The organism is Acinetobacter sp. SK-43, assembly GCF_015351505.1.
Taxonomy (GTDB): domain Bacteria; phylum Pseudomonadota; class Gammaproteobacteria; order Pseudomonadales; family Moraxellaceae; genus Acinetobacter; species Acinetobacter junii.
This window is the reverse complement of the sequence record NZ_JADKPY010000081.1, coordinates 1-48,603: the sequence shown is the minus strand read 5'-3', so window position 1 is coordinate 48,603 and position 48,603 is coordinate 1. Positions and strand designations below refer to the sequence as shown.

The 48,603-nt window shown below is 38.5% G+C and carries 59 protein-coding genes, 1 tRNA gene and 1 pseudogene; 24 read left to right on the top strand and 37 right to left on the bottom strand.

Annotated features, from left to right (window positions below; translation table 11 throughout):
* The 7 genes and pseudogenes from IRT38_RS16025 to rplM form a co-directional block, all read right to left on the bottom strand.
* Positions 1 to 369: pseudogene (locus tag IRT38_RS16025) on the bottom strand (hypothetical protein); the annotation flags it as partial.
* 150 nt (positions 370 to 519) lie between these two features.
* Positions 520 to 879, bottom strand: a complete 360-nt coding sequence (locus IRT38_RS16020; protein ID WP_004802620.1) for a hypothetical protein — start codon at positions 877 to 879, stop codon at positions 520 to 522.
* 384 nt (positions 880 to 1,263) lie between these two features.
* Positions 1,264 to 1,926, bottom strand: a complete 663-nt coding sequence (locus IRT38_RS16015) for a hypothetical protein (RefSeq protein ID WP_039047063.1) — start codon at positions 1,924 to 1,926, stop codon at positions 1,264 to 1,266.
* Positions 1,927 to 1,944: 18 nt separating this feature from the next.
* Positions 1,945 to 2,370: a ClpXP protease specificity-enhancing factor gene (locus tag IRT38_RS16010; protein ID WP_194598238.1), complete on the bottom strand. Its 426-nt coding sequence runs from the start codon at positions 2,368 to 2,370 to the stop codon at positions 1,945 to 1,947.
* Between the two features lie 14 nt (positions 2,371 to 2,384).
* Positions 2,385 to 3,041 (bottom strand): glutathione S-transferase N-terminal domain-containing protein, encoded by a 657-nt coding sequence (locus tag IRT38_RS16005; protein ID WP_194598237.1) that lies wholly within the window; start codon positions 3,039 to 3,041, stop codon positions 2,385 to 2,387.
* A gap of 132 nt (positions 3,042 to 3,173) precedes the next feature.
* The gene (rpsI, locus tag IRT38_RS16000) at positions 3,174 to 3,560 is read right to left on the bottom strand and encodes a 30S ribosomal protein S9 (RefSeq protein WP_004909015.1); all 387 of its coding nucleotides are present in this window, start codon (positions 3,558 to 3,560) and stop codon (positions 3,174 to 3,176) included.
* 12 nt (positions 3,561 to 3,572) lie between these two features.
* Positions 3,573 to 4,001 carry a 50S ribosomal protein L13 gene (gene rplM, locus IRT38_RS15995; RefSeq protein WP_004909012.1) on the bottom strand — a complete coding sequence of 143 codons (429 nt, stop codon included), beginning with the start codon at positions 3,999 to 4,001 and terminating at the stop codon, positions 3,573 to 3,575.
* Positions 4,002 to 4,262: 261 nt separating this feature from the next.
* On the opposite strand from rplM, the gene IRT38_RS15990 reads away from it, so the two are divergent.
* The 17 genes from IRT38_RS15990 to IRT38_RS15910 all read left to right on the top strand — a co-directional run bounded on the left by IRT38_RS15990 (position 4,263) and on the right by IRT38_RS15910 (position 20,108).
* A complete protein-coding gene (locus tag IRT38_RS15990) occupies positions 4,263 to 4,931 on the top strand; it encodes a hypothetical protein (RefSeq protein WP_194598236.1) in 669 nt (222 codons plus the stop codon).
* Positions 4,932 to 5,049: 118 nt separating this feature from the next.
* Positions 5,050 to 6,018 carry a 4-hydroxythreonine-4-phosphate dehydrogenase PdxA gene (pdxA, locus tag IRT38_RS15985; protein ID WP_194598235.1) on the top strand — a complete coding sequence of 323 codons (969 nt, stop codon included), beginning with the start codon at positions 5,050 to 5,052 and terminating at the stop codon, positions 6,016 to 6,018.
* Positions 6,019 to 6,050: 32 nt separating this feature from the next.
* A complete protein-coding gene (gene rsmA, locus IRT38_RS15980) occupies positions 6,051 to 6,863 on the top strand; it encodes a 16S rRNA (adenine(1518)-N(6)/adenine(1519)-N(6))-dimethyltransferase RsmA (protein ID WP_004950303.1) in 813 nt (270 codons plus the stop codon).
* A complete protein-coding gene (locus tag IRT38_RS15975; protein ID WP_004909002.1) occupies positions 6,863 to 7,702 on the top strand; it encodes a symmetrical bis(5'-nucleosyl)-tetraphosphatase in 840 nt (279 codons plus the stop codon). The genes rsmA and IRT38_RS15975 overlap by 1 nt, the downstream gene beginning before the upstream one ends.
* A 124-nt stretch (positions 7,703 to 7,826) precedes the next feature.
* Positions 7,827 to 9,143 carry a glycosyltransferase family 4 protein gene (locus IRT38_RS15970; RefSeq protein ID WP_194598234.1) on the top strand — a complete coding sequence of 439 codons (1,317 nt, stop codon included), beginning with the start codon at positions 7,827 to 7,829 and terminating at the stop codon, positions 9,141 to 9,143.
* 27 nt (positions 9,144 to 9,170) lie between these two features.
* The gene (locus IRT38_RS15965; RefSeq protein ID WP_194598233.1) at positions 9,171 to 9,722 is read left to right on the top strand and encodes a phosphatase PAP2 family protein; all 552 of its coding nucleotides are present in this window, start codon (positions 9,171 to 9,173) and stop codon (positions 9,720 to 9,722) included.
* 82 nt (positions 9,723 to 9,804) lie between these two features.
* Positions 9,805 to 10,005, top strand: a complete 201-nt coding sequence (iscX, locus tag IRT38_RS15960; protein WP_004652532.1) for a Fe-S cluster assembly protein IscX — start codon at positions 9,805 to 9,807, stop codon at positions 10,003 to 10,005.
* Positions 10,006 to 10,112: 107 nt separating this feature from the next.
* Positions 10,113 to 10,544: a nucleoside-diphosphate kinase gene (gene ndk / locus IRT38_RS15955; RefSeq protein WP_194598232.1), complete on the top strand. Its 432-nt coding sequence runs from the start codon at positions 10,113 to 10,115 to the stop codon at positions 10,542 to 10,544.
* Between the two features lie 121 nt (positions 10,545 to 10,665).
* Positions 10,666 to 11,901: a 23S rRNA (adenine(2503)-C(2))-methyltransferase RlmN gene (rlmN, locus tag IRT38_RS15950; protein WP_042891255.1), complete on the top strand. Its 1,236-nt coding sequence runs from the start codon at positions 10,666 to 10,668 to the stop codon at positions 11,899 to 11,901.
* A 16-nt stretch (positions 11,902 to 11,917) separates the two neighbouring features.
* The gene (gene pilW / locus IRT38_RS15945) at positions 11,918 to 12,718 is read left to right on the top strand and encodes a type IV pilus biogenesis/stability protein PilW (protein ID WP_004908991.1); all 801 of its coding nucleotides are present in this window, start codon (positions 11,918 to 11,920) and stop codon (positions 12,716 to 12,718) included.
* Positions 12,709 to 13,500: a helix-turn-helix domain-containing protein gene (locus IRT38_RS15940; protein WP_004950312.1), complete on the top strand. Its 792-nt coding sequence runs from the start codon at positions 12,709 to 12,711 to the stop codon at positions 13,498 to 13,500. The genes pilW and IRT38_RS15940 overlap by 10 nt, the downstream gene beginning before the upstream one ends.
* A 24-nt stretch (positions 13,501 to 13,524) precedes the next feature.
* Positions 13,525 to 14,640, top strand: a complete 1,116-nt coding sequence (ispG, locus tag IRT38_RS15935; protein WP_194598231.1) for a flavodoxin-dependent (E)-4-hydroxy-3-methylbut-2-enyl-diphosphate synthase — start codon at positions 13,525 to 13,527, stop codon at positions 14,638 to 14,640.
* Entirely contained in the window at positions 14,637 to 15,929 is a 1,293-nt protein-coding gene (gene hisS, locus IRT38_RS15930) for a histidine--tRNA ligase (protein WP_194598230.1), read from the top strand. Before ispG ends, hisS begins: the two co-directional genes overlap by 4 nt.
* 31 nt (positions 15,930 to 15,960) lie before the next feature.
* Positions 15,961 to 16,659, top strand: coding sequence for a YfgM family protein (locus IRT38_RS15925; protein ID WP_004950316.1), 699 nt, complete (start codon positions 15,961 to 15,963; stop codon positions 16,657 to 16,659).
* A complete protein-coding gene (gene bamB, locus IRT38_RS15920; protein ID WP_099949197.1) occupies positions 16,659 to 17,801 on the top strand; it encodes an outer membrane protein assembly factor BamB in 1,143 nt (380 codons plus the stop codon). Before IRT38_RS15925 ends, bamB begins: the two co-directional genes overlap by 1 nt.
* A gap of 176 nt (positions 17,802 to 17,977) precedes the next feature.
* Positions 17,978 to 19,387 carry a ribosome biogenesis GTPase Der gene (der, locus tag IRT38_RS15915; RefSeq protein ID WP_004908978.1) on the top strand — a complete coding sequence of 470 codons (1,410 nt, stop codon included), beginning with the start codon at positions 17,978 to 17,980 and terminating at the stop codon, positions 19,385 to 19,387.
* A 64-nt stretch (positions 19,388 to 19,451) separates the two neighbouring features.
* Positions 19,452 to 20,108: a 4'-phosphopantetheinyl transferase family protein gene (locus tag IRT38_RS15910; RefSeq protein ID WP_194598229.1), complete on the top strand. Its 657-nt coding sequence runs from the start codon at positions 19,452 to 19,454 to the stop codon at positions 20,106 to 20,108.
* A gap of 77 nt (positions 20,109 to 20,185) precedes the next feature.
* Here IRT38_RS15910 and secF read toward each other — a convergent pair whose 3' ends face one another.
* The 7 genes from secF to queA all read right to left on the bottom strand — a co-directional run bounded on the left by secF (position 20,186) and on the right by queA (position 27,578).
* A complete protein-coding gene (secF, locus tag IRT38_RS15905; protein ID WP_194598228.1) occupies positions 20,186 to 21,154 on the bottom strand; it encodes a protein translocase subunit SecF in 969 nt (322 codons plus the stop codon).
* 10 nt (positions 21,155 to 21,164) lie between these two features.
* Positions 21,165 to 23,066 (bottom strand): protein translocase subunit SecD, encoded by a 1,902-nt coding sequence (gene secD / locus IRT38_RS15900; RefSeq protein ID WP_194598227.1) that lies wholly within the window; start codon positions 23,064 to 23,066, stop codon positions 21,165 to 21,167.
* 51 nt (positions 23,067 to 23,117) lie between these two features.
* Positions 23,118 to 23,447, bottom strand: coding sequence for a preprotein translocase subunit YajC (gene yajC, locus IRT38_RS15895; protein ID WP_004908970.1), 330 nt, complete (start codon positions 23,445 to 23,447; stop codon positions 23,118 to 23,120).
* 111 nt (positions 23,448 to 23,558) lie between these two features.
* Positions 23,559 to 24,689, bottom strand: coding sequence for a tRNA guanosine(34) transglycosylase Tgt (gene tgt, locus IRT38_RS15890; RefSeq protein ID WP_004908968.1), 1,131 nt, complete (start codon positions 24,687 to 24,689; stop codon positions 23,559 to 23,561).
* Positions 24,690 to 24,851: 162 nt separating this feature from the next.
* Positions 24,852 to 25,421: a LemA family protein gene (locus IRT38_RS15885; RefSeq protein ID WP_112987465.1), complete on the bottom strand. Its 570-nt coding sequence runs from the start codon at positions 25,419 to 25,421 to the stop codon at positions 24,852 to 24,854.
* Between the two features lie 77 nt (positions 25,422 to 25,498).
* Entirely contained in the window at positions 25,499 to 26,527 is a 1,029-nt protein-coding gene (locus IRT38_RS15880; protein WP_112987466.1) for a hypothetical protein, read from the bottom strand.
* A 13-nt stretch (positions 26,528 to 26,540) separates the two neighbouring features.
* A complete protein-coding gene (queA, locus tag IRT38_RS15875) occupies positions 26,541 to 27,578 on the bottom strand; it encodes a tRNA preQ1(34) S-adenosylmethionine ribosyltransferase-isomerase QueA (RefSeq protein WP_125298596.1) in 1,038 nt (345 codons plus the stop codon).
* Between the two features lie 180 nt (positions 27,579 to 27,758).
* Here queA and IRT38_RS15870 point away from each other — a divergent pair.
* Positions 27,759 to 27,845: transfer RNA gene (locus IRT38_RS15870), tRNA-Leu, on the top strand.
* Positions 27,846 to 28,025: 180 nt separating this feature from the next.
* Positions 28,026 to 29,093: a tyrosine-type recombinase/integrase gene (locus IRT38_RS15865; protein WP_194598226.1), complete on the top strand. Its 1,068-nt coding sequence runs from the start codon at positions 28,026 to 28,028 to the stop codon at positions 29,091 to 29,093.
* A gap of 27 nt (positions 29,094 to 29,120) precedes the next feature.
* On the opposite strand, the gene IRT38_RS15860 is transcribed toward IRT38_RS15865, so the two are convergent.
* The 6 genes from IRT38_RS15860 to IRT38_RS15835 form a co-directional block, all read right to left on the bottom strand.
* Complete coding sequence (locus tag IRT38_RS15860) at positions 29,121 to 29,417, bottom strand: hypothetical protein (protein ID WP_151839291.1); 297 nt, start codon at positions 29,415 to 29,417, stop codon at positions 29,121 to 29,123.
* Positions 29,418 to 29,424: 7 nt separating this feature from the next.
* Positions 29,425 to 29,778: a single-stranded DNA-binding protein gene (locus tag IRT38_RS15855; RefSeq protein ID WP_194598225.1), complete on the bottom strand. Its 354-nt coding sequence runs from the start codon at positions 29,776 to 29,778 to the stop codon at positions 29,425 to 29,427.
* A complete protein-coding gene (locus IRT38_RS17655; protein WP_194598240.1) occupies positions 29,766 to 30,224 on the bottom strand; it encodes a hypothetical protein in 459 nt (152 codons plus the stop codon). The genes IRT38_RS15855 and IRT38_RS17655 overlap by 13 nt, the downstream gene beginning before the upstream one ends.
* 384 nt (positions 30,225 to 30,608) lie before the next feature.
* Entirely contained in the window at positions 30,609 to 30,923 is a 315-nt protein-coding gene (locus IRT38_RS15845) for a hypothetical protein (RefSeq protein WP_227592179.1), read from the bottom strand.
* Positions 30,920 to 33,658, bottom strand: coding sequence for a toprim domain-containing protein (locus IRT38_RS15840; protein ID WP_194598224.1), 2,739 nt, complete (start codon positions 33,656 to 33,658; stop codon positions 30,920 to 30,922). Before IRT38_RS15840 ends, IRT38_RS15845 begins: the two co-directional genes overlap by 4 nt.
* Positions 33,659 to 33,762: 104 nt before the next feature.
* Positions 33,763 to 33,942, bottom strand: coding sequence for a hypothetical protein (locus tag IRT38_RS15835; protein ID WP_151839287.1), 180 nt, complete (start codon positions 33,940 to 33,942; stop codon positions 33,763 to 33,765).
* 92 nt (positions 33,943 to 34,034) lie between these two features.
* Between IRT38_RS15835 and IRT38_RS15830 the strand changes: the two genes are divergently transcribed.
* Complete coding sequence (locus IRT38_RS15830) at positions 34,035 to 34,382, top strand: helix-turn-helix domain-containing protein (RefSeq protein WP_194598223.1); 348 nt, start codon at positions 34,035 to 34,037, stop codon at positions 34,380 to 34,382.
* Positions 34,383 to 34,408: 26 nt separating this feature from the next.
* Here IRT38_RS15830 and IRT38_RS15825 read toward each other — a convergent pair whose 3' ends face one another.
* The 4 genes from IRT38_RS15825 to IRT38_RS15810 all read right to left on the bottom strand — a co-directional run bounded on the left by IRT38_RS15825 (position 34,409) and on the right by IRT38_RS15810 (position 37,057).
* Entirely contained in the window at positions 34,409 to 35,140 is a 732-nt protein-coding gene (locus IRT38_RS15825; protein WP_151839285.1) for a DUF4760 domain-containing protein, read from the bottom strand.
* A gap of 564 nt (positions 35,141 to 35,704) precedes the next feature.
* Positions 35,705 to 35,920: a hypothetical protein gene (locus IRT38_RS15820; RefSeq protein WP_194598222.1), complete on the bottom strand. Its 216-nt coding sequence runs from the start codon at positions 35,918 to 35,920 to the stop codon at positions 35,705 to 35,707.
* 118 nt (positions 35,921 to 36,038) lie between these two features.
* Entirely contained in the window at positions 36,039 to 36,860 is an 822-nt protein-coding gene (locus IRT38_RS15815) for a Rha family transcriptional regulator (protein ID WP_194598221.1), read from the bottom strand.
* A 2-nt stretch (positions 36,861 to 36,862) separates the two neighbouring features.
* A complete protein-coding gene (locus IRT38_RS15810) occupies positions 36,863 to 37,057 on the bottom strand; it encodes a hypothetical protein (RefSeq protein WP_194598220.1) in 195 nt (64 codons plus the stop codon).
* 312 nt (positions 37,058 to 37,369) lie between these two features.
* On the opposite strand from IRT38_RS15810, the gene IRT38_RS15805 reads away from it, so the two are divergent.
* On the top strand, positions 37,370 to 37,732 hold the full coding sequence (locus tag IRT38_RS15805) for a hypothetical protein (protein ID WP_194598219.1): 363 nt from the start codon (positions 37,370 to 37,372) through the stop codon (positions 37,730 to 37,732).
* A gap of 4 nt (positions 37,733 to 37,736) precedes the next feature.
* On the opposite strand, the gene IRT38_RS15800 is transcribed toward IRT38_RS15805, so the two are convergent.
* Positions 37,737 to 38,111 carry a ProQ/FINO family protein gene (locus tag IRT38_RS15800; protein WP_194598218.1) on the bottom strand — a complete coding sequence of 125 codons (375 nt, stop codon included), beginning with the start codon at positions 38,109 to 38,111 and terminating at the stop codon, positions 37,737 to 37,739.
* Positions 38,112 to 38,238: 127 nt separating this feature from the next.
* On the opposite strand from IRT38_RS15800, the gene IRT38_RS15795 reads away from it, so the two are divergent.
* Genes IRT38_RS15795 through IRT38_RS15785 form a run of 3 tightly spaced genes read left to right on the top strand, consistent with a single transcriptional unit; the run spans position 38,239 to position 39,856 of the window.
* Positions 38,239 to 38,538, top strand: coding sequence for a hypothetical protein (locus IRT38_RS15795; protein ID WP_194598217.1), 300 nt, complete (start codon positions 38,239 to 38,241; stop codon positions 38,536 to 38,538).
* 2 nt (positions 38,539 to 38,540) lie between these two features.
* Positions 38,541 to 39,272 (top strand): hypothetical protein, encoded by a 732-nt coding sequence (locus IRT38_RS15790; RefSeq protein ID WP_194598216.1) that lies wholly within the window; start codon positions 38,541 to 38,543, stop codon positions 39,270 to 39,272.
* The gene (locus IRT38_RS15785) at positions 39,272 to 39,856 is read left to right on the top strand and encodes a hypothetical protein (protein WP_194598215.1); all 585 of its coding nucleotides are present in this window, start codon (positions 39,272 to 39,274) and stop codon (positions 39,854 to 39,856) included. Before IRT38_RS15790 ends, IRT38_RS15785 begins: the two co-directional genes overlap by 1 nt.
* An 88-nt stretch (positions 39,857 to 39,944) precedes the next feature.
* On the opposite strand, the gene IRT38_RS15780 is transcribed toward IRT38_RS15785, so the two are convergent.
* The 12 genes from IRT38_RS15780 to IRT38_RS15725 all read right to left on the bottom strand — a co-directional run.
* On the bottom strand, positions 39,945 to 40,181 hold the full coding sequence (locus IRT38_RS15780; RefSeq protein WP_194598214.1) for a hypothetical protein: 237 nt from the start codon (positions 40,179 to 40,181) through the stop codon (positions 39,945 to 39,947).
* Complete coding sequence (locus IRT38_RS15775) at positions 40,182 to 40,382, bottom strand: TraR/DksA C4-type zinc finger protein (protein ID WP_194598213.1); 201 nt, start codon at positions 40,380 to 40,382, stop codon at positions 40,182 to 40,184. It lies immediately after the preceding gene.
* Entirely contained in the window at positions 40,375 to 40,620 is a 246-nt protein-coding gene (locus tag IRT38_RS15770; RefSeq protein WP_194598212.1) for an ogr/Delta-like zinc finger family protein, read from the bottom strand. The genes IRT38_RS15775 and IRT38_RS15770 overlap by 8 nt, the downstream gene beginning before the upstream one ends.
* A gap of 142 nt (positions 40,621 to 40,762) precedes the next feature.
* Complete coding sequence (locus IRT38_RS15765) at positions 40,763 to 42,073, bottom strand: contractile injection system protein, VgrG/Pvc8 family (RefSeq protein ID WP_194598211.1); 1,311 nt, start codon at positions 42,071 to 42,073, stop codon at positions 40,763 to 40,765.
* Positions 42,073 to 42,513, bottom strand: a complete 441-nt coding sequence (locus tag IRT38_RS15760) for a phage tail protein (protein WP_194598210.1) — start codon at positions 42,511 to 42,513, stop codon at positions 42,073 to 42,075. Before IRT38_RS15760 ends, IRT38_RS15765 begins: the two co-directional genes overlap by 1 nt.
* 6 nt (positions 42,514 to 42,519) lie before the next feature.
* On the bottom strand, positions 42,520 to 44,976 hold the full coding sequence (locus IRT38_RS15755; protein ID WP_194598209.1) for a phage tail tape measure protein: 2,457 nt from the start codon (positions 44,974 to 44,976) through the stop codon (positions 42,520 to 42,522).
* 12 nt (positions 44,977 to 44,988) lie between these two features.
* Positions 44,989 to 45,096 (bottom strand): GpE family phage tail protein, encoded by a 108-nt coding sequence (locus tag IRT38_RS15750; RefSeq protein WP_228129391.1) that lies wholly within the window; start codon positions 45,094 to 45,096, stop codon positions 44,989 to 44,991.
* Positions 45,097 to 45,131: 35 nt separating this feature from the next.
* Positions 45,132 to 45,503 (bottom strand): phage tail assembly protein, encoded by a 372-nt coding sequence (locus IRT38_RS15745; protein ID WP_194598208.1) that lies wholly within the window; start codon positions 45,501 to 45,503, stop codon positions 45,132 to 45,134.
* Between the two features lie 70 nt (positions 45,504 to 45,573).
* Complete coding sequence (locus IRT38_RS15740; RefSeq protein WP_194598207.1) at positions 45,574 to 46,089, bottom strand: phage major tail tube protein; 516 nt, start codon at positions 46,087 to 46,089, stop codon at positions 45,574 to 45,576.
* 11 nt (positions 46,090 to 46,100) lie between these two features.
* Entirely contained in the window at positions 46,101 to 47,270 is a 1,170-nt protein-coding gene (locus IRT38_RS15735) for a phage tail sheath protein (protein ID WP_194598206.1), read from the bottom strand.
* Positions 47,271 to 47,376: 106 nt separating this feature from the next.
* Positions 47,377 to 47,661 (bottom strand): phage tail protein, encoded by a 285-nt coding sequence (locus IRT38_RS15730; protein WP_194598205.1) that lies wholly within the window; start codon positions 47,659 to 47,661, stop codon positions 47,377 to 47,379.
* A 10-nt stretch (positions 47,662 to 47,671) separates the two neighbouring features.
* Positions 47,672 to 48,603: tail fiber protein (locus IRT38_RS15725; RefSeq protein ID WP_194598204.1), on the bottom strand; the 932-nt coding region annotated here is incomplete at its 5' end.

The following is a 48,603-nucleotide window of genomic DNA, read 5'->3' as shown; positions in this document are numbered from 1 at the left end:
TTCATTTGTGGTTTGTTGCGGTTGGTGACTAGCCAAATAACTTAATAATCGATGTTGAATCCAGTTCTTTAGTGCATCCCCTTGCTGAAATGGCAGATAAAGTGTGTTGTTTTCTTCTATCGTTGATGAATCGTGATGTCCTTTAGATACTTTTAAGCAGGGTAATTGTTTTTCTTTAATAATTCGTTGGATACCTTCAGTATCAAAAAAATTTTCATTTATTAGTAGCAAGTCTATATTTGGATCGGCGATGTTTATCCAATTAATGCCAAATTCATTCGGTATTGTTTTTCTAAGTTCTATTTTTAATTCGTCTGAAACTTTTAAACTTATACCTGAAATTGCGATATTAATGCAATGTCCATTCATAGTATCACTTTAATGTTTTATAAAAAATTGGACTGCACAAAATTAGTCATAATTAATGACTAATAATAGACCTCTCATATATTTTTATATATTAATGAAATATAAAAATATACAAGAAGTCTAGTATATAATGTAACTAGATAATACTAATTAAGCAAAATCTAATTCTTTTTCAAACGTTTTAAGTTCGTGACGAGCCATAGCAAGGTTTGACTTGCTGCGGTCTAAAACAAGATAAAGGAACAAATTGCCATTGCTTTCTAGAGGACGAATAAGGTGATAAGCCTTACCTAAAGTAATCAAAATATCTTCGATATCATCGTTAAGTTTCAATGAGTTAGCTACACGACGCTTTGCGCGGATTACTTCTGTATTACCAGCTGCTGCTAGTTCTAAATCAATTGATCCCCCACCTTGAGTTGCTAGTGCTAAACCGCTTTCTGTATCTACTAACGCTGCTGCAACGAACCCATCAATATTTGTTAAGCTTTCTAGTGAAATTTTAGCCATGATATTATCTCTACTAATACATCTTGTTTATGAGTTTATATTCCCTACTTTTGTTTTAGATTATTCTTCAAAAGCAGTTAATATCATTATAGGAATCTATATAACTAAATCAATTGGGCTTTAAAATAATTTAATTCACAAGATGGCTGTAAATTGACAATTTTTGTCAAGCTATCAAAATAAAATAATAATTGAGGATTATATTTTAATTTTATTGTGAGTTGTTTCACATAAATAAATGTATTTAAGTAAGTTTTTTGATTGTAAATAAATGTAAATAGAATATTAGTTAGACAAGCTTAAAGATTTTTTAAGAAAAATAAGTATGCTTATAAAGTATTGATTCGGCAGGTAATAAATACCTGCTGAATCTTTCTGACGTGTTTAGTTGATCATTAATTGGCTGTATGAACAATACATAAATAGCAAAATGACCAATGCAACAAATGGTGAAACAATGTACGCCCATTTTGGCGAGTCAATCATGTTTGTTTCATTTTCTTCAGTAATGTCATTATGATGCGGTTGTGCTTGATTTACCATTTGATTGAACTCCTGCATGGTTGCTTCTAATGAAATATCTGTTTGCTCAACTGGTTTTGAGCCAATTAACTCATTTAATTGAGCACTTGACCAAACCCAATCATCTGCCTGGCCAGAAAGATGTTCGATTTGTCCTAATAACAATTCTGACATCCCAATTTGACCAAAATGACCTGTTTGATCGAGTTGATTTAATTCATTGAGTTGAAGAACAAGAATCTCTGAAATACTTGTTTCTAAGTCATTGGGAGCTAGTGCTGACTGATTATGTTGTGAGGTCGTAAGGTGCCTAGCAATTTCTTGTATATACAAAGGATCCGCAGTTTGGATTTCTTGATATAGTTTCTTAGCGTTTTGCTTCCAGAGACTGATTAGGCGAGCAAGTGCAAGAGCATTGATCTCCTGAATGAAGACAGCCTTTTCTTTTACCGAATACTGATTTAAGAGTTGAGGTTTTTGAATTTTTATTTGTTCAGCAAAATATTGGACTAGGTCAAACGCCATATTCGATTTCCTTTTATTTTAATCTAAAATTCTAAGGGACGGTTTTTTCTTACTTGGTTCAGCAACTTCTATTGATGGAGCTGTTTCAGCAATATTGTTTGTTTCTACAGCATCATATTCGCTTGGGTCAAAGAATAACCCCTGACCATTTTCTCTCGCATAGATGCCCAAGACAGCTTGAATGGGAACGTAAATGTCTTTTGCTACACCACCAAAACGCGCTGAGAAAGTAATTGCCTCATTACTCATATGTAATTGATGAATAGCATGTGGCGCCAAATTCAAAACAATTTGGCCATCTTTCACAAATTGTAAGGGTACTTCGGTATGTGGTTGGGTTGCGTCTACGAGTAGATATGGTGTGAGTTGGTTATCACAGATCCATTCATAAATTGCGCGTGCAAGATAGGGGCGTGTAGGGCTGAAATTCAATTGCTCTGACATAACTTATAAGCTTATTAAATCGTTGAAATTAACTCATTGTAGCTGTTTTTTTCTTGTGCTGTCATTGATTTGATAAATGCTGGTCTGTTGAAAACGCGGTGACAGTAAAGAAAAATAGGGCGGCAGTGCTGTTGGGGTAACTCAACCCCCATGTTTTTAAGTCGTAAAAAAATAGGGGCTAAGATACAGTCCAAAATCGAAAATGTTTCGGACATAAAAAAAGGGAAATGTTGAAATAAAGGAGTTAGCGAAATAAGCGTATCTCTTAGCTCTTTTTGTGCTTTTTGCTTAACTTCTAAATTTAATGTGTCTGCGTGCTTTAGCATGTGATCAGCAAGTTTGAACCAGTCTTGTTCGAAACGCCATATATATTGACGTTGTTCGGCTCTTGACATCGGTGCGTCAGCATACAGCTTATTTTGACGATATCGATCATCTAGATATTCTGAAATTACGGTAGCTGAAAATAGTTTTAGATTTTGTTCAATCAGCATGGGTAATTGATTGTAGGGATTAAGATCAGCGAGATCTTCATCTTCATGATCTGTGATAATTAGATGATATTTGATTTGCTTTTCAGCTAATAAGAAACGAATCCAATGTGAGCGGAAATCATCTGCATGACTATACAACGTAATGCCTTGAACAGGCGTATTTTCAACCGATGACATATCACAAAACTAATTATATAAACGTTTTAGCATACTAAAAAAATCATACAAAAGCATCTTTGAATTCTTTTGTTTAATCTAAAATAAAAAACCTCGGAAAAATCCGAGGTTTTTGTCCAATTCGTAAAACGATTAACGTTTAGAGAATTGAGGACGTTTACGAGCTTTACGTAAACCAAGTTTCTTACGTTCAACTTCACGAGCATCACGAGTAACGAAGCCAGCTTGACGAAGAGCAGGTTTTAAAGTTTCGTCAGCAGCGATCAATGCACGAGTAATACCGTGACGGATAGCGCCAGCTTGACCACCAATACCACCACCTTTAACAGTGATGTAAAGGTCATATTTTTCAGTTACTTCTAAAAGCTCTAAAGGCTGACGCACAACCATACGAGCAGTTTCACGACCGAAATATTGCTCTAAAGTACGATTGTTGATTACGAGTTTACCTGTACCAGCTGATAAGAAAACACGTGCAGTTGCGGTCTTACGGCGACCTGTACCATAGTTTGTAGCCATGTGCTGTATCCCTTAGATGTCCAAAACTTGTGGCTGTTGAGCTGTGTGAGGATGCTCAGCACCAGCATACACTTTCATTTTCTTGATCATAGCATAACCAAGAGGACCTTTTGGCAACATACCTTTTACAGCGCGTTGGAAAATTTCTTCTGGTTTGTGAGCAACTAACTTTTCGAAGTTAGTTTCACGGATACCACCAGGGAAACCAGTGTGGCGATAATATTTTTTATCTAGAGACTTGTTACCAGTTACTTGAACTTGTTCAGCATTGATAACAACGATGTAATCACCAGTGTCAACGTGAGGAGTATAAGAAGTTTTGTGCTTACCGCGTAAACGACGAGCGATTTCAGTCGCAAGGCGACCTAAAGTTTTGCCAGAAGCATCAACAACGTACCAGTCGTGTTGAACTTCAGCTGGCTTAGCGCTGAGAGTTTTCATTAACCACTACCTATTATAGTTGGTTTGAGCAAGGAATCGCCCAAACAAAAGGAGACCGAATTCTACATGAATTAATTGATCATCACAACAATAATCCTTTGGAAATGTCATATTTTGTGAATATTCGACCAGTTTTGTAATGTTCTTAAAATTAAGTGTCAGAAACGAATTTTAGCTTGTTAGGGACTCAAAACTACCCTATTATTTTTATACCAAATATTTAAAAAATAGAAGTACTTATATGTTTTTTGGGGGAATTTGATGGACTCGTCGTTTTTTTTAAAAATTGCCATAGCTGTCTTGCTTTTACAGTTAAGCATAACCCAAACACATGCTCGGAAGCTCTATAAATGGGTGGATAAAAATAGTATTACAAATTATTCAGAATTTCAGCCGAAGGAAGGATCGACACGCAAACTTGAGGTTTTGGAAAGCCGTGGTAACGAACATGTTGATCCGATGATGGCTGTCACAGCTGAAATGAAACCTATCGAAATTCCAGTTGATCCGATGAATCTTCAAGGAACATCGAGTTCAGCTGCTGCAACTCAAACAGTGAAACCTTCGACTCAAACTGTTGTGAAACAAGGAGTGCTTGCTGCTCAGCCTTATACAACTCCAATGAGCAGCACAGTTGTATCAAATGTAATTCAGAAGAAAGAATCACAGACTGAGCTTGTTCAACAAACTAGCGATAAAAAAGAAACTCCGATTAATCCTGTGGCTGATAAAGCTGCAAGTACTGTAGTTGTGACTGAGAAAACTGCGAATACAACGATCACTATTGAGAAAAAGGAAAAGCCACAAGCAATCGTGGTTACTCAACCTGAGAAAAAAGATAAGCCTAAAATTAATCCATGGACGAGAACACCAACTTTCTCACCTTCTAACTTAGTGCCATCTAATTTGCCAAAAGTAAAAGTGCCTTAAATTTTGCTCAAATTATTTTTGATATTTCACTGAGTACCAAAAATAAAGCAAATGCACTCAATCAAAATTTAATAGCGGTATATAATAGTTAGAATTGAAATCAAGTTAGGTCTGTAAGATGCTGCCGTTATATGTCACGTCAGGTGAGCCAGCTGGCATCGGTCCTGATATTTGTCTTAATTTGGCAAATAGAGAAGATCTGCGTCCCGTTGTCGTTTTAGCTGATATAGATATGTTGAAACAGCGGATAGAACAACTCGGGCTTGAGGTTGAATTAGTTCTATACTCAGGCCAGACTGAACCGAGTTTGAATGGTCAATTATACGTCGAGCATATTGCTCTTGCTAAACCTGTCATTTTAGGCTGTTTAGATGCCGAGAATGCATCTTATGTATTAGAACAACTGCATCGTTCAGCTGATTATGCCTTGTCTGGAAAAAGCGTAGGTGTTGCGACAGCTCCTGTGCAAAAGTCGATTATCAATAATGCAGGAATTGTCTTTAGTGGACATACTGAATATTACCAAGAGTTTGCTCACGTTGATCGTGTTGTGATGATGTTAGCAACTAAAACTTTACGTGTAGCATTGGCGACAACGCATTTACCATTACGTGATGTTCCAGACGCCATTACTCAAGAGCGATTGCATCAAGTCATTGATATTTTGATTCATGATTTAAAAACAAAATTTAAAATTAACCAACCACGTATTTTGGTATGTGGGTTGAATCCTCATGCAGGTGAAGATGGTTATTTAGGACGTGAAGAGATTGATGTGATCAATCCTGTTTTGGAAGAGTATCGTGCTCGAGGTGTCAAAATGAGTCTGAGCTTACCAGCAGATACTTTATTTACCTCTGAAAATTTAAAAGATGCGGATGCAGTTTTAGCCATGTATCACGATCAAGGTTTACCTGTGCTAAAATCACAGGGCTTTGGTGAAGCAGTCAATATTACTTTAGGCTTGCCATTTATTCGAACTTCGGTTGATCATGGTACAGCACTTTCTCTTGCTGGTACTGGGCAAGCAAAAGCGTCTAGCTTGCATGTCGCAGTTGATTTAGCACTTGATCTCGCTCGTGATTGATTAACGAGCCAATTATTCGCATTGGAATTATTATGTATCAAATTAATGCCCTAAACCCTAAAGATGAAGGGCATCAGGCTCGAAAACGTTTTGGTCAAAACTTTTTACATGATCAACGTGTGATTGCCAAAATTGTACGCTCAGTGAATCCTCGTGCGGGCGATAATATAGTTGAAATTGGTCCAGGTTTAGCTGCTTTAACTTCTCCATTGATCGGTGAGTGCGATGCTTTAACCGTAGTCGAACTTGACCGAGATTTGGCAGCAGGTTTACCTGGTCGAGTACCACATCCTGAGCGACTCACTATTGTTGAAGCAGATGCTTTGAAATATGACTTTACCCAATTATTCCAAGAAGGGCGTCCGCTCCGCGTAGTAGGAAACTTGCCGTACAATATTTCAACGCCATTGCTTTTTCATCTCTTAGAGTTTGGCGATAAAGTCAAAGACATGCATTTTATGCTGCAGAAAGAAGTAGTGGATCGTATTACTGCCGAACCAAACACCAAAGAATATGGACGTTTATCTGTAATGATTCAGTATTACTGTAAACCAACGTTCTTATTTGAAGTGCCACCAGGTTCCTTTAACCCACCACCTAAAGTGACTTCAGCCGTGTTTCGTTTGGAGCCTTATGAGACGAAGCCAATTATTGCAAAAAATGAAAAAGCTTTGGCTCGCTTAGTTGGGCACGTCTTTACACAACGTCGTAAAACATTGCGTAATAGTTTGAAAGGTATGTTGGCTGAAGACGGCTTTGAAAAAGCTGGTGTAGATCCGATGGCTCGTCCTGAAACATTAAGTTTGGCTGACTTTGTGGCTTTATCTGACCAAATGGTGTCTTGATGTCTAAACGCTATAACTATGTGATTGGTGATGTGCAGGGTTGTTTTGAAGCATTAAAAGCACTTTTAAAAGAGATCCGTTTCGATCCTGATCAGGATTTTCTTTGGTTCGCTGGTGATTTGGTCGCGCGTGGTGAAAACTCGGTCGGTGTATTACGTTTCGTCAAAAAACTTGCTGATCGTGGTGCTGCTGCTACTGTATTAGGCAATCATGATCTGACCTTGATTGCCTGTGCACGTGGGTTTAAGAAAATCAAAGACAAAGATCGTACTCAAGATGTAATTGATGCAATTGATGGTGATGAACTCATCGATTGGTTGCGTAAACAGCCATTAAGTTTGTCGCCAAATGACACTACGCTTATTACCCATGCTGGGATTCCCCATATTTGGTCAGCTGAAAAAACTGTGGAGCTTGCTCAAGAGGTGCAACACGCTGTCGGACATGAAGATCTGTGCGTTTTGGATGCTTTTCTGCGGGAAATGTATGGAGAGCAACCTGATTTGTGGACTGATGAATTATCGGGTGCTGAGCGTTTACGATGTATTACCAATTATCTGACTCGTATGCGTTTAACGGATATTGATGGACGTTTAGAGTTTAAATTTAAAGATGCTTTAGATGCTCCAATGCCTGAAGGGTTTAAGCCTTGGTTTGAATATGAAAGTTTGGCTGCGAAAACACACCATATCATTTTTGGGCATTGGGCAGCTTTACAGGGAAAAACAATTAATGCCAACATTCAGAATGTAGATGGTGGTTGTGTGTGGGGGCAGCAGTTGCTTGCATATCGTTTAGAAGATCAGAAGATCTTTGCGATAGATAATCCAATACAATAGTTTTTCTATGTTTTATAAAATGCCCAGTATTTCTCCGATATTGGGCATTTGTTGTTATGGCTTGTCAAAAAACTGTCACATCCTGATCATTAAAGTGTCAAAAAATATTTATAAGCTTTAAAGCATGAAAATAATGACACAAATGGATGGCGATATGCAAAGTACATACGCGACATCTCTTTTAGAGCAAGAACAGTTTCCTGAAAGTTTTAAGTTTTACTTTAAAAGGAAGCAACTTAAAAACAAACAAGATGAATTGTCTGAACTTCGAGATTTAGTTCGCCCACGTTTAAGAATCGCAATCGTTACTGAAACTTGGCCACCAGAAATTAATGGTGTCGCGATCTCGATGATGCAATTGTGTCAAGGATTACAAAGATTAGGGCATAAAATTTTATTGGTACGCCCGATCCAAAAAGAAGTATGTACAGAATTTCACCCTGATCAAGAGTGCTTAGTGCTGTCACAACCTGTACCTAAATACCCAAGTGTTCAGTTCGGTTGGCCACAATATCTTAAAGTTTCCAAAGCTTTTGAAAATTTCGCGCCAGATGTTGTGCATATCGTGACAGAGGGGCCATTAGGTTTAACAGCCTTACAAGCTGCGAAAAGTAAAAAAATTGCAGTCTCAAGTGGATTTCATTCAGCTTTCCATGATTTTAGTCGTTTTTTTGATTTGGCTTTTTTAGTCAAACCCATCCAGCGATATCTAACATGGTTTCATAACAGTACTGACGTAACCTGTGTCCCTAGCCAATTTACTGAACAAGCATTACGTGGTTTTGGTGTGACATGTCCGTTGGTCGTGGTTGGTCGTGGAGTGGATGTAGAAAAATTTTCGCCCAAGCATCGCTCTCAAAAACTACGTCAAAGTTGGGGGGCTGATACAGATACTCGCGTGATGCTATATGTGGGTCGTTTATCTCCAGAAAAAGAAGTAGATGTTCTCATTAATAGCTTTCATGCATTACAAGCTCATCAAGGTCACAATATTAAGTTTGTGATCGTTGGAGATGGTCCTGATCGTGTCCGTCTAACAAAATTAGCAAACTCAAAAGATATTATTTTTACTGGCAATTTGAGTGGACATGATCTTGCTGCAGCTTACGCAAGTGCGGACGTTTTTACCTTTGCAAGTCAGGCGGATACCTTTGGTAATGTAGTTTTAGAAGCGATAGCAAGTGGTCTAGCCGTTGTTGCTTATGATTATGTTTGTGCTCATCAGCACGTCAAACATGGTCAGACTGGGTGGCTAACACCTTTGGGTAACACAACTGAATTTGTTGAATTAATCTGTAATTTACCTGCGATAACGCAATTGAGAGCAATGGGGCAACTGGCGAGTGAAAGCGTTCAGTCGAATAGCTGGCAGTATCCCGTACAACAATTAGAACAAGCACTGTATCAGGTCGCAAAGGAGTCTCCCATGACCGTGACCTAAGCAATTCTCATTAAGAGGAGAAAAAATATGAAATTTGAAAATGCAAAAATAAAAATGCTCGATCTCGATTTAAAAGGCTGTGTTTACCTTAACCATCTATCACAGTCACAACGTATTGCACTATTTTTTAAAACGATTAGTCGTTTGGGAGATGGACCATTTTGGTATGTCATGTTGTTGTCTGTTTGGACAATACAGGGTTTGGCATACGGTCTGAATATACTCTATCTCGTTGTGATGGGCTCTATAGGGACACTCATTTATAAATTCTTGAAAAATAAAACGACCCGTCCTCGACCTTATCAAGTGCATCAGGTGATTGTACTAGGTGAGCGACCTTTAGATCATTTTAGCTTTCCTTCGGGGCACACTTTGCACGCAGTGATGGTGACAATCACATTAGGTTATATACAACCACTTTTACTCATTCTGATGTTGCCGTTTACCATACTGGTCGCTTTATCTCGTATGGTGCTTGGTCTGCATTATCCGAGTGATGTGATTGTTGGTGCGATCATTGGTGCATCGGTAGCTAGCACCATTATCTTACTCGCGCCAAGTTTTAACGTGATTTTGTGATGTTTTTGATGGTCATCACTATCTCTTAAAACACATCATTTGTTAAAGTACGTTCAATAATCACATTCTATTAGGTTAACTCATGGGTTTACGTTGGACAGATACGATTGATATTGCGATTGAACTTACTGAAGCACATCCAGATGTGGATCCACAATGGATTCGTTTTACTGATTTACATGCATGGGTTTGCGCATTACCAGACTTTAGTGATGATCCAAATAAGTCGACAGAAGGTTTGCTTGAAGCCATTCAAATGGCTTGGTTAGACGAAGTTCGTTAAAAATTTATCAGAAATCTCAGAACTTTTAGATATTCAAGCTGATTATTAACGATTACATCGGTATAATGCGGCAAATTTTTTTAGTTTACACATAATAGGAGTCAATCATGGCGATTGAACGTACTTTATCTATCGTAAAACCAGATGCAGTTTCTAAAAACCACATCGGTGACATTTTTGCTCGTTTCGAAAAAGCGGGTTTGAAAATCGTTGCGACTAAAATGAAAAACCTTTCTCAAGCTGATGCTGAAGGCTTTTATGCAGAGCACAAAGAACGTGGTTTCTTTGGTGATTTAGTTGCTTTCATGACTTCTGGTCCAGTTGTTGTATCAGTTCTTGAAGGTGAAAATGCAGTTCTTGCTCACCGCGAAATCTTAGGTGCTACAAACCCTAAAGAAGCTGCTCCAGGTACGATTCGTGCTGACTTCGCTGTAAGCATTGATGAAAATGCTGCTCACGGTTCTGACTCAGTAGCTTCTGCTGAGCGTGAAATCGCTTACTTCTTTGCTGATAACGAGATTTGCCCACGCACTCGTTAATCCAAAGTATTCAAGCCAGATAAGTGGTATACTACTTATCTGGTTTTTTGTTTTTTATAGATTGAATTGTGTGGATAATGCACAATATTTTCTAGTGCTGATATCGTTTAGGTAAATATACATGAGTTCTGCAGTGGTCGTTTCATCAGAAAATTTGGATGAAAAACAACAGTCTGTTTCTACATCTGTCGTCCAAGCTGCCGATAAAAAAGTAAATTTACTTGGCATGTCACGTACAGAATTAGAGACCTTTTTTGAAGAATTAGGTGAAAAGAAGTTTCGCGCTGGTCAAGTGATGAAATGGATTCATCAATATTTTGTTACTGATTTTGCTGAGATGACCAATATCTCCGGCAAACTTCGCGAAAAATTAGAAAAAATTTGTGAAATCAAAGCTCCTGAAGTTGTACACCGTAATTATTCTAAAGATGGCACTCGTAAATGGGTTTTCCGTGTAGGAGATGGTGAGGGGTCTTTAGTTGAGACTGTACTTATTCCAGCAGAAGACAAAACGGGTGCGCGTAAAACACTTTGTATTTCATCTCAAGTTGGATGTGCGCTTGATTGTTCATTCTGTTCAACGGGTAAACAAGGTTTCCAACGTGACTTAACACCTGCTGAAATTATTGGTCAGCTTTGGATGGCAAATTATTCTTATATGGAAGATGTGCCTGTTGCTGAGCGCGAAAGAACTGTAACTAATGTCGTAATGATGGGTATGGGTGAACCATTACTCAATTATGATGCGGTGTTGAGTTCTATGCAGTTAATGCTAGATGATTTCGCTTATGGTATGTCTAAACGCCGTGTAACTTTATCGACCTCTGGGGTTGTACCGAAGATTGACCAACTCGCACAAGATATTGATGTTGCTTTGGCAATTTCTTTACATGCGCCAAATGATGAGTTGCGTAATGAGTTAGTACCAATTAATAAAAAATACCCATTGGCACAGTTAATTGCTGCTTGTCAGCGCTATTTAGCCAAAGATGGTAATGAAAGCGCACGTCGTCATGTCACGATTGAATATGTCATGCTTGAAGGTGTCAATGATCAGCCTGAGCATGCTCAACAATTATTAAAATTATTAAAAAATCTACCAAGTAAAATCAACCTGATTCCATTTAATCCATTTCCGCATGCACCATATGGTCGTTCAAGCAGAAATCGTATTATTGCATTCCAAAAAACTTTGTCTGATGCAGGATTTGTGTGTACGATTCGTCAGACACGTGGTGATGATATTGATGCAGCATGTGGTCAATTAGTTGGGCAAGTTGCAGACCGAACTCGCCGTGCAGAACAATGGAAAAAGAAAGTGGCGCAAAGACAAGAAATATTGCGCACACAAGGATAATCTTAGGGGAAAAGCGTTGAATACAACTCGACTAAAAACGATTTTAGCTACTACTGTTGTGTTTACTGTATTAGGTTTGACTGCCTGCCAATCAACAACGTTAAGAAAAGATCCAGAAAAGGCAGTACAAGTCCGAACTCAACTCGCTGCTGAATATATTCGAACACGTGATTTGGATTCAGCGAAGCGTTCCCTTGATCAAGCTTTAAAAATTGATCCACGTGATGCTACTGCCAATATGATGATGGGTGTTTTGTTGCAACAAGAAGGCAGCAAACCAAACATGGAGAAAGCAGAAGCATATTTTAAGCGAGCAATCTCTTCAGAACCCGATAATGCCCAAGCTCGTAATAATTACGGTACATATTTGTATCAAATGCAACGTTATAATGAGGCGATTGAGCAATTTACCGTTGCAGGTGCGACGTTAGGTTACGAACAGCGTTACCAATCGTTGGAAAACTTGGGTCGAATCTATTTAAAACTGGGTGATGTTGCGAATGCTGAAAAATCATTCAAGCAAGCCTTACAAGCAAATCGAAATTCGACAATTTCAATGTTAGAGTTGTCCGAAATTTTCTATTTGCAACAAAATAATAGAGATGCATCGCAACTTTATGAACAATACGTTCGTAATGTCGGGCAGAAAAATCAAGGTGCTCGTGCACTTTGGATCGGTATACGCATTGCTCGAGCGAATGCGGATCAATTAGGAATGCAAGTATTAGTGAATCAAATGCGTGCTTTATTTCCTGATAGTCCAGAATATCAACGTTATTTGCAATTACAGTACAGTACTGAGGCCGTATGGAAATAAATCCAAATTCACATCAGCCAACTGGCTCAACCTCACCTTCGTCTACGTTAGGAAATATTCAACGACCAGGTGAGTATTTGCGTCAAATTCGTATTGCACAAAAGAAAGAACTTGAAGAGATTGCAAACGTTTTGAATATGCCTGTTAAAACGTTAACGGCATTAGAGCAAGATGATTATAAATCATTGCCAGAAGCAACTTTCATCAAAGGTTACTATCGTGCGTATGCCAAATGCTTAAATGCAGATGCCAGTGTGATCATTCAACGCTTTGATGAAATCTACGCAAACGATACAGGCTTAAAAGCAAATCATGCTTTGAATAACTCTCCAATTAAAATTATGGGGAAACTTTCAGGCTCTAAAAGTGTACGTAATCGTAAATGGCTAAAACGTTTATCGATTTTAGTTGCTGTACTTGTTTTGGGGTGGTTGGCTGTAATGGCTGTACAGAACTGGACCTCAAGTCAAAAAGATGAAGTTGATGTACCAAAAGTGACGAATTCAGATGTCGAAATTCTTCCAATGGGCAATACCGTAACTACATCAGGTGATCAGTTAGTGCTTGGTTTTAGCCGTCCAACATCAGTTCATATTGTTGATGCGACTGGTAAAGTATTGGCAACAGGTCGTCAATCATCTACATTGACACTCAGTGGTGAGTCACCATTCCAAATACGTTTGGATGATGCGACTGCTGTGTCATTGAGTTTAAACCAAGAGCAAATCTCCTTATCTCCATACACCGTTAATGGAAAAGCAGAATTCCGTTTGTCTCGTTAATGCCAATTAGAGTAGAGCTATACGATGATCGTGAAACCAATTAAGCGCCGCCCGACACGAAAAATTCGTGTTGGTTCGGTGTATGTCGGTGGTGATGCGCCGATCAGTGTTCAAAGTATGACAAATACAGAAACTTGTGATGTCGATGCCACAGTTGCGCAAATTCAGCGTTGTGTAGATGCTGGTGCCGATATCATGCGTGTTTCAGTGCCATCTATGGAGGCTGCTGAAGCTTTCGGTGCGATTAGAAAACGCGTTTCGGTTCCTTTGGTTGCTGATATTCATTTTGACCATCGTATTGCTTTGGCTGTCGCGGATTACGGGGCAGATTGTCTTCGTATCAACCCAGGTAATATTGGCTCAGATCAAAAAGTGCGTGAAGTCGTTGCTGCTGCAAAACATCATGGCATTTCAATTCGTATCGGGGTGAATGCAGGTTCTTTAGAGAAAGATCTGCAAGTCAAATATGGCGAACCAACGGGTCAGGCATTGCTTGAGTCAGCGATGCGTCATATTGATATCTTAGATCGTTTAGACTTTCATGAATTTAAGGTTAGTGTAAAAGCATCGAATGTATTTTTAACTATGGATGCTTACCGTTTATTATCACAACAGATTGATAATCCTTTGCATCTTGGTGTGACTGAGGCAGGCATCTATCGTACTGGAACGGTGAAATCAGCAATTGCACTTGGTGGGTTACTGATGGAAGGCATCGGCGATACCATGCGTATCTCGCTAGCTGCAGAACCAGAAGATGAAATTAAAATTGGTTTTGATATTTTAAAATCATTAGGTTTACGTTCGAATGGCATTAATTTCATCGCGTGTCCAAGTTGTTCACGTCAAGAGTTTAATGTTATTCAAGTGATGCAAGCATTGGAAGAACGTTTGGAAGATATCCGCACACCAATGGATGTATCTGTGATTGGCTGTAAAGTCAACGGACCAGGGGAAGCTAAAGAAGCTGATATTGGTGTCGTTGGTGCGTCGCCGCGTTCACTAGTTTATCGCAATGGTGAAAAAAGCCATTTGATTGATACAAATCAGTTGGTTGATGAAATCGAGTCAATGGTTCGTCAACGTGTTCAAGAGCTTGAAGAAGCAAAATCTAAAGAAATTATTCGTAGTTCATCATGAGTTCAATTGTCGCTATTAAAGGTTTTAATGACACCCTTCCATCGCAAACTGCGGCATGGAGAAGTCTGGAACAACAACTTGCATCTTTGATGGATGCTTACGGTTATCAGCAAATTCGTTTACCTATTGTCGAGCAAACTGGTTTATTTAAGCGCGCGATTGGCGATGCAACGGATATCGTTGAAAAAGAAATGTATACCTTTTTTGATAAAGGTAATCCACCTGAATCATTAACCTTACGTCCTGAAGGTACTGCAGGTTGTGTGCGTGCAATGTTGGAACATAACTTACTTCGTGGGGCAACTCCACGTGTATGGTATGTCGGTCCAATGTTCCGCTATGAAAAACCACAAAAAGGTCGCTATCGTCAGTTCCACCAATTTGGTGTCGAAACTTTTGGTGTGGCGACACCAGATATTGATGCTGAAATCATCCTTATGACGGCGCGTTTGTGGAAGCGTATGGGTGTCGCGGATAAAGTTCAACTTGAGTTAAACACTTTAGGCGAAACTGATGAGCGTACAGAATATCGTAATGCATTGGTTGCCTTTCTCAATGAGCATAAAGATGCATTAGATGAGGATTCACAGCGTCGTTTGACTACGAATCCGCTTCGTATCTTAGATTCAAAAATTGAATCGACACAAAAAATTCTAGAAAATGCACCGAAGCTACATGATTTCTTGAAAGAAGACTCATTAAACCATTTCAACCAATTACAGCAATATTTAACAGATGCTGGCATTCAGTTTGTTATTAATCAAAAGTTAGTACGTGGTTTAGACTACTACAACAAAACTGTATTTGAATGGACAACAACCATGTTGGGTTCACAAGGTACAGTATGTGCTGGTGGTCGTTATGATGGTCTAGTTGGGCAGCTCAAAGGTAAAGCAGATCAATCGGTTCCTGCAGTCGGCTTTGCGATGGGAATGGAGCGTTTGCTGCTTTTGCTTGAGCAAGTTGAGAAAGCTAAACCAGTTCGTGATTGCGAAGTGTTCTTATTGGCTGAGCCTGCTTACCAAGCGAAAGCATTGGTATTGGCTGAACAAGTCCGTGACCAGTTAGAAGCAGTCAACAGTTCGATTCGTTTTAAAACGGGTTCTCAGGGCAGCATGAAAAGCCAAATGAAAAAAGCGGATCAATCTGGCGCGATATATGCGGTGATTTTAGGTGAGCGTGAGTGGGAATCAAAACAGCTTCTGGTTAAAGAGCTTGCGACAGGGGAACAATCTCAAGTTGCGGTCACTGAATTGACAGCATTTTTGCTCGAAAAATTTAAACAATAAATTGCACAATATTTAGGAAAAGGACAATCACATGAGCTTAAGTGATGAAGAACAACTCGACAGTTTAAAGTCGTTTGCCAAAAAATATGGTTCTGCCATGATTAGCGGAATTCTCATTGCCTTGATTGCCTTTTTTGGTTGGGAATATTGGCAAAAAAAGAATTTGGCTGAATCACAGAATCAAACAGCTAAAGTCCAAAAGCTCATGGACGAAGCTAAAGCGGTTGCGGGTCAACCCAATGCTTTTGCGACGGTATCAGAAGCTGCTGATAAGATTGTGAAAGATGATGCTGATTCAGTGCAAGCAATTCAGACGCAATTCATTTTGGCTAAGCTGGCATATGAAAAACAAGATTATGCCGCAGCTGAAAAAGCATTAAAGAAAGTCGAAAACTCAAAAGTTAAAGATGCAGGTTTAATGCAAATTGTGAAAATACGTTTAGCTGATTCGCAATTGGCACAGAAAAAATATGATGAGGCTCTAAAAACCTTATCTAATGTTTCTGAACCTGCTTTTAAAGCAACAGTAGATGAGTTGCGTGGCGATATTTATGTTGCTAAAAAAGATGTTGAATCTGCACGTAAGGCGTATCAAAGTGCATGGAATAATGTACTTGAACGTAAGCAAGAACGTCAGCTTTTACAAATTAAACTCGAAAGTGTTGGCGTTTTAGTAGATGATCCTGATTTTGAACGCCCAATCTTAGATACTAAAGTGGATGAGTCTTAATGCAGAATATACTAAAACTCCCTTTGGCAATTGCAGTTGCTTCAGCCTTATTGGTTGGATGTTCGAGCAACAAAGTTAAAGAAGCAAAACCGAATCCTTTGCCAAAAATACAGCAACAACAAAGTCTAAACCTTGTATTTTCGCAAAGTGTTTCTTCAACGAATGCTGCTGAAGCATTACGTTTGCAATTGGACACAGATAACGGTGTGATTTTTGCGATTGATCCAGACGGTCAGGTTTCTGCTTACAAAGGTAAAGATCGACTTTGGAAAAGTAAAATTACCAAACAAGAGCTAACTGCTGGCGTGGAAGCTGCTGAAGGCATCGTGATTATCGGCAACCGAAAAGGTCAATTATTTGCTATTGATCAAATGACTGGCGAACAAAAATGGACAGCGCAATTGTCTGGTGCCATTTTATCTCCATCATTAATCCAATCAGGGCGTGTGATTACGATTGCAAATGATGGTACTGTTTTTGCTCATGATGCAGTTACAGGGCAGCAAGTTTGGGCCTATAAATTACCAAATGTTCAATTCAGTTTACGTGGTCAACCAGCACCAGTGGCATTAGATGAGCGAACAGTTTTAGTCGCTTCTGCAAATGCTTATGTTTATGGCTTGGATGTAATTAGTGGAGTTCCACGTTTCCAACGCCGTGTTGCAATCAGTGAAGGGCGTTCAGACATCCAGCGTTTGATCGACATTGTTGGTGATCCTGTTGTTGCTGGTCAATATTTGGTTACAACAAGCTTCCAAGGTCAAGTCACTGTCACTGACTTAGCGACACAACGTGTGGTGTGGAGCGAGGATGCAAGTAGTACTAATCGTCCTGAAGTCGCAGAAGATAAAGTTTTCATCTCAACTGTTGATGGCAAATTAAATGCTTACAATTTAGCGACAGGTGAGTTGGTTTGGCAAAATGAAGAATTACTGAATCGCCAACTGAGTAATCCAGTTGTACTTGGTCAAAACCTTGTGGTTGGTGATCTAGATGGTGTTTTGCATTTGATTGATCCAGCGTCGGGTAAACTAGTTGGGCGTGCAAAAACCAGCGGTGAAGTCCAGTCCTTACGTGTCATCAATGACCAACTTTATGTGGCAACACGAAAAGGTGCATTAAGCATTTGGCAGAATCGTTAATTTTTCCTGCGCTTGTGTTAAAATGCTTAATTAGCAGTTGCTAATAAAAGAATGATCGGGGTATTTGTGTATACAAAACCCCGAATTTTTATTGTGATTTTTTAATCGCCAAAATCTTCCATACTGTTTCTAGAATGCTGTCATCAACGATGGCTCGTCTGAATTAAGGTTAATTTATGAAACCCGTTATTGCGCTCATTGGTCGTCCAAACGTCGGAAAATCAACGCTATTTAACCAAATCACAAAAAGCCGTGATGCTTTGGTTGCTGACTTCGCTGGTTTAACTCGTGACCGCAAATATGGTGACGCGGTTTATCAAAACAAATCCTTTATTGTGGTTGATACAGGTGGTATCGGTGAAAATGAGGGTGGTATTGACTCTTACATGGCGGAGCAGTCAAAAACTGCAATCCATGAAGCTGATATTATTATCTTTGTAGTTGATGCACGTGCTGGACTTTTAGCATCAGATGAGCAAATTGCTCGTGAACTACGTACATTGGGTAAAAAAGTTTACTTAGTTGCTAACAAAGTTGATGGTGTGCATGCTGAAGCAGCCCTTGTTGAGTTTTATAAGCTCGGTATGGGTGAGCCGATGCAAGTTGCTGCGAGTCATGGTCGTGGTGTTCAGCAAATGCTTGAAGAGGTATTAGCTGAAGTACCTGAAGATGAGAATCCAGAAGAGCATAATAAAAATACAGGTTTACGTTTAGCCATTATTGGTCGTCCTAACGTTGGTAAATCAACATTGGTCAACCGCTTACTTGGTGAAGAACGTGTAGTTGCATTTGACCAACCAGGTACAACACGTGACTCGATTTATATCCCATTTGAACGAGATGGTCGTCAATATACGTTGATTGATACTGCAGGAGTGCGTCGTAAAGGTAAGGTTGATGAAATGATTGAGAAATTCTCAATCGTAAAAACTTTGCAAGCAATGAAAGATGCACATGTAGTTGTCGTTGTAGTTGATGCTCGTGAAGGGATTGTTGAACAAGATTTACATTTGATCGGTTATGCGCTTGAAGCGGGTCGTGCGATGGTGATTGCCATCAATAAATGGGACAACATGACCGAGTACGATCGTAAGCAATGTAAACTCGATGTTGAACGTCGTTTCGATTTCATTCCTTGGGCAAAGATTCATTTGATCTCAGCTTTACACGGTACAGGTGTAGGCGAATTATACCCATCTATTCATCGTGCCTATGAATCTTCAAATCTGAAAGTATCACCAGCGAAATTAACGCAAATTCTAAATGATGCGACTGAAGCACATCAGCCGCCTTCAATTGGTGGTCGTCGTATCAAAATGCGTTATGCGCATATGGGGGGACAAAATCCACCAACGATTGTGATTCACGGTAATAAAGTGGATAAGACACCTGCAGATTACCGTCGTTATTTAGAAAACGTGTTTCGTAAGGTTTATAAACTGGAAGGTACCCCTGTAAAAATCGATTTTAAAACTTCTGAAAATCCATTCGAAGGGCGTAAGTCTCAAGTGGATGAGCGCGTTGCAGCACGTAAGCGTCGTTATATTCAGAAATTCAAAAAGGCTGAAAAGAAATTTAAGCGATAATTTTTTGAGTGTCATCAAAACCCAAATTTTAATTTGGGTTTTTTTATCAATAAGGACATGATCAATGACTCAGCGTAAGATTGAATTACATGTTCAAACGCTAGATAACATTTTAGATTTACAGCAAAGCGATTTTTCTGATTTTCGCTCATTTAATGACTATAAAAAACAACAGATCAAGCAGTTTCGTAATCAATTACTATCACAACATCTCGGATGTGATGTTGTTGATTTAGATTTTGCCAAACATGAGCATGGTAAACCTTATTTAACTTCTCATATGCTCAACTTTAACCATTCACATAGCAAAAAAAGCTATGTGTTAGGACTAAGTGATCGAATTCGGGATATTGGTGTTGATCTCGAGGAATTGGAACGCAAAGTGCGTTTTGATGCTTTTGCTAAACATGCTTTTCATCCCAAAGAATATGAAATTTGGCAACAGTTGGATGAAGATAGGGAGTACTGGTTTAAAGTTTGGACGACCAAAGAAGCTGTTTTAAAAGCTTCAGGTCTGGGTATCCGTTTGGATCTGAATACTCTGAATACAAATGTACATCCAGAACAGCAGGGAGGGGTGTGTTCACATCCTTTAATTGGAACATTTGGTTATCAGAACTTTTCGTTGAATCAAAAAATTATATTGACTATAGCTTGGCGAGCCGAACTGTCTTGTAGAGGTTTCCAGTTTCCTGATATTCAGGTAATTCAACATGACTAAATACTAATTTAAAATGATCACCCACAAAAAATGCCAGTGATAACACTGGCATTTTTAATCTGTATTTGTGGAAAACCTTAAGGAATATGATCTTCTTCAAATTCAGGTTTAACTTGAACAATAAAATCTTGACGGTTAAGACCACGCCATAATGCAAATGCTGTTCCGATATAAATCGATGAATAGGTACCAACGAATACACCGACAAACATTGCAACAGAGAATAAATGCAGACCATCACCACCAACAAACATCATTGCTAGAACTACAAGTAACAATGTCATTGAGGTGTGAATGGTACGACGTAAAGTTTCTGTTAATGCAATATCAACAATTTCACGTGGTGTCGCACCGCGAATCTTACGGAAATTTTCACGAATACGGTCTGAGACAACGATGTTATCGTTAAGTGAGAAACCCATTACCGCAAGAATTGCTGCAAGTACACTTAGATCAAATTGCCATTGGAATAATGCAAATGTACCGATAATAATGATGATATCGTGGAATAACGATAACACAGCACCCATCGCAAGTTTGAACTCAAAGCGAATAGTCACGTAGATTAACATCAGAATCATCGCAAGTGCTAATGCACCAGCAGAGCGAATGTACAGCTCATTACCGACTTGACCGCCTACAGCATCAACTTTATGCACTTCAGCAGTATTGTTTGGTAACTGTACTGCTTTAGTGATCGTTTCACTTAGGTCTGCTACGTTTAAATCTTCTTGTACTGGCATACGTACAATTAGGTCAGTATTACTTCCTAACGTTTGTACAACAGCATCTTTAAATCCAGCACGATCTAATGCTTGTGAAACTTGAGCAGGTTGAACTGCCTGGGCATAATTCAACTCAGCTGATACACCGCCTGTAAAGTCTAAACCGAGGTTTAGACCTTTCGTCGCAATAAAAAAGATACTTACGATGGTCAGCAAGATTGAGAAGATTGCAGCAGGTTTTGCTATCTTCATAAATGGGATGATTTTTGCATCATCAGGACGACCGTATTGTTTTGAGTCTTGTTGAGTCAGATCAGTCATATGAATCTCCTTAAATGCTCAACTTAGTCAAATTACGGCGTTTGCCATAAATGAGTTGTACGATCGCACGTGTTACTGTAATCGCAGTAAACATCGAACATACGATACCAATCATAAGCGTCACAGCGAAGCCTTTAATCGGGCCTGTACCGATAGCGAATAAGATAAATGCAACAATAAACGTCGTTAAGTTCGAGTCAAAAATAGTGTTATAGGCTCGATCATAACCCGCAACAATGGCTTGTTTTGGAGAGGCACCCCACAGCATTTCTTCTCGTATTCGTTCACAGATCAGAACGTTTGCATCGACAGCCATACCGATACCAATCACGATACCTGCAATACCAGGAAGGGTAAGGGAAGCACCTAACCAAGACATAACAGTAAGAATCATCGCAAGGTTAAATACTAGTGCGAAGTTTGCAATTACACCAAACAAGCGGAAGAATACCACCATCCAGATTGCAACAAGAATGAAACCAATCTGAGTCGATAACACACCTGCATCAATATTTTCTTGACCAAGGCTTGGACCGACAACACGTTCTTCAACAAAGTACATTGGCGCTGCAAGCGCACCCGCACGTAACATTAAAGCAAGTTCGGCTGCTTCTTGAGGAGAATCAAGACCTGTAATACGGAATTGAGATCCTAAAACGGCTTGAATTGTTGCAGCGTTGATCACAACAGATTCAGTATACGGTGTGCGGACTTCAGTCTGAGTACCTGTAGCTGGATCAGTGACATAGCTAATTTTTTGTTTATTTTCAATAAACAATACAGCCATACGTTTGCCAACAGCATTACGTGTTGCATCTGCCATTAACTTACCGCCAGCAGTGTCTAGCGTAATATTAACTTCTGCACCACCAGAGTCTTGGCTAAAGCCAGAGCTTGCATTTTGAACGCGTTCACCTGTCAAAATACGATTGCGTTGAAGTAAAAGCTGACGACCGCTGTCCAGTGATTCAAAAGCAAAAACTTCAGTACCTGGAGGAAGAGGCTGATCGTTATATTTTCCAGTGTATGGATCAATATATTGATCATTGCTATCTGAAACCAAACGGAATTCTAAGTTAGCTGTGCGACCTAAGACACGTTTTGCTTCAGCAGTATCTTGAACGCCAGGTAACTCAACCACGATACGGTTGCTACCCTGAGTTTGTACCAATGCTTCAGCAACACCTAACTCGTTAATACGATTACGTAGGGTCGTTAAGTTTTGATTCACCGCGTAAGATTGAATTTCTTGACGACGAACATCTGTATAGTTGAGTTTTAGTAAAGCACCATCTGCACTTGCAAGTGCTTGCTGTGTGAACTCATTGCCATTTCGACGTAAGAAATCTGCTGCTGCATCACGGTCAGTTGTATTGGCAAACTGAACAGTAATGGTATTGTTATTCAGTGCTAAATTATTAAATTTGATTTTGTTGTCACGAAATTGACGACGCAGATCAGTTGCCGATGTTTCCATACGTTGGCTAATCGCTTTATCCATGTCGACTTCGAGCAAGAAGTGTACACCACCACGTAAGTCCAAACCGAGTTTCATCGGTTTTGCACCAATCTTTTGCAACCATTCAGGTGTGGTTGGCGCAAGGTTAAGTGCAACCACGTAGTCTTCACCTAAATCACGACGTAGCACTTCTTTCGCTTTTAATTGAGCTTCTGAAGTGTCTAAACGTAATAATGCCGCATTGTTGGTAAAACTATTATCATGGCTACTGATGTTGGCAGCTTTCAGAATCTGCTCAGCTTTTTGCACAACCGTTTGATCAATTTGTGTACCTGCTTTTGCACCAGAAATTTGGACAGCAGGTTCATCAGGATACAGACTTGGAAGTGCATATAACGTACTGATCACGAGAACGACGAGAATCAGTAAATATTTCCATGCAGGGTAACGCATTCGTTTTCTTCTTAAATGAAAAAGTCGTGCTGAGGCACGACTATTTTATGATTAAAGGTTATTTAGTGTGCCTTCAGGTAATACTGAAATGACACTTGCACGTTGGATTTTTACTTCTACGCCACGGCTTAACTCAACAACAGCGAAGTCACCATCAAGCTTCGTGATTTTCCCCATTAAACCACCAGCAAAAACGATTTCACTTCCTACACCTAAGCTTTCGATCAAAGAACGGTGTTCTTTCGCACGTTTAGCTTGAGGTCTCCAGATCAAGAAATAGAAGATTGCAATAAAAACAGCAATCATCAATAAGTTTGCCATTAAGCTTGGGCCTTGAGCTGCTGCAGGAGCAGCGTGAGCGGTAGAAATGAAAAAGCTCATTTTAATTTCCTAATAAAAGATAAAGCGAAAAATTACGATTAAATTCCAATTCGTTTTGCAATGTACCTTGTCTTGCGTTTAGGCGCAAATCTTGATGCATTTACTTATACATTAATCTTCAGGGCAGGGTGGAACCTCTAAACCACGACGGGCATAAAAGTCCTGAACATACTCGTCAAACGTACCATTATCTAAAGCATCACGCATGCCTTGAGTAAGGCGTTGGTAATAACGTAAGTTATGAATCGTACCGAGCATCGATGCCAACATCTCACCGCACTTCTCTAAATGATATAAATAGGCACGAGTAAAGTTTTTACAAGTGTAACAGTCGCAATGAGGGTCTAAAGGTCCTTTATCATGACGATATTTGCTATTACGAATTCTTACCAGACCATCAGTGACAAAATAATGACCATTACGTGCATTACGGGTAGGCATTACGCAGTCAAACATATCAACACCGCGACGAACCGCTTCAACGATATCTTCTGGCTTACCTACACCCATCAAATAGCGAGGTTTATCCTGAGGCATTTTGTTTGGTAAATAATCAAGAACTTTGATCATTTCCTCTTTAGGTTCACCTACAGAGAGACCTCCAATCGCATAACCATCGAAACCGACTTCGAGTAAGCCTGCAAGAGATTCATCACGCAAATCCTCGTACATACCACCTTGAATGATGCCGAATAATGCATTTTTATTCTTAAGTTCATCGTGGTGGTGGGTTTTACAACGTTTTGCCCAACGTAAAGAAAGCTGTAATGATTTCTGAGCTTCTTCATGTGTTGCTGGATAAGGTGTGCATTCGTCAAAAATCATCACGATGTCTGAATTTAAGACGTGCTGAATTTCCATCGAAATTTCAGGAGATAAGAAAACTTTTGAACCGTCAATTGGAGAGCGGAAAGTCACGCCTTCCTCTTTGATTTTACGCATTGCACCCAAGCTAAATACTTGGAAACCACCAGAGTCAGTCAAAATTGGTTTATCCCATTGAATAAACTCGTGCAGACCGCCGTGCTCTTTAATCACTTCTAAGCCAGGGCGTAAATATAAATGGAAGGTGTTACCCAAAATAATTTGTGCTTGAATCTCTTCAATATCACGAGGCAACATGCCTTTTACAGTACCGTAAGTACCAACGGGCATAAATACAGGTGTCTCAACAACACCATGTTCTAAAGTGAGTCGACCACGACGGGCGCGCCCCGACTGACCTAATTTTTCAAATTGCATGACACCAATCCATCAAGGCGAAAAAACAGTTCGCTGATCAAAAACGGCTATTTTCCTTGATTATGGTGTGTAGTTCTACTACTAAATGTAGCTATAGAGAAAAAATAAAAAAGCCATTTCAAGATAAAGCTGAAATTGGCTTTTAAATGTTTAAATTTACTTTTAAAAATTTGGTCTATAGTCAAAATTTTCAGTCGCTAAATTATCTTTGAAAGGACGAATTTCTTTCTTGGATAATGTCATTGTATTGATCAAATTATTTGGGAAAATCTGGATATGATTGTTGAATAACTCAACATTACGGTTAAAGATCGTAATAGCAGCACCGACATTTTCATTTTGCTCCTGAATATCATCCATCATTTTGCTGTACAGCGTATCTGCTTTCAGCTCAGGATAATTTTCAACAACAACGTTGAGACTGCGAATGAGTTCTTTGCTCATTTTTTCGATGCTTTGTAGTTGAGAAATATCAGTATCATTAACATTTAAATTAAGGATCTGCTGACGAAGCTCAGTTACTTTTTCTAATGTTGATTTTTCAAACTCAGTGTAACGGCTCAAGGTCGTTTCTAAAGATTCAAGCGTTTTAACTTTTTGACGTTCAAAATTAGCCACTTCTGACCACGCACGTTTGGTCGCATTAAAGTAGCGTACAATCGTATTGCGAATATGAATGCCCCATACAATCAAAAGAACAAAAATCCCCAAGAAAATAATTAAACCAGTCATGATTACCTCGGTATTGTTGCCTTAATGGAACTGAGCAAATTCCACTTATCTTTGTTCTAAAAAGATTTATAGACTATTTATTGAATTAAATTAAGCATCAATTGTTGAAAACGCTGATATTCAGGCATCGTCATGGTTCGTAAATGACCTCTCAATGCTGGTATATCGTGGATTGCATCATGTTTACTCGTGATTCGGAAAAGATCTTGTTCACCGAGATAACATAAAATCTGTTCTTCATGATGATAAATTAAATCACCTGAAAAATGTTCAAAAAAATCATGTAACTTGAGTGTCAAACTTGGGCTAATACTTTTTGCAAGTTGATGCTGATCTAGACCAAAAATATTGAGTTTCTGATTAATTAAAATATCACTGCTTTGCCATGAGCGAGTATAAGGTTCAAAAAAACGAGAGCGCTGATCACTAACAGCAATGCCCAAATTCGGCATTTGAAAAACAAAAGCACCCCATAAATCTTTATGGATTTCTTTGACGATTTTTTTATCGCTATTGCCATCTTGCAAAATTGGCATTTCAGTTACGTAATGGTATTTAAAAATCAGGACTTGATGTTTAGTCGTTCCATCGTCCCAAACGGTAGAAGCATAATGTGTAATTTCATTTGATTCAGTTCCACGATTAAACAGTGGGAAAGATTGCTTCAATTTACTTATTACAAGTAATGGTTGCGCCTGAATCGGAAGATAAGCAGGGAGTTGTTGGAAGTTCAGACCATAACGAAGTTGAATCATTCTTTGTTCTAAATATTCAATCACTTGTTCAAGTGGTTGTTTTGACTCATAAAGTAGATAAGCAAGAAAACCTGTCAAAAAAGCACCCAAAAAACTCCAAATAAATTGTAGATGGGGATGTAGAAAATATCCAAAGATTAAAGTACTTAGACTAATTGTTGCCAATAAATAAGGCAAAATATTAAAAAAACGCAGGCTGTGATCTTCACGCCACGGATGCAAGGCATCTAGTAATGCTTGATCCGTGTGTGATGATTGTCCCGCTTCCCACAGCCGAGCGATATTGCGAAAAACTTGAGCATTTTTTTTACGTCTTATATGTAATGCTTGTTGTACTGTATCGATCGGCATAAGCGTATTTAAATCAAACGATTAATTTGTCTATTAGCATAGCATCACCGTAGCTAAAGAAACGATAACGTTCTTTAACTGCATGCTCATAAGCCGATAAAATGTTATCTCGATTTGATAACGCAGAAACAAGCATTAAAAGTGTTGATTCGGGCAAATGGAAGTTGGTAATCAAACGATCGACGATACAGAATTGGTAGCCTGGATAAATGAAAATCTGAGTATCACCTGTCCATGAAGCAATTTTACCATCATTTGCTTGAGCTGCACTTTCCAAGGCACGAGTTGCTGTCGTACCTACTGCAATCACTTTATTACCACGTGCTTTGGTTTCTAAAATAAGATCAATCGTTGATTGTGGAACATCACACCATTCACTGTGCATAATGTGATTGGTAATGTCAGTTGTACGGACTGGCATAAATGTGCCTGCACCGACATGCAAAGTCACAAATGTTTTTTGCACACCTTTTGCTGCTAATTTTTCTAATAAATCTTGGTCAAAGTGCAAACTTGCTGTTGGAGCAGCAACGCTAGCAATTTTTTCAGGATCGTGGAAAACCGTTTGATATCGTTCTGTATCAATTTCTTCTGCTTCACGATTGAAATAAGGGGGGATAGGGAGCTGACCGTATTGATCAAGTATCGATAAAATCGGTTGTGAAAACTCAACTACAAACAAGTTTTCATGGCGACCTTTTACTGTAACTGGAACTGAATCTTCACCGATATAAAGTTCTGCACCAGCTTTAGGTGAATTACTTGATTTAATATGACAGTGAGCTGTGTGTGTGTCCAGCATACGTTCAACAAGAACTTCAATTGCCCCACCAGTTGCACGTTTACCTTTCAAGCGAGCCTTCATGACTTTGGTATCATTTAATACGAGCAAATCACCCTCGTTTAATAAATCCAAAATATCAGTAAAGCTATGATCATGGTAATGACCTTGATCATCGATATGAAGTAAACGCGAAGCGCTACGGCTTTCTAGAGGATAGCGAGCTATAAGTTCATCAGGGAGATCAAATGAAAAGTCTGAAAGTTGCATACATCTAAAACATTGCAGAAATTGTGCGTAGTATAGTCTTTTTTGTATTTTTGCGCTGAGCTGCTGATAACTTCCTAAGAAAAATAACTGAATGATTTAAAAGTGAACAATAAGTTAAAGATGGGGTTTGACAATAAAATCAAACAGGTTATCATACGCAACACAAAGCATCGCACTCTTCCCGAGGTGGTGAAATTGGTAGACGCGGCGGACTCAAAATCCGCTGTCAGAGATGACGTGTCGGTTCGAGTCCGACCCTCGGGACCAAGCGAAAGCTTACACAGATTTTTCAAAGCCCCAAGCCTTATATATCAAAGGCTTGGGGCTTTGTCGTTTCTGGCGTTTATGTTTTTTTACGGTATTTTTCGGGATTATTTGGTATACCTTTCCACCCGATTTCCACCCGATTTCCACCCGACAACTTACATTTAAGGAATTAATTATTTTATGAGCGTATCGGTTTATCAGCGACCTAATAAAAAATGGAAAGCAGATGTCCTGGTGAATGGTGTTCGACGAACAAAAACTTGCAAGAGCAAGATAGATGCAACAAATTGGGGGAGAGCCGAAGAACGAGACTTGTTGTTAAATGCTTCTACTGAAGCTGCTATCAAGAAAAAAACTGTATTAACAGTACGTGAAGCACTGCAAAAATATTGTGATGAAGTTTCTGTACATAAAAAGACAGCCAAGAAAGAACAGAATCGAATTAAATATTTTAAGGAAAACCTTCCAAATGTTGACTGGCCACTCATAGCCTATAAAAGTGAGTTCATTAAACAATGGGAGGATTCAGTTATGAAGAGATCCATTCGACCGCTTAAAGCATCAAGTGTTTTGCGTGACTATTCATTGCTTTCATCCTTTTTCAATTGGTGTCGATTAGATAAGCATTGGATTAATTTCAATCCTGTCCAGGATATTCGTAAACCCAAGAAACCTAATAACCGTGAAAGACGTGTTGAGGAAGATGAGCTAGTAAAAATGCTTACTGCATTAAAATACAAACCAGGAACAGTTCCAGAAAGTAAAACACAAGAAGTTGGTTTAGCTTGGCTTATTGCAATGGCCACTGGTATGAGATCTGGAGAAATCGTAAATAGATTGCCTAAAGATATTCATTTAGAAAAACGTTATGTCCAACTAGATGATACTAAGAATGGCACAGCCAGAAAGGTACCATTAGATGATTTTGCGCTTCAGCTGTGGACGCTGGCCATGAAAATTGATCGAAAGGGTAGTCCAAAAGTATTTACCATTTCTGACTCATCACGAGACGCATTGTTCCGCAAAGCACGTAAACAAGCCGGTTTAGAAAATGCTGATCTAACTTTTCATGATTCAAGGCATGAAGCAGCTTCTTTAATGGCTAGACGAATAAAGAATGCCTTAACTTTGTGTAAGATTTTTGGATGGAAGGATCCTAAACAAGCTTTGACTTATTACAATCCAACTAATGATGAGATCCTGGAAGAATTAAATATGTCAGCAGGGTTAAGTAGATTATTGGCATGAAAAAAGCCACCTCTCGGTGGCATTTTTTTAATTGTAGTTCACATTGGATTTATCGAAGGCCATAGCGTATTTGATTACGTCTGTGGCTTTCCATCGAAGTGAAGTTCGTTCACCTTTGGGATCGGTTGGTAATTCTCTGCCAGGAGGGAAATATTTATTGCTCATTATATTTCGCTTGGTGTAATCCACCGTGTATTTAAAATAATTCGCAATGTCATGTTCATCCCATACCTGACATTCAATAGGAATAATTGGTTTTGAATCAATTTGCTTCATGATCTTGAGAAGCGTTTTTTCAATAATAGCGTCAATATTTACAGTCATTATTTACCTACACTGGATTAGCTACTGGAAGACTATCGAGCATTTGTAATTGTTCAGCCCTAACTTCCGTTATGTATTGATGGTTACGGTTTTGATCGGTCCATTGGCGTGTACGTAGAGAACCTTCTATGTAAACTTTTGAACCTTTTTTTAGGTATTTAACGGCTATATCACCTAATTTATTTTGAGCTACAATTCGATGCCATTCGGTATGTTCACGCCATTCTCCAGTTTGTTTGTCTTGCCATTTTTCTGAAGTTGCAATGGAAAATTGAGCATAAGATCCACCGTTTGGGAATTTTTTGAATATGGGATCTGCACCTAAAGTACCCACTAATATTGCTTTATTCACTCCGCGCATGATTCTACATCCTTGGCTTCTTCACGTTTTTCTGCGATACATTCTTCTAAATGCTGAATTGCCTTAGATTTAGATGAAAAAGGGCCTTGCCAGCATTCATTAAAATAAATATCCCATTCGGTAAGGCCATGCTCTTCAATTTGATCAAGTTGCACTGTTCCAAAAAATGGGACTTCGTGTGCCCACCAAGTCTTGTTATCGTCTGTACCAAATTGGATCTTAGAGTTTTGGGCAATCGCTTCAGCTTTATAAACACCTTCAGCATGTTTGATTAGATCCGCTACTCGTGTACCTTTCATAAACCACGTTTGATCGATCATGCAGTGGTTATCAAGGGTTATAGATTCGCGTGTCATTAAAAAAGTAAGCCAACATAATTGAGTTGTATTATTTTCATAAAGTTCAAAATTCTCATTCCATACAAAATCTTTAAGGTCTTTAACCATTAATGACTCAAATTTAATATTTAATTCTGACTTAGGCGATACGTCTGACTTTTGTTTTAAATTTTCAATTTGAACAGTAAAAAACTTTGTGTGTGTACTCGTCAAAATACTTTCAATCCAGTTCTGAATATGAGAAAACTTTTCTTCAGGTTGATTTCTAACACTTTGTAAAAAATTTTTTAGCAAATTTTTTCGTGGTGTCGCTGATACCGCCATCATCCTAATTACTCGCACTTCATCATCATTCAACGGGTGTGACAGTTTTAAACCTTCATGAGTTTCGATTGTTAATTCATATTGTGGGTTATAATCATTTTGCATAATTGCTCTCCAGTGGTTTTGTGACACATACAGAAGTGGCCGCTTTTGTATGTGTGTTTAGTTTTAAATTTGTTGAAATAAATGGTTGTAGAACTTTAGCCCTAGAATATTTATTCCCAATTTTTCAAATAATAAGCATTGATTTTCATAGTCAAGTTGATTTAATGCCCATGAAAAAGTCTCATATTTGTTATTCATTTCAGATAATCGATGAATTTTTTCCTGAATGTATCCTTCGTCATTCGGGAATCTTTCACGAAATACGTCTATGATTTTTTGACCGACATAATCTAGGTCATGTTGCTTGGCCATAAGCCTTTCCTCATCGTCAATAAAAGGTAGTAGGGTTGTTGATACCATGAGAGCATTTGTATTCAAGTTGATGATGCTCCATAGCTAGGGTTTGAAAAGATCCAACATTTGACTGTTCGACGACGATCAGTCATTTCATTGTCTGCTTGAATATTTTTGACAACATCTGTTGGATATCGATTTGAGCTGACAGCTCTGTTAGATTCGATAAACTTGAAACGTTGTGATGATTTGAGCAAAGTCTTCATCAACGTAATTTCAGGAAGTTTTTGGTACTGCTGGGCAGCAACTTTATAAACTTCATTCAAATTGATAGCGATTGTCTGTGCATCATGATCATGATGATTAAGGCTGAATGGTGCAGATCTGCCACTTTGTAAGTATTCAAATGCTTCCCAGAATTGTTCTACCTCTTGGCAATCGCCATTCAGTTGGTCTACACGTTGTTGTGCCATTTCCACTAGCATTTCTTGTGCAAGGGCAACTTCTTCATAGTCTAAATAGCCATTAAGTACGTGCTCTGCGATCGCTTCAATAAGAGCAGCTACTTGTGCATGACATAAAGCAATACGTGTATGTGTAATACCTACTTTGTGATATTGATCTTCAATACTTTTTAGACGTTCTTGGTACGTGCTTAGGATCTGTTCTTCCATGCGTAAACATTGCGTCATGTATGTACATGCTTCTTCAAGCTCAATGCGGTCGAGAGAGTCAACAATTCGCTTGGTTTCTAATGACTGTCCTTTACGATCGAATGCTAAATGCAGTGTACGAGTTAAGATTGCTTCTGAAGCTGCAATTGCACTGTTCTGTGAAATCATGATGGCACCACGGAAGGGTGGTTCATACGTTTCATTACCAGCAGTTTTTAAACCTTTTGAGCGAATCGCACGGCCGTTAAATGCATCTTTGAGCTCATCCCAACTGAACTTTGCCTGTTTGACTGCATTGCCTTGAGCATCGTTACGGTCACCTTCAATCAATACGACTGGTAAGTTTGAGATTTGGGCAAAGTTACGATAAATCGCCACGTTTGTAGATTTATTAGGATCAAAACCTTCATAATCCTTACGACCGCTTAATTTCCATAAGAATTCGATTAAGCGTGATTTACCTGCACCAGCTTGACCAATAATTTCAATGAATGGATATGAACTATGCAAAGCGCGGATTTGCTCAGCAAAGTAAGTTCCTGTCCACCAAGCCAAAGCAATTAAACCTTTGCTTCCACGTACTCGATAAAAGTCTTTCCACCAAAAAGGTTTGAACTCCTTTTTAGGGTTTAAAGTAATCACTGGTGACTTTGCTAAGCTTTTGATTTCAAGACGTTTGATTTTGAAGAAATCATGTTCATTAATGTGGATAACTTGGCCTTTATGCACAGCATGTTTAGGAAAAATATAGGTTTGATATTCACTTGAATATCCAATGTAGTCTGTTGTTTTGACTTCTTTTAAACGTTCTGTTTTCCGTTTCATAAAGAATTCAAGTTGTTGATCTGTACCAGTCCACATTGCACCAGCCATAACTTCCATGGTTGCATCTTTAAATTTGCTACGGCTACCGATTTGGCTTGGTGTAAATTGGGTTTTCTTTTCTGCCCATTGGCTTTGTACATTGAAGTAATACCAAGCTTCGCCTGTAATCTCATTGCGTTCAAAATATAGAGGTTCGATCTGTGCATTACAGATCTCCGTCACTGCAGCACAGTCACGTAATGCTTGTTCACGTTTCTGTTGATCAAGTAAGTCATCAAAGCTTGGATCCTCTTCAATCTGATTCATACGTTTTGCGTATTTGTCGTAATCCAAGTTGAACCAGTAAAGACGGAAATTGTGATTAAAGAAAAATGTTTTGGTTCGACCTTCTTTGAAGTTGTAGATCAGTAAGCCAGCTTGTTCAGCAGTTTCTGCAATGAGTAATTCACCGTAATGACGATACTTTGCACGCTCTTCGCTGTGCAGTAAGTCGTGCATGAATAGATCATTCCAATCAAGGTTTTTACCTTTGACTTGGTAAGGTGGTAGAGCAGCTGAAGAAGCCCATTTTTCTTGTAAAGCACGAAGATGAAATTTTTTAATGGCATCTTTACCAGCTTTATCATTATCAAATGCCCAAATAAGTCGTGGCTTATCCTTTTTTAGCTCATGACAACGATCGGCAATCTTTTTGAGTAATAAAGATGGATAATTGCTAGTAGACATCGTAGCAATAGCTGGCTGGTTTGATTGGACTAATGCAATCGAGTTAAAAATTCCCTCTGTAATCCAAAATGATGAAGCATTGCATAGCTCATCAAGATCAACCAAAGACCAGGCTAATCCTTCATATTTACCAATGAAATTTGCTTTTTGACGACCAAAACGTTCAGGACGGTCAATGAAACGTTCCCAATATACGCCTTCAGCTAATTTGAAGCGGACAGTGCCAGTATATAGACCAGGGTATTTTAGTTCGTGACTGAAGGTTTCTTGGGTATAAAGGCCTTTTAGTGGAGTGATATCCAAGCCACGACCATGACGTAAATAAGCATCGGCAGCTGCGTGAGGATTTGCTTCAGTCTGGACAAATTCTTTGGACCAGTCTTTGAATAAGTCTTCACAAATATCTTTGACGTGTTCTTCATAACCACAGTTATTTAAACGGCTACATTTCACCACGCGAGGTTTAATCGCATGTGTATAGCATTCTTTCTTGCTGCACTGTGGGCAGATGCCATGTCTATACCATTCTCCAACCTTTTTGAATTGGAAGATTTGATTTAGACGTTCATCTATGCGTCTTGATATATCTGACATTTAACACCGCACTGTTTAAGTTTATAACTGTTTGAGATTGTGAATATTTTGTTTGTCTTTGTAGCTTTTCATGCATACAAAATTGGCTTTGTTTACAATCGCAGTTATTTTGGGGATGCTTTCATTTCTGGGTGGTGTTCAAGGATGAAATCACGGATATATACAGCTGGCTTTTTGTCTTGATCGAAGGCGATTTTCTTTAAAGCCTTGAGCTGTTCCTTAGTCCAACGTACTTGTGTTAATTCAGTGTGGTTCTGTTTTGTTTGAACAATTGATGTAGTCATGAGAAAATCACCAAAAATGATACTTAGATACTTAGTTGTTATTAATTTAGTACTAAATTTCGTTATTATCAAGTGCTTTTTAAGGAAAAAGTATGAAAAATGATGATTTTTCTAGCCGTGGTAGTCGACTTAGAGATGAGCGGAAACGCTTAGGGATACTTACTCAAGATGAACTTGCTGAAATACTAAACGTAAAAAAGAACTCTATCGTTCGTTATGAAAAGCACAATGCGCCATTAGATACAGATCAGTTGGATCTGTTAGAAGATCATGGATTTAATATTCCATTTATTCTTTGGGGTACTGTTGAGATTAAATCTAGCGATTTATCAGAACAAGAAGCGAGATTGGTTGAACTATATCGATTGACTAAAGAAGATATGCGCCCTGGGCTTTTGTCTTTGATAGAAACATATGCGAATCAGTTTAATAAAATATAAAAAAACCCGACTTAGGTCGGGCTAAATTAAGTCCAGCGATTGGAAAGTGCTACTAGGTTTTCTAGGGCGCTAGGTACTTTCTTTTGACGTTCTTCAATAATTAATTTATAAAATTTATAATTAGTCAGAATGATACTCCGTAATGATTGTTTCATGAATAACTCATCCAAATCACCACAACGAATTCCTACAGCAATAAATTCAAAATAATTAAGCATGTAGTGAACAGCATCCAACTGATGTGGATTTAGTTTTGAGTAATCCTCTAATGTTAGACTACAATTATCTCCATTTTTTTTTCTTTGATATGTAAATAACCGAGTTGTAACTTTTAAGTTGCGGGCATATTCATCTGAGAATCTTGATTCCATTAGAATTTGCATAGTATTGGCTTTAGTGGAGTCAATTGTTTGCGCACGAGTTGTAAAAAGCCAGCCTATGATTGCTGCTGTTGCACCGATAAGAATTCCAATAGTTTGTATTGAATCAGATTGTTGATTCGATATCTTACTTGGTGTTTGGGAGTTTGAACTGATTCCGTCAAAGCCCATAAAAGTTGCATTATTAAAGATAACAGACCAAGCAAACATTTCTAGAAATATGATGCCTACAGTATAGATCATAAATAAAAGTTGAACATCTGCTCTAGCTTTAATAAAAAATGGGTCCTTAATATATTTTAAATAGTAAAAGTAAAGAAGAATATAAGGAGTTAATAATAATAAAGTTCTTGTTTCATTAATTGAATCTAAAGTCATTTTTTATGCCCAAAAAAAAGCACCCACAATGTGGGTGCTTTCCACTTGTCGATTAGCCCAAACCGATACCATCATTGAAGACTACTCCTGTTAATTTGATAGCGTTCATAAACTCTCTCCAATTATTATTCTCATAAAGAAGTCCGATAGGACCTGAGATATCTGACTTTCAGCCTATCCGAAAGACAGTTAGACAAACCTATGCGATACATAGTTTTGTCTTATTAAGTATAGCGAAACACTACGAAATCATGTGTAGCGATCATGTTGCATACTAGATACGTCAGTAAGTTCATTCTTTATTGAGACGTTAACTATGATTTAGTTATACGGTCAAAAAGTTATGAAGATACTTAGCATCGTTTGCACAGTGTATATACTTGACAATTTTCGGTCAATGTTTTTGGATTAATTTTTATTATTATTCATAAATATATTTTTCTTAAAAAAATATATTAAAACAGCTAGTTATAGAGATATTGTAAAAATTAACTCATTAAGTATTATAAAGTTTTATAAGATTCAATAGAGAATACAATAACCCAGCCTTAGCTGGGTTTTTTCTTATTTGGCTTGAACCGCTCTGGATATGTTTCTTACTTGAAAATGAATTGTGTTGATAATTGCCGAGAATTCCTTTTCGTTTAGGTGGTCATCAACTTTCATTTTAGTCATTGCAAAAAGAAAACTTTCGAGGTTTTCCAAAGGAAATTCAATTTCTTCCAATATTTCTTCAGCCGACATTTTTCTTTGGCTGTCTATGTCTAACGTAGAGTGCATTTCTCCCCCTGTCTATTGATCATGGGCGTATTGTCTTAAAATTCATGTTAAAAATACAGTAGGGCGCGACATCTTGTGTCGCTCTACTGTGTTGAATAATCTCAATTTATACAGAAACTTAGCTTGTACCAATCAAATAAGGAAGCTTAGGTCGTGTATCAAATATCCAGCATTTCACGGTTTTCTTCGTGATATTGCTATGCACTGGATGGTTGTGCTGCATGTAGACAGGGAAAGGGCTACGACTATGCATCAGTATTGATGACAGTTGATTTCGAGGTGGTAGCCCTTCCATAGATTGATAAATTTGCATGAGATTTAGAGCCATAATATTTTGATTACGGCTATGGTTGAGTTTATCCATACCATAGTTTTGTACTGATACCCAAAAGTCTTCAAGCATTTTGTTTTGTATCAAATTCTTGGATTCTATGGTTAAGCAATTTATCGGTAGGATTTCGCGGCAAAGGTTAGTTTTATTGTGCCAAATGACTTCTGCATTTTTCATATAGCCATTTTGGTCATAAAAGATCTGACTAACCGTATAAAGTGGCCCACCGGACTTTAGTTGAACTACGGCACCCTCATGGATCTGCTGACGAGTTTCTTCATCGTTATATAAAATCGCCAGCATTTGGTTAAAGGTGTTGATATAGGCTTCTTTTATCTTGGCAGCAGCAGCTCCAGTAAAGCCCATGACCAAGAAAATAAAACCGTCTTTGGTCATTTCAAACATTGGTAATTTTCGACCAGTACTGTCTAAATATTCACTAAGCGTAAAATTGCGCTCAGTGAAATCAGGTGAGCAATCTAGGTTTTCAAGTTTGCGTAATACGTCCTTATGCTGCTTTCCAAAAATCTCTGCAACCTTAAGGCTATCTGTTTTGACCTGCTGATTTTGGATAAATACAACATTATCTAACTGGTTCAATGTCATCATGTTTAAGCCCCCCAGAATAGGGTTGAGAAACTTAATCCAGCGACACTGATAAAAATCGCGGTGTCAAAGATGTTCTTGAGTAGTTTTTTACGTTTGAGTTGACGCTGGCGTTGTTGGTATGCAGCTAAGTCATAGATAGGGGAATGTTCTTTTAGGTTTTTTTGAGCGTGTGAGTGTGTAGCAGTAAATGTTTTCATTTGCTGTTCCTTGTATCAAGTTTAGTTTTAACCTGACACCATCTTTTCCACGAGATGGTGACAGACTGAACAGGGGTGGAAATACCGTGATACAAGAAACGGCCAGCCATAGGGCTGCCCTGTCCAGCCTGCCAAAAAGCAGCAAAGCTGAATTTTAAGCAAAAAAATAGCCCATAGACGGACTTTTTGCGTCTTGTATCAAAAATATTTCAGGTTTCCACGCCTGGCTAAATGACTTATGTCTATCTAGCTTTTTTAGAGTATCTTAGATACTATTTGAGAGTCAAGACTTTATAAGAATAATGCAAATTTATGAAACCGTATCAAAGAGCAGCATTGGCATTAGCAGTTTTAAAAATAGAAAATAACAGCGCGAAATCAAGTATTTATGATTTTGGTGAGTCTAGATATTGTAATATCTCTGGCAGTGTTAATCCTCAAGAAATTAAACTTTATGATTATGATAGGGGGGCTTATTTTGAAGGACGATTTAATGGTTCAGAATACAGTTTGTATGACTACGAACACTCTGAATATATTTCCCTAAAAAGAAAATCTAATAGAAAATATGAAGGTTATCATTATGGTAGTTCTAGTTATTATGAAATAACTGTGAGTGGAAGCAGCATTAGTTTTTATGATTACGGCACTGGTGAATATTATAGTTTTTCTTAACTATTTATTTGTGTAGTTGTCTTCCCTTAAAGCCATCTTCAGCTTTTGATGACCATAGATTCCTTTGGATGAGAAGTTCCCTAGCATGATTGCGTTCTTCAGCTGTAGTTTGTTGTTTTTCTTCTTTCCATAATCCATATTTAACTTTTGAAAATGCTAAAACTACTAGATAGGAATTCCACGATTGATAATAACAAATTGCTCTTTTAATTTTGTCATGATGATCAGGATGGATCTGTAAGTCTTTGATGATCTCTCCTGTGATACCACTCCAAAGTGGGAAGATGTATTCCTGACGGTAATCAAATAGGTGGGGATACTTTACCATCAACATTTTTAGCACTGCCTTACTATTTTCTAAAGACTTCTTTGATGCCATAACTATTTAAAATTTAATGTACTTTTGTTGTAGAATAGAAAAAGTATCTTAGATACTAATTTTAATCAACATTAATTCAAAATTTGGTATATTTATAGTAGTTAAGTATTTTTTACTAGGGTTTATGATGAGTAAGTCAAAAAGTAAACAGAAATCAGTAAATTTCGATGATGAAGTCCGTATCGTAAAAGATGACGAAATGGTTGTTGAAAGAGTTGTTCCTGTTTCAGAAGCAGAAATACTAGGGATGTTCATAAGAAAAGATAACTCAGGTGTATTGTTAGAATTTGGTTACAGTAAAAATGATAGTACGAATACTGCAATCATTGATACTAGGAAAAAATTGCCAATTAAAATGGCAAGAGAACTTTACGAAAAATTAAAAAGACATTTTGAAAAAGAAAATGAAAGTTCATCAGAGGCATGAATATGTTTATTATAAAATCTCATTCAATTGAAGATTTATCTTCCGATGGAACTATGTATATAGTTAATAAAAAGGAGGAGGAATTTAATTGTGCTGAAGAAAATTCTGTTGATTATTTAGTTTCAAAAAAACAGATGCATAAACCATATTGGGGTGTTATTGAAAGTTGTATAATTAGTTCTAAGGCAAATTTTAATTTAGAAAACTTGTATCAAGTTATTTTTGATAAACATGAAGGGATATCTTGCTTAACAGATTATTGCAATCTTTATGAGGTTTTAGAGGAGTTGAAAGAATATGAATTCTCTAATAAAACTTTTATAAATTTTGTAAGACATTTTCCTATTCTTGATGATTATATTGAGTCTAAGAATTACCATATATCAGCAGAAACCAATTCAATTAGATTTCATATATGGAAGAATAATATTAATTTGGTAATTAACTTTAATAGTAATTACTTGATTGATTTTTTTTCGTATGATAATGATGAACGTGCCGTAAATGATAAGTTAATCTATAGTATGAAAGGAACATTTTCAAGTTCGAGTGATTTAAGAAAATCATATAAAATAGAACGATTGTTGTCGATATTAGGTGAGGCTAATGATAGTCAATATATCTGGGAATTCTCTGCATATAGTTCGTTTAAAAATAATGATGCTTCACAAATTGGAAATTTTAATAAAACCGAAATGTCACTAAAGAAGAAATTAAGTAATAGAGTAAAGTAATGTCTGGGTTCGATTTATTAGCTGATACACATGAGTTGATTGAAGATGAGGAGCCACTTAAATCCTTTGTCTCTAATTTAAATGGCGTTGAAAAGTTATGGAGAATTACTGATTTATCTAAACCAAATTATTTTAAACTTAGACCTATAGATCAAGGTAAAATTAGCTTAATGGATATGTTGAGTGATTTTACTGATAATAATAGTACAGTAAATGAGTTTGATTTGTTTTTTTACTTCATGGTTATTCATAAACTGAAAAGAAAGCATCCTAAACATCTTGAGCAATTGCTTAATTTGAATAGTGTATATCTAAAAATCAACTTATTAATTCAGACAATAAGATCAACACCTGATTTTTTTAAGAAAATATCTTACATTAAGTTAACGCCTGGTAATGAAGAAAAACCATATTGTCAGCATTGGGAGATGTTATATACTGATCCTAAATATGATGAAGATAAGGATCTTATAAACTTGCTTGAGAGGTGTTGTGAAAAAAGTCATAATTTCCCCTCAGTCACTGAGGAGTATATTGATTATATTTATAAACTTGAACCAAAAATGCAGCAACAAGTAGCCTAGAAAAATTTAAATTATAAAGCCCCTGTCTAGGGGCTTTTATTTTAGGCAAAGTAATATAGGAATAATGTAATAGAAATAATAATCCCAATCATAATTCCGATAAGGGTTGGGTATAACCACATGGATCCACCAGTTCAATTTTTGAGTTATGCTCATTGATTAATTTTTCTAGCTCTAATTTTTCATCTAAAGAAATTGGACCAGCAATCACGACTGTGAGCTGAGAAAGCTTCTTTAAACGAATAAAATGGAAGTCTAGAATTAACCATAAGACTATTAGGAATAATACAAAAAGAACGATGAGAAAAATTGGAAAATTTGTCATTTAAAAGTACCTTTTTGCAAGTTTTTCTTCAGTGTTTTTACATTCAACACAAAGTGTTATGGAACCGTAACGTTGACGTTCTACAGGGATGTCATTTCCGCATTCTTCACATTCAGTAAGTGAAGGGCTGCTGTAGTCATTTGGAATCACTTGAACTTGATCCAATTGATTTTGTTGTGCGATATCAAATTTCTTAGACACGTGATACCTGTGTATTTCTATTTTTATGTGGAGATGGTGGAAGATTTATTTCTGGATTCGGTGTGCCTGATGGTGAAAGTTCAAATTCGATCTGAAAGAAACCTTGTGCTGTAAAACCACATTCAACATTTGAACATTGCGCGTGGAATCTTCTTAGAAGTGGGTTTAATTCGACACTATTTCTTATTGGAAAACTTGAACCACAATGAGGGCATTTAGTACGGCTTGGTCTGGACATAGTGCACCTTTGTATTTTAGTTATAACGAATATACAACAAAATAACTATAAATCGTTATTTAATGTTGAATTAATCACTAAAAATAGTTATTTTAATAAAACCCATTTCGGTCCTTACTTCACCCCAAAGTAGGGATTTTTTTTATTTATTATTTTTATCAATTTTCTCTTGTTCACGTTTCATAGCTACAGTTGCTGCTTTTTTAGATTTATATATATGTACAAGTTTCAATGGTCTTGTTTGATCACCAGATGTTAGCTTGACGCTTTTCCCATTTTCACTGTAATAAACAATTACTCCAGTGAATTGAGCATAATTTTTTCCTATTCGTTTGGTTTTATTTTGTGTTTGAGCTCCATCCTGATTTTGTTCCTTTCCTTGGAAAAGTGTTGAAACGTCATCTGCATCAGGAAGCTGAACTTCTAGTTCGATAGAAGTGGTAAAACCACTTTCATTTAAAGTATGTGTGACGTTTGTTCCTAGCCAGACAATATCATCTATTTCTGATTTTATTCCGTTGAACTCGAATTCTTGTTCAGGAATGATTGTTGGATCTGCTTGGGCTAAAGAATATGATAGTTTTTGTGCCGATCGTTTACATCGGTTGTATTCTGCATTTGCTGCCAGTTCAGCAGTGGTCTTATCACGATGTACGTAGCGAATTTCTTTTAAATTATCCTCACTGTCTCCAACAAATACATGCAGCTTCTTTGATTTGTTTTCTGCGTAATAATAGGCTTTGACACCAGTAATATTGTCTGTGCCAGTACCATTGGTATAGTTGTGTTGATCGCCATCTAATCTTGTAATAATTTTTCGAGGAAGTGCTAGTCCTGAAACTGTTTGACTAGCACCACGTGGTAGTAAAATTAGATGACCATTTTTTACAGTGGCAATTGCATCATGTTCATCAGCAATACGAGTTATCAGGTTTGCGTCTGATTCATTTTGAGCAATATATTTGATGGTTTTATCTGCAAATTTTTCATGAACGATAACTTTTAAATTGTATTCATCACCTATTTTTTCAAAGATTTGCTGAATAGTTTTGTCACTCCAGCTACGTTCACGTTTTTGTTTTAATCCTTCAGATACATCATTGGCCATGGCAGAAATAGAAAGTACATCTGGTGTACCTCGATGAGAAGTGGACTCGACCTTGTATACACCTTTATCAAATAAACCTGTATTGGACCAACCTAACCAAACTTGGATTTTTGCACCTTTGGGTGGAATGTTGAGCAGACCATCTGCGTCACTGAGTTCGATATCCACTGTGTCAACGACGAGACCACGATTGTCTTTGATACTGAGAGACATTAAACGTGTGGCCATTTGTGGTGATATATCTACACCATCAACTTCAACACGAAATATCGGTGTAGGGTATTCAGTTAATTTGTCATATTCATTCATGGCATTATTTGCAATATTTAAAACTTGATTCAGCATTACAAGATCCTACTTAATGCACCAATACCCATACCGACTATGGATCCTAAAATACTAGGCTGCCAGTCGCGAACAATTGTCAGCTTGATTGTGAATTCTGTTTTCCGTGCTGCACCATCTTTGAAGAAAAAGGTTTTGCCTTCTTCTAGGTCGTTAATGATGACTAAGCCATAAATCTTGCCTGTGCCTTCAATGAGGGTATAGGCTTTGCCGGTGTCTCCCATTTGACGAACTATGTCTAGGGTATTTCTGCTGCCTGTAATTTCATGGTAAATCACACCCTGCAAGGTGATAGTGTCTTCACCTTTACCTACAAATTGATAAGCTGGAGAAGCACCAACACGGCTATTGGATGGATGTCGCCAGTTGGTGACACGTTTTAATTCTTGATATGAAGCAGTTCGTAAAGAAAACACGAACATGCCTAGAGCCATCATCATGTGTCATTACTCCGTGTCGGTTAAAAATTTACGTTTTGCATTCTGTTCTTCTTGTGCAACACGACGTAATTCGTGACGTAATGCTTCAGCTGAACCTTTTACAAATGAGCCTTCTTTGGCTTGAATGGTGATGTTGATGGTGTCATTACTGACAAATGATTTTACAGAGCCATTACCTATTGAAATAGGTTTAACAGGTTTGGTTTTAACAGCAGTATCTACCACTCCTTGAGTCGCTGTTGTTGTAGCTGCAATAGGTAGGTTATTGGCGTTTGCAATGCCGTTGGCCATACCTTGCATGGTATAGCCACCAATACCCATGAATACACGTGAAGGGGAATGGATACCTAGAATTCCTCTGGCCTTATCAATGACACCACTTACAGCACCTGTGATGGCATCTTTGACGGCATTTACTTTGGATAAAATACCGTTTTTCAGTCCTTCCAAAATCATGGCACCGAAGCCAGTGAACTTTGCTGGAAGATCAATGCCGAACCATGACAGCACTTTTGCAAAAGCTGAATAAAATAGTCCGATTGGACTCCAATTGATAATCAATGCTGAAATACCACGGATACCGCCATTGAACGCTGTTTTGATGGAGTTCCAAATACCGACAAAGAATGATGATATTGGTGCCCAGTTCTTGTAGATCAGTAAGGCAGCTGCAGCGATGGCAAGCACAATCCATGTAATTGGGTTGGTGAGTAAAGCCATGCTCATACCTTTAGCAGCTAATGCGACAACACCAAATGCGCGACCAACCAACATCATTGGACCAAAGACTGCAATTAAACCAATGGATAGGGCAGACAATCCACCGACAATCGCTATAGTACCTACAGCTATTTTGACTAATCCTGATGAAAGACCAGGATTGGCCTGTGACCATTTTTGAACTGAACCCATAACACCATTAAAACTACCCAGCATTGAATTAATGCCTGGTAATAAAACATTACCAATGGTGATGCCTAAGGCTGCCATCGCTTGTTGTGCTAATTTAATGTTATTGGCTGTTGTTGCTGCTCGAGCAGCATATTCAGCTTCCATAGATCCAGCATATTTCTTTGAATCTGAAACAGCATTCAAATTCTTTGTAAGAGTGTCTAGGCCTTGTGAATACTGCATAACAACTGGTAAGGCTTCTGATCCAAATAGTTCATTTGTAATAGATACTTGCTTTTCTTTTGGTAATTTCTTAATTGCTTGTAATACGACTGCAATCGTGCCTTCAGCATCTTTTTGCATGTTCTTTGCAACTTCACCTGATTTCAGGCCAAGTTCATCAAATGCTGCAATTTGTCCTTTGGTTGCTGACTCTCCTTTGGTTAATGCCAGGATAATATTTTTGATACCAGTAGCAGCCACATCAGGTTCAACAGCTGTTAGAGAAGCAGCCATAGCAGCAATGCTGCTGGATGCAAAACCACCGACCTCACCTAAAGCACCAATACGCTGTACGACTTCCATGATCTTGTCAGCCTTGTTTGGTGAGGTATTACCCAGATAGTTAATTTGGTCAGCCAATGCAATCACTTGAGGTTGTGTCAACTTAAATGCTGCTCGCATTTCAGCCATGCTTTGACCTGCTTGATCTGCAGTGATGTCAAATGCTACTCCCATTTTCACGGCTGATTCAGCAAAGCCAAGTAATTCATTTTTAGCAATACCAGACTGAGCACCTGCAGCAACAATGGTTGCAATATCTTTGGCAGCCATTGGCAAGCGAGTGGTCATTTCAATAATCTGATCTGACATTACTTTATACGCTGGTGTTATTTTGCCTGTCTCATCTTTTAGACCATCCACAACTTTGGCTACATCTGCCATGGCTGATTCAAAATCTATAGAAATTTTGACTGGTACTGCTAATGCAGCAGCACCAGCTCCAGCAATAATTAATCCTTTCTGAGCTAACTCATTCGCCTTTGTCATACGGGCCTGCATCTTTTCATAATTCTTTTGAGCAGTTTCGTGTTTACTTAGGGCTTCTTTTTGTTTATTCAGCTCCATGGTGGTTAAATGAATCTTATTTTTAAGATCTGATTCTTCATCATTCAACCGATCCATCTGAATGCCAGCTTTGTTGAACTCTTGTGCCATGTCAGTCAGTTCTTTACTTTGGCTTTTTTGCACTACCATCAGGCGTTTATGTGCAGCTTCAGCACGTGCCAAAGCTGCCACGGTTTCCTGTGCTTGAGGATTAATTTTTAAGGCTTCTTTTAATTCAGCAATGGTCTGTTTGTTTTTGGCCAATGACAGGGTTATTTTTTCTGACTGTGAAGTGAGTTGACGAAAGCCTGAAATTTTACGTTGCTGTGACTCTAAATCTTTCAATTCTGAATTGGTTTTCTTTAAGGCATCTGCCATAGATTTTGAGCCACCAATGATGGTTTTTATGGGTCCAGATACTTTGTCTGTAGCATTGAATAGGACTTCTAATTTTAGTTTTGACATTGGTGGACTCGTTTACACGTTGGTTTGGTGACGTTTCAGCGCAAGGTGATGCCATTTGCTTAATTCGATTATGTCCATGTCATCGTATGCGCTAGGTGGCCAATGAAAGATGCAGGCAATGTTTGCAATTGCTTCATCTACTTCATCAACCAGTTTTATTGTTGTTCCTCTTTGATTGCTTTCTGCAGATCCTTCGGGTACAAAAAAGTGACTAGGTGTCCTCCAAGCTGAGCGAAGTCAACTGGATCTAACTCAAGTACTTGCTGTGGAGTTAGAGCAGGGGTGGTGACTCGTGGAAGAACTTTAATCAAAGCATTGACATCATGTTGGTAGATCGCCTGTAAGCTGACACCGCTGAGTGCTTTCACGTTGGGTTTGCGAATGGTAATGTGAGTGATTTTCTGACCACCAGATGTGATAGGTTCTTCAAGTGGCACGACTTCTTCATTCGGATTCTTAATGAATTCTTGATTCTGTAATTGAACTTCAGTCAATGTTTGAATGTTGTCCTGGTCTTGAGTATTCATGATGCATTCCTAAAAATAACAAATTAAAAAAACCTTGCACAAAACGTTGTTCATGCAAGGGTAGGAAAACTTAAATGCCGAGCGCGTTACGTTGCTTCGCCAAACGATCAACACCATCAATCACTTCTTTGAAGCCAAGGATGTCGATTTCGATTTCAACTTTGCCGTTGACTGTCAACTTGTAATAAACACAGTTGGTCACGACCTTATGTTCAGTGTCTTCACCTGGTTCAGAATCACCGCCATCAATTTCTTCATGACGACCACGGACCACGACTTCGACTGCATCGACTTCACCTGTGTCATCACGCTGATAAGCACCAGTAAAACGCATGTACACGCCATCGATCTTTTCCATACCATACTGGCGTAATGTGAGCAGGTCTAAACCACCGAATGTGGATTCAAGCACCAAGCCATCATCGGACATACCCATGTCCGTTTTGACTGTGCCATTCATACCGCCACCACGATAGTCTTCAGTTTTACGACCTAATTTGGGTAAAACCACGGTTTTGATTTCACCTAAATAACTTGAACCTTCATTGAAAAGATTCATGTTTTTGAGTTTGCTAGGTAATCCCATGCGTTAATTCCTTATGCTGTAATCGAAGCAGCGAAATCAGCCAAATAACGGTCTGTAATGCGCTGACGGAAACGAAGATCTTCAAGCGGTGGCACTGGTGTATAGTCGTAATCGATATTTGCTTGGCCAGCTTTTAAAAAGTCTTTTGGATTGGCTTCAGGATCGAACCAAGCATCGCCACCCATGAGATATCCAAGACGTGTCCATTCACGCTGTTTTGACTTGATACCTTCGATCATGTCTGTGAAAAGTGAGCCGTGCATTGGTTTATCGACTGCCCACATATGTGCTTCAGCAATCGTATCTGCCATGATTTGTGCAGTACGTGTGTAGTTCTCGAATGGGAATAAAGGATCGTCAGAACAAGTACGTGATCCCCAGAAACGGAAGCCATCTTGTTGAATGAGCGTGGTGATTTGATTGCTATTGAGATAACCAGCATCAGTCGCAGGGTCTTGCAGATCCCACGTTACATCGGCATCGATACCAGTGACACCCTGAACAGCTACGTTGGATAAGGTTTTATGCCAACCAATTTCATTGTCAATCTTTGCACGTAAGCCCATGGCACATGCCACCGCTGGAACGGTTTCGGTTTGTGCTGTATCGACATTAAACGCCACAAAGTTCGGCCAAATGATCATGAGTTCACGTGAAGCGAATGCGTCACGATAAGCCACGACTTCTTCTTTAGTTTGGCATCCCCATGCATAGGCATAAGCAAAGGCACGAAGTTTCGGTGCAATGACAGCAAGTTCTGTAGCTACCGCTTGAGTATCAAGACCAGGTGCGCCAATGATACGTGGCTGAACACCCAACTTGGTTTTGGCTGTGAGTAATGCTTTTAAGCCAGTGTATTTGCCTTGTGCAGTCACTGTACCCACGACATTTGCCGTTTGTGCAGCTTCTTCTGCAGCAGCTGCCACACGAACCACCACACAAAGTGAATTGGTTTGATTGGCCATCGCTTGAAGTGCAGTTTTTAATGTGCCTGATGTGCCAGCTTTGGCCACAGCAGCTTGAATGTTGGTGAGTAGTACTGGTGTATCCAATGGGAATACAAGTGGATCTGCATCTTCTGCAGTCGCAACTAAGCCCTGAACAGCAGTTGCAATGGTTCGAATTGGTCGGGTGCCTTCATTAATTTCTAAGACACGCAGACCGTGGTGATAATCTTCCATAAAAAAAGCCTGTTATTGGAGGTTTTAATTCAATAGACAGGCTTGCATTAGTTTAAGGCAGTGTTAAGTTTCGGAAATTGTGAAACTAGGTTTATACAATTACAAACTATTTGGCGTTAATTAAAGACATGACATCGGGATTTTGTGCTAAAAACTCAGCCAATTTTTCTTCAGGCGATACTACCTGCTGAACTTCAGGCTTTTGGATCAGTTCCCACTTAAAGCCATTCCAACGTGGCCATTGATCTTCAGGCCATTCAGTTGGCGGTGCAGTTTCGACACAGCCAGCAGGCAGAGGGAAAACACCAGGTTCAAGGGGTGATTCATCTGCCACTGTTTCACCGACAAATAGCCCTGAATAATTGGTTTGATACACTGTAATTTGATTCATAGTCTATTCCTTAGTAGCGAATGCAGGCAAGCCAAGCGATGTTCCGTGGACGGTTTTCATTGCCGACAGTTCCATTTGGGTTTGGATTATCACCACTATATTCAGTGCCATCACTGGTGTAATAAAAATAGTTGTCCCAATCCAGACCACCATTTGAACCTAATTTTCCAGCAGTTACTGAACGACCAAATGGCCAAGGTGTGTTTACATAGTTTTCACCCATAGAATGATGTTTATGTTTTAGCACTTGTTGCGATTGTCTACTGCCGACGACACGCCCTGCATCGATACCACGACCATCATCTGCATAACGTGGAAATTCACCACGTGCATCTGGCACGTTAAATGTGTTTACACCATCACCAGCACCGAAATAAGTACCAATCGCAGCAAACAGATCTGCGTATGCGGTACGTGAATAGGCAGCACCATTACATTTCAACAGGCGATATCCGACAGGAATATTTGGTGTTGCCAATTCAATTACTGTGCCTGGTGGACAATCATTAAATTTGGCTTCATCTGCACTCATGACACCTAAGTTTTGACGTGCCAAAGGCTTATTTAAAACATCTGAAAGATTATTTTTTTGTGCCAATGGGTAGGGTGCAGCACCCAAAGGTTCATTTTGAACAATCAGAATTTTTGCACCAGGATAAGCTTTGCCTAAAGTGATGCGTGTGGCTGATGTTGCCTGCCATCCATCTACACCGGTCTTTTGAGTAATTCGATCACCATTGATATAAACCGCTGCACCATGTGTGGTGGTTTGACTTAGATCTACAATGAGTTGGTCGGCAACCAGTGATTGTTCTTCTTCAATGGTATTGACGAACACTTCAGCAGATCCAGCATCTCCCCATTCTGTATCACCATCTGCATTGGTTTTTTTCTTGAGTACTTGTCCAATGGTACCGCCTGGAAACATATTTGCAGGGGTCA

Excerpts from the sequence above, each read along its gene's own strand:
- bamB (WP_099949197.1), top strand. The coding sequence starts at position 16,659 with ATGCAGAATATACTAAAACTCCCTTTGGCAATTGCAGTTGCTTCAGCC.
- IRT38_RS15785 (WP_194598215.1), top strand. The coding sequence starts at position 39,272 with ATGTCTGGGTTCGATTTATTAGCTGATACACATGAGTTGATTGAAGAT.
- IRT38_RS15885 (WP_112987465.1), bottom strand. The coding sequence starts at position 25,421 with ATGACTGGTTTAATTATTTTCTTGGGGATTTTTGTTCTTTTGATTGTA.
- IRT38_RS15860 (WP_151839291.1), bottom strand. The coding sequence starts at position 29,417 with ATGACTGTAAATATTGACGCTATTATTGAAAAAACGCTTCTCAAGATC.
- IRT38_RS15965 (WP_194598233.1), top strand. The coding sequence starts at position 9,171 with ATGAAATTTGAAAATGCAAAAATAAAAATGCTCGATCTCGATTTAAAA.
- IRT38_RS15990 (WP_194598236.1), top strand. The coding sequence starts at position 4,263 with ATGGACTCGTCGTTTTTTTTAAAAATTGCCATAGCTGTCTTGCTTTTA.
- rpsI (WP_004909015.1), bottom strand. The coding sequence starts at position 3,560 with ATGGCTACAAACTATGGTACAGGTCGCCGTAAGACCGCAACTGCACGT.
- rsmA (WP_004950303.1), top strand. The coding sequence starts at position 6,051 with ATGTATCAAATTAATGCCCTAAACCCTAAAGATGAAGGGCATCAGGCT.
- IRT38_RS16020 (WP_004802620.1), bottom strand. The coding sequence starts at position 879 with ATGGCTAAAATTTCACTAGAAAGCTTAACAAATATTGATGGGTTCGTT.
- IRT38_RS15770 (WP_194598212.1), bottom strand. The coding sequence starts at position 40,620 with ATGTCCAGACCAAGCCGTACTAAATGCCCTCATTGTGGTTCAAGTTTT.
- ndk (WP_194598232.1), top strand. The coding sequence starts at position 10,113 with ATGGCGATTGAACGTACTTTATCTATCGTAAAACCAGATGCAGTTTCT.
- IRT38_RS15765 (WP_194598211.1), bottom strand. The coding sequence starts at position 42,073 with ATGCTGAATCAAGTTTTAAATATTGCAAATAATGCCATGAATGAATAT.
- IRT38_RS15970 (WP_194598234.1), top strand. The coding sequence starts at position 7,827 with ATGAAAATAATGACACAAATGGATGGCGATATGCAAAGTACATACGCG.
- IRT38_RS15800 (WP_194598218.1), bottom strand. The coding sequence starts at position 38,111 with ATGGCATCAAAGAAGTCTTTAGAAAATAGTAAGGCAGTGCTAAAAATG.
- IRT38_RS17655 (WP_194598240.1), bottom strand. The coding sequence starts at position 30,224 with ATGGTTAAAGACCTTAAAGATTTTGTATGGAATGAGAATTTTGAACTT.
- IRT38_RS15735 (WP_194598206.1), bottom strand. The coding sequence starts at position 47,270 with ATGGAAGATTATCACCACGGTCTGCGTGTCTTAGAAATTAATGAAGGC.
- IRT38_RS15780 (WP_194598214.1), bottom strand. The coding sequence starts at position 40,181 with ATGACAAATTTTCCAATTTTTCTCATCGTTCTTTTTGTATTATTCCTA.
- pdxA (WP_194598235.1), top strand. The coding sequence starts at position 5,050 with ATGCTGCCGTTATATGTCACGTCAGGTGAGCCAGCTGGCATCGGTCCT.
- rlmN (WP_042891255.1), top strand. The coding sequence starts at position 10,666 with ATGAGTTCTGCAGTGGTCGTTTCATCAGAAAATTTGGATGAAAAACAA.
- IRT38_RS15740 (WP_194598207.1), bottom strand. The coding sequence starts at position 46,089 with ATGGGATTACCTAGCAAACTCAAAAACATGAATCTTTTCAATGAAGGT.
- IRT38_RS15790 (WP_194598216.1), top strand. The coding sequence starts at position 38,541 with ATGTTTATTATAAAATCTCATTCAATTGAAGATTTATCTTCCGATGGA.
- IRT38_RS15975 (WP_004909002.1), top strand. The coding sequence starts at position 6,863 with ATGTCTAAACGCTATAACTATGTGATTGGTGATGTGCAGGGTTGTTTT.
- IRT38_RS15745 (WP_194598208.1), bottom strand. The coding sequence starts at position 45,503 with ATGAATACTCAAGACCAGGACAACATTCAAACATTGACTGAAGTTCAA.
- IRT38_RS16005 (WP_194598237.1), bottom strand. The coding sequence starts at position 3,041 with ATGTCATCGGTTGAAAATACGCCTGTTCAAGGCATTACGTTGTATAGT.
- IRT38_RS15840 (WP_194598224.1), bottom strand. The coding sequence starts at position 33,658 with ATGTCAGATATATCAAGACGCATAGATGAACGTCTAAATCAAATCTTC.
- IRT38_RS15795 (WP_194598217.1), top strand. The coding sequence starts at position 38,239 with ATGAGTAAGTCAAAAAGTAAACAGAAATCAGTAAATTTCGATGATGAA.
- ispG (WP_194598231.1), top strand. The coding sequence starts at position 13,525 with ATGATCGTGAAACCAATTAAGCGCCGCCCGACACGAAAAATTCGTGTT.
- IRT38_RS15835 (WP_151839287.1), bottom strand. The coding sequence starts at position 33,942 with ATGACTACATCAATTGTTCAAACAAAACAGAACCACACTGAATTAACA.
- rplM (WP_004909012.1), bottom strand. The coding sequence starts at position 4,001 with ATGAAAACTCTCAGCGCTAAGCCAGCTGAAGTTCAACACGACTGGTAC.
- IRT38_RS15940 (WP_004950312.1), top strand. The coding sequence starts at position 12,709 with ATGGAAATAAATCCAAATTCACATCAGCCAACTGGCTCAACCTCACCT.
- yajC (WP_004908970.1), bottom strand. The coding sequence starts at position 23,447 with ATGAGCTTTTTCATTTCTACCGCTCACGCTGCTCCTGCAGCAGCTCAA.
- IRT38_RS15880 (WP_112987466.1), bottom strand. The coding sequence starts at position 26,527 with ATGCCGATCGATACAGTACAACAAGCATTACATATAAGACGTAAAAAA.
- IRT38_RS15760 (WP_194598210.1), bottom strand. The coding sequence starts at position 42,513 with ATGATGATGGCTCTAGGCATGTTCGTGTTTTCTTTACGAACTGCTTCA.
- IRT38_RS15825 (WP_151839285.1), bottom strand. The coding sequence starts at position 35,140 with ATGACTTTAGATTCAATTAATGAAACAAGAACTTTATTATTATTAACT.
- IRT38_RS15755 (WP_194598209.1), bottom strand. The coding sequence starts at position 44,976 with ATGTCAAAACTAAAATTAGAAGTCCTATTCAATGCTACAGACAAAGTA.
- queA (WP_125298596.1), bottom strand. The coding sequence starts at position 27,578 with ATGCAACTTTCAGACTTTTCATTTGATCTCCCTGATGAACTTATAGCT.
- IRT38_RS15730 (WP_194598205.1), bottom strand. The coding sequence starts at position 47,661 with ATGAATCAAATTACAGTGTATCAAACCAATTATTCAGGGCTATTTGTC.
- secD (WP_194598227.1), bottom strand. The coding sequence starts at position 23,066 with ATGCGTTACCCTGCATGGAAATATTTACTGATTCTCGTCGTTCTCGTG.
- der (WP_004908978.1), top strand. The coding sequence starts at position 17,978 with ATGAAACCCGTTATTGCGCTCATTGGTCGTCCAAACGTCGGAAAATCA.
- iscX (WP_004652532.1), top strand. The coding sequence starts at position 9,805 with ATGGGTTTACGTTGGACAGATACGATTGATATTGCGATTGAACTTACT.
- IRT38_RS15810 (WP_194598220.1), bottom strand. The coding sequence starts at position 37,057 with ATGAAAACATTTACTGCTACACACTCACACGCTCAAAAAAACCTAAAA.
- IRT38_RS15910 (WP_194598229.1), top strand. The coding sequence starts at position 19,452 with ATGACTCAGCGTAAGATTGAATTACATGTTCAAACGCTAGATAACATT.
- hisS (WP_194598230.1), top strand. The coding sequence starts at position 14,637 with ATGAGTTCAATTGTCGCTATTAAAGGTTTTAATGACACCCTTCCATCG.
- secF (WP_194598228.1), bottom strand. The coding sequence starts at position 21,154 with ATGACTGATCTGACTCAACAAGACTCAAAACAATACGGTCGTCCTGAT.
- IRT38_RS15815 (WP_194598221.1), bottom strand. The coding sequence starts at position 36,860 with ATGATGACATTGAACCAGTTAGATAATGTTGTATTTATCCAAAATCAG.
- IRT38_RS16010 (WP_194598238.1), bottom strand. The coding sequence starts at position 2,370 with ATGTCAGAGCAATTGAATTTCAGCCCTACACGCCCCTATCTTGCACGC.
- IRT38_RS15925 (WP_004950316.1), top strand. The coding sequence starts at position 15,961 with ATGAGCTTAAGTGATGAAGAACAACTCGACAGTTTAAAGTCGTTTGCC.
- IRT38_RS15820 (WP_194598222.1), bottom strand. The coding sequence starts at position 35,920 with ATGCACTCTACGTTAGACATAGACAGCCAAAGAAAAATGTCGGCTGAA.
- IRT38_RS15865 (WP_194598226.1), top strand. The coding sequence starts at position 28,026 with ATGAGCGTATCGGTTTATCAGCGACCTAATAAAAAATGGAAAGCAGAT.
- IRT38_RS16015 (WP_039047063.1), bottom strand. The coding sequence starts at position 1,926 with ATGGCGTTTGACCTAGTCCAATATTTTGCTGAACAAATAAAAATTCAA.
- IRT38_RS15830 (WP_194598223.1), top strand. The coding sequence starts at position 34,035 with ATGAAAAATGATGATTTTTCTAGCCGTGGTAGTCGACTTAGAGATGAG.
- IRT38_RS15805 (WP_194598219.1), top strand. The coding sequence starts at position 37,370 with ATGAAACCGTATCAAAGAGCAGCATTGGCATTAGCAGTTTTAAAAATA.
- IRT38_RS15855 (WP_194598225.1), bottom strand. The coding sequence starts at position 29,778 with ATGCGCGGAGTGAATAAAGCAATATTAGTGGGTACTTTAGGTGCAGAT.
- tgt (WP_004908968.1), bottom strand. The coding sequence starts at position 24,689 with ATGCAATTTGAAAAATTAGGTCAGTCGGGGCGCGCCCGTCGTGGTCGA.